Genomic DNA, 45,149 nt, shown 5'->3' with positions numbered 1-45,149 from the left:
GCCTCATGAGCACTTGCTCAATGCGAGTGTAGAGTTCCATAATTGATCTGGTTGAGTGTGGTAATTCAACCAGTCTCGAACATTCCTTGCCTTTTCGGTACTGGAATGTTCGGCACTCTACGCGATCGCTTTGCCGATTCCTGAAAAGATTCTACTTAGAGAAAAACTTCGCACTGTCCAGAATACTAATATACTTTCCGATTTCCGATTTTCAAACTGAATAATCGTGTCAAAATTGTCCCTTAAAACTTGAACAATTTTTGATGTTGGACAATTACCTACCTGAAGATAGATAAACTTGGGTGGATGACCGTACAATAAACTACGCTGATGAAAGTCAGAGTCTTTTGAAACAATCACAAAACCATTCGCTTTTGCATACTGCCAGATGATGACATCATCAGTATTTGTAAGTTTCAAGGTTTTGACATGCTTTGAACTAGGATACAAATCGATAATCCTCGGAATAATTCGGTCTGAGAGATTTTCGTCCAGAAGCAGTTTCATAGAGATACTACAAACAACTTTCTTTCACGATCTGCTGCGAAAGAAAGACACGCTTTGATGTCCTCCGATGTGAGCTCAGAAAAATCCTCTAGTATTTCTGGCTCACTCATTCCGCCTGCCAGATATTCTAAGATATCGTACACAGTGATTCGCATCCCTCGAATACACGGCTTGCCACTACGCTTTCCAGGCTCGATGGTAATAATGTCTTTGTAGTCCATAAAAAGGTGCAAGGGAGAGCGTTTACCTATCACTATATCGACAAATAGCCGTTGCAATTAAATGTCGATGATAAGACTTACGATTAAGCTTTGGCTTGCCCTCGGCTGCGCGTCAAAATTCCTTGACTAGGACTAAACAACAGCGCTGCTAGAAAGCAGGCGAAGAGAGTCAGTGCGATCGCAGGTCCAGAAGGTGTATTGAGATAGTAGCTAATGTACATCCCAATCAGGCAAGACAGCACGCCCAAGCCTACACCTACCGCCATCATCCAATGCAGTTCTTTGGTCAGCAAGTAGGCGGCGGCTGCCGGATTCACCATCAGCGCCATCACCAAGATCACGCCCACTGCCTTGATGCTGGCTACAATCGTCAGCGTAATCGCGGCCATCAGCCCAAAATTCATGGCCGCTACCGGTAGACCAATTGCTTCTGCACCTAACGGATCAAAGGTAAAAAACAACAGTTCCTTATAAAACGTTTTCACAGCAATTAAGACGGCGACAGTCACAAACCCAATTTCCCACACATCTGCTGGAGCAATGCTGAGGATATCGCCAAAAAGTAGGTCTTCAAGATCTAAGCGGCTGCGTAAGCTGGTAAGCAGGGCAATGCCCAATGAGAAAAAGCAGGAAAGGGTAATGGCCATCGCCGCGTCAACCTTGACTTTAGACTGGGCGCGAATCCAGCTAGTGACGAAAGTGCCGAACATCCCAGAGACGAAGGCTCCAATGAGCAAAGGAACGTTGAGAAAATTGGCGATCGCCAGCCCTGGCAGCACCGCGTGAGCAACAACGTCGCCCAATAGCGCCATCCGCTGAACAATCAGGTAAGTACCGACAATTGGACACAAAATGCCCATCAGTGCGCCCGCCGCCAGCGCCTGCCGCATAAACTCATAATTCAGAGGATCTAGCAGCCAGTCCATAGTTGTTGTTGAAAATGGGATTGTTGCGTAATCATCGCATCTCTTGCCACGATTGGCTAAATACTTGCACTGCTAGCCTAGCAAAAACAGCAGGCAGCACAGAGCCTAGCACCAGCTCGGGTAGCCCAGACTGTGTTAAGAACACCAGTCCTGCCGCAATCAGCACCAATATATCGGCAACAATGTCACTTCTATAGAGCACAGCCACACCAAGGACACGTTCAGAGTCATTCTAACGGCCAGCCACTGTCGGATTTTGCCGAAAGAGCTTGAGTTCAGGAAACTGACTCAACGCTAAAGAATAATCAACTATCCGCAAAAAAAGATGTTGCCAAGAGAGCTTCTTACGATAATATAATTTGAAAATGATAATCGTTATCAAACAATAGCGCCATGAATAAGTCCCCCCGCTTTTTTTCAAAACATACTGCTTCGCTACTGGTGCCCTTTTCGCTAATGTTAGGCGCGGTGAGCTGCACCCAGCCTTCTGAGAATGGTCAACCCCAGGCTGAATCTGGAACTGAGGCGGAATCTGTCGGCGGGCCTCAAGTGGTTGCGTCCTACAGCGTACTTTGCAACATGGCTGAGCAAATTGCTCAAACTACCGTAGATTTGACCTGCCTAATTGACGCGGGGCAAGATCCTCACACCTACAGTGCCACCCCAGCAGATCGACGAGCTATCGAAGACGCTGATCTGGTTTTATATGGCGGCTATGAGTTTGAACCTGAAATTATTCAAATGGTCGAGGCGACTGACACGCCTGCGCTTAAAGTAGCGGTGTCAGAAGTTGCCGTGCCAGACCCGCTAATGGGCGAACCTCATGACCACGGCGCGCATGCTGAAGGTGAAGCACACGACCACGCCGAAGGTGAGACGCATGACCACGCTGAAGGTGAAGCGCACGACCACGCTGAAGGTGAAGCGCACGACCATGCTGAAGGCGAAGCGCACGACCATGCTGAAGGCGAAGCGCACGACCATGCTGAAGGTGAACTAGAGCCAGATCCTCACGTTTGGCACGATGCTGAAAACGGCATCGCTATGGCGAGAGTGGTTCAAGAACAGCTTAGCGAAGTCTCGCCAGAGAATGCTGAACTGTATGAGACTAATGCCGAAGCTCTGATCGCCCAGCTAGAACAGCTTGACACCTGGATTCAAACTCAGATGGACACTGTGCCTGCAACAAGTCGCACGCTAATCAGCACGCATGATGCTCTCGGTTACTATGCTGAAGCCTATGGTCTAGAGATTGAGCCTGCGCTCGACAGCTTTAGCACTGAAGCACGGCCTTCAGCGGCCAATATCAAAGAATTAACAGAAGTTGTAGAGGCAAAGAGCGTACCAAGCATTTTTGTAGAATCCACTAGCAATCCGGGCCTGATTGAAACCGTCTCTAGAGAAACTAATATCGCGGTCTCACAAGATCCAATCTACGCCGATAGCCTGGGCGAACCAAAAACACCAGCAGCGACTTATCAGGGAATGCTGGTCACCAATACCTGCAATATTGTCAATGGCTTAGGTGGCTCGTGTGACCAAGCCGCTGCTCAAGCTTTACTGCCCGCTCAATAAGCTCAGTACTGTATGGCTCGATATGTTGGGGTGTTTGATACAAAGTCATATCCAATACCCCGTATCGGTACCAATTTCACCACACCACTTCATAGTCGTATCGCGAGAATAAATCATTGGAAACCACCTTCACCTTCGACTGGACCGGCCAAATCGCTGGCTTCAGCTTCGTTGGCAACTTCAGCTACGACTCCAGCCAAACCTATGAGGGCGGCATCGTCCGCGAAGAAGACCTCACCGACTTCGATGTCTCTTTCTTCGACCCTGACGGCACCCTCCTACGTACCTACGAAGACAACCAACTCACCTACGACCAGTTCAACTTCGCCTTCGACACCAACACCCAAGAAATTCTCCAAGACGGCTCCTTCGATGAGCCTGATGGCATTGATATTGGGGAGTACATACCTCTGTTCGATGATGCGGGAGAACGGACTGGCGCGACAGGACTCAACTTTTGGTCGGCGGCTCCAGCACCAGACGGAGTGCCTATTCCTCACGTTCACTTAACCGATTTTGGTGATGAGTTCCCTAACTTGCCGATGGGTTTTAGTTCTCACTTAGATGTTGCCTTCTTTACCCGCACCACCCAGGAATTACTTGACACAGGCGGCGTCGGTGACGCCTACGTCGACCAGCTCACTGACCTAGATGAAGTCGGAGCACGCATTCAGGTCGAGCTAGCACTGAGGATGGGCACCGACGCCGCCGAGACCCTCCTCGGCGATGCTACTGACAACACCATCAACGCCCTCGGTGGCGACGACGTCGTAGCAGGCAACCTCGGCGACGACATTATCACTGGTGGCGATGGCGACGACATTCTGCGTGGCGATCTCAATAACCGCTCTCCCCAAGACAACATCATGGGCGGTAATGACATCATCTTTGGCGGTGAAGGCAGCGATCGCATCGGTGGCAAGTCCGGCAACGACATTCTCAGCGGCGACGCTGGCGATGACTTTATCTGGGGCGACGATGGTGACGACATCATTACGGGTGGCACTGGCAACGACACGCTCGTTGGCGACAACTTCTCCAACGGCAGCGGCAGCGATCTGTTCGTCTTTGGCAGTAGCGATGGCACCGATACTATCCTCGACTTTGAGGTGGGCACTGACCGGATCGGTCTCGTCGAAGGTGAATTGTTGTTTACTGACCTGACGTTGACGCAAGACGGAGCGAATACCCTGCTGGGCATGACAAGTAGCAATGAAACATTAGCCATTTTGAACAATGTGCAAGCCTCAGCGCTAGGCGAGAGCAGCTTTGAAGTTGTTGCAGATATCTCTAATCCAGAAGAGGCAATGGCACTGATCTAGATGCTATAGCTCTGGGGCGGGCCGCCTCCTAAGCCTGCGTCAAGACAGACTAACTTTGATTATGTCAGTAGTCTTAGAGTGAATGAACCGACTACCTCACTGCAAGCGGTGGTACGTGTTTAGCGTACATATCGAAACCCACCCCGACCTCCGCTGCACTTCGGCCACCCCTCCGGCGGAGGGGACATCGGCTATGTATTTAGAGATACAGGACTTGGTTCCCTATGGGAACCGTAAGGGAGGGGTTTTCCAAGGTGTACGCTAAACAGGTACTCTAATGCATTAGAGAAACGCAAGTCACTTGGCTCGTTTTCTGAGGTTTCCTGCCTTGGTGAACCTTCCCTAGCACCGCAAAGCGATTACAGGATCGTACCGCTAGCATCGTACAACGGACGCAAGCTTCTCACCGCCGTGACACAGGGCTTCCAGCCTGAAGACTGCACCTAAAACTCAGTACCACTGCTATAGCTATTCAGGTTTTTCTGATGCAGCCGTTTTGCTGGCTACAGTACCCCGCGATCTCACGCTGGCAGAAGGATAGACTAAACGACTAAACTCCTACGCTAAACGCGCACTCATTCATGCTTGTGGCAACAGGTAGTACTGGCAACTAGTTAACAGCGCAACCCTCTTCATCGCAGGATATGTTGCCTTGCTCAGAAGCCGGTACGACGGTAAACCCACCAACTCTGAGCTCTTCAAATCCAAATTTTTTCTGCAAAACTTCGCTGAAGCTAGCAATGATATCTGGCAGTTGCTTTTCAATATCTGTTCGTAGCTGTTCAGCTTCAGGGGGAGGGGAACCAACGGTTTTGATAGTCATAATACAAAGGCTGCTCTAGGGGGCTGAATACGCTCATATTAGAAGCTCTAATACAGGCACAATAGAAACCGTCAAGAAAGTTATCGCAATCAGATCGTCTGTAGCAACTAGCCACCTGCGACTGCCGGAACGATGCTAACTTCATCACCATCTTTCAAGGCAGTTTCTTTGTTGTTTAGGAAGCGAATATCCTCACTGTTGACATAGAAATTGATAAATCGACGGAGCTCGCCTTTGTCGTCGCACAGCCGCTTTTTGATGCCAGGGAATTTGGCTTCTAGCGTATCCATCAACTCGCTAATGTTGTTGCCATCGCATTCTACGGCAGCTTCGTCTTTGGTGAACTTCTGTAGGGGGGTAGGAATGAGAACTTTGACAGACATGTTTTGATAAATTGCTGAAGTAGTAAAAAACGTAAATCTAAACCTGAGTCTGCTGCCACTCTAAACGATTCAAAGTGTTAGCTCGCTCCCAAGCCCGCTCAAAGCTATCTAGCTTGGGCTCGATTGTATGGGGCTCACCAATATAGCCGTGAACAGCTTCTTGGGTTTTCAACCCGTTGCCAGTAATAAAGACGACAGTCTTCTCGTCAGGGTTGATTTTGCCAGCTTCGACCAGCTTTTTAAGAACCGCAATGGTAGTGCCGCCTGCGGTCTCTGTGAAGATGCCTTCAGTCTCAGCTAGTAGCTTCATCCCAGCGATCACTTCTTCGTCTGTGACATCTTCAATGTTGCCGTTGGTTTTGCGAGCAACATCCAGCGCGTACATCCCATCTGCGGGGTTGCCGATGGCGATGGACTTGGCGATGGTGTTGGGCTTGACGGGCGTGATGAAGTCGCGACCCTCTTTGAAAGCTTGAGAGATAGGCGAGCAGCCTTCTGCCTGTGCGCCGCTAAAGCGAACGTCTTTGGCTTCTACCAGGTCCGTTTTGACAAACTCTTGGAAGCCCTTATAGATTTTGGTGAAAAGAGAGCCAGAGGCTAAAGGTGCAACAATGTGGTCCGGCAATTCCCAGCCGAGCTGTTCAGCAACTTCAAAGCCTAGCGTTTTTGATCCTTCGGAGTAATAGGGGCGCAAGTTGATATTAACGAAGCCCCAGCCGTGGGTGTTAGCCACTTCAGAGCAGAGGCGGTTGACCTGATCGTAATTGCCCTTGACTGCCATCAGCGTCGGGTCGTAGATCAAGGTGCCAAGAATTTTACCAGCTTCTAGATCGGCAGGGATGAAGACGCAGCATTCTAGGCCGGCATGAGCCGCGATCGCAGCCGTAGAGTTTGCCAAGTTTCCAGTGCTTGCACAAGAAACAGTCGTAAATCCTAGCTCTTTGGCCCGAGTCAGCGCCACAGAAACCACGCGATCTTTAAAGCTCAGCGTCGGCATGTTGACCGCGTCGTTCTTGATATACAGCTCTTTGAGTCCTAGCTGACGGGCGAGACGGTTGGCCTTTACCAGCGGCGTCATCCCCGTGCCAACGTCAATCGGAGTATCGGTTTCAACAGGCAAAAAGGCTTTGTAGCGCCAGATAGAATGAGGACCCGCTTCGATGATTTCTCTAGAGACCTGATTCTTGATGGCGTCATAGTCGTAGGCAATCTCTAGCGGACCAAAGCAGACATCTTCACAGACATGCTTTGCGCCTAAGCCATACTGCTCTCCGCATTCCTTACACTGCAAGGTCGTGAACGTTTTCTTGGAAAGACCTTTGGAGAGATCTTGAGAGCCGACGTGCCGATCGATAGCCTGTGTCATGGTGTGTTTCTCTGTAGTGAGAGCAGAAGGAGGGTGAAACAGGTCAACGAGCCCATTTCTAACGAAGTGGGTTGATAGTAACACGGGGGTTATCTAGCCGCAAACATACCCGACTTTTTTAGTCGGGATTAAGTGAAATCCTTTTAGATAAAGGTTTCTGCAATCCAGGTGATGTGGCCGTATTTGCTCGTGCCATTGGTTCTCTGTAGCTAATTTTGAGCTAATTTTGGACTCACTGCTTACCTGGGTTTTCTACGATGCCATTGATAGAAGCGGTACTATTGTCTGGACAAGCAGTACTTACTAGTCGAATGATACTCAGCTGCAGACGCAGTCTAGCAAGACCTCTAATAGTGATTGCGACTGAGCGAACAGGAACCAACTACTTATGTGAGCTTTTGGGCTACCATCCTCAAATTGCAGCCCGTTATGAGATTTTCTCCAACATGGGTGTCATGATGTGGGACGAAGAAGTCGAGACCCTATGCAAGGCTCAGAATTGGTCTTTTGTAGACAGAAGTCATCCTGATCTCATTAAGCGATTCAAAAAACGTCCTCGTAGAATTCTTAAGTTGATTGGAAGGCGGCTACCGTCTGAGAAGAAAATTTGTTCATTCAAGGTATTCCACGATCACCTGCCACCCAGGCAGTTAGCGCGACTAATCAAAGACTATGAGGTCATTTTTGTTACTCGTAGAGTAATAGATACTTATGTCTCGTTTGTGAAAGCAATGGAAACAGAGGAGTGGCTGCGACTAGATACCACTCAGATAAAGCCAGCGCTAAGGATCGATGATTTTATTGACTGGTACCGCAGCCGCCATCAGTACTACAAGGGGTGTGCGGATCGATATACAAGAACTCACCACAAGACGGTCACTCTCCTTAAGTACGAGGAATTCACCGATAGATCTGATCTAGAAAATCTGAAGTCTGCCTGTCAAAAGATCACTGCTGCAACAGGTATTGACCTATACATACCCAGTCAGGAGTTCGAGCTGAAAACCTGGAAACAAGATAGCAGTCAGTTGGTTGTCGACAAGGTATCAAATTGGCAAGAATTTGAAGCGCAGCTGAAGGAAAGAGGTTTACTTGAGATTGCCTTTGACTATTTTCTGGGCCCTACTGAAAGCCTGTATTCTGCCGGTCGTATCTAGCGTGGCCTAGAGCTGAGCTGATAGCTTAAAGGTATCCTTTGGCCAAGGTGAACTAATTCGAGAGTTTCAACGTCAGTTGATCTCTAGTTGAGATCGTAGTGATGCATCAACTTGCTGGTGGACAATACTACGAACTAAATCGAGGCGATCGCCTTCAAAAGTCTTCCAGCCTAAGCTCCTTAGCGTTACTCGTCGTATTACCCGAAAAATCAGCACCTGCCCGAACAGCGTAAAGGCTCGAATGGTGCATTCTGGGTCGTCAGCTGGCTTATTAAGTATCTGGCTGATTAAGGCTGAGCAAGGTCTAATAGTTTTCTGAACCACTTTTTCGTTGAGAATATCAAAAACGGAGGAGGGTTCCATCAGCTCTCGCAGAATGAATTGAGACCAGATCTCGGGCCTATCGGTTGAGACTAGCGACGTTACAAAAGCATCAAATAGCTCATGCATCAGGTCTAATACTTGTTCTGTAGAAAATGTTGAGGTGCCTGCCTTATGATCGATTAGTGCGATCGCAGCCTCAATTTCTGGATCATACAAATGAGCAGCTATATGCTCAGCAACAGCGTGGTAGAGTCCTTTTTTATTGTCAAAGTAATAGGGAATAGCCCCTAGATTCACGCCTGCTTTCTCGACGATGCTACGTGTGCTAGCTGCTTCATAACCATGCACTCCAAATATTTCGATACCAGCGTCTATCAGGCGCTGGCGAGCCTCTTCACCCCGCTGCTGACCACTGGATTGAACGGATTTAGACTTGCTCACGGTTTTCTATATCAGTAATCTAGCAGTGAGAAAACGCTTCCACACCAACCAGATTGCCTACCTTACTACTACAGCTTTGGCTATATATACAATCCGCGCTTAGCTCAAGCGATATCAAGAAGCTGTACCCTTTGTCATATATAGCGCTAAGCGCGTAGCAATCCACTAATGCATCAGCGGATTGCTATAGCTTACTATAGCGTTTGCCACTTTTCTCCACATGCTCCCTAGCGGTGAAACCCCTATCATAAAAGAGTAAAGTGGTCGGCCAGGGTATGGGTGCATCCGATGCTAGCGATACATCAGCAATTCTCTCTATGTAGACGATAAGATATCTGTTGCTCGTTTTTCTTTTGAGGCTTTTCTGCTTCGATCTTGTCGATGCATTATCAGATAAGCCGCTGGTGTAAAGTACAGTGCAAGCAGGGGAGAGCCTCCAATGCCGCCCGCGATCGCAACTGACAAAGGATGCCAAAACGGATCGCCCGACAGCAGCAGCGGCACGAATCCAACCATCGTCGTGATGGTTGTGGTGAGAACATGACGGGTAGAGCGCATGACGACATTTTGAATAGCGTTGCGATCGCCCTGACTAGCCAGTTCATCCTCATTCACAGCCGAGAGCACAATAATGCCTCCATTGATCGCAATTCCAATTAGGCCCATTGTGCCAACAATCGCCATAAAGCCTAGCAAAGAACCAAAAGCCCATAGCGAAAAGAGCGCCATGCCAACAGAGCCAACGCCGATCGCCGCCACAATACCCGCTGAACGAAAACTGCGAAGGGAAAGGACTAGGGCAGTTGCCATCGTAACTAGCAAAAGTCCAACAGAACCCAATAGATCGCCAGTCGCATCGCTACTCTCGGCCTGTTCGCCACCAATTTCGGTTGTGTAGCCAGGAGGCAGATCGAAGCCTTGTTCTTCCATGGCGCTCTGAAAGTCTGCGAGCACCTTAGAAGGCAAAACGCCAGCGGTAATGAAAGCCTGCACGGTGTTCACTCGCTGCTCGTTGCGATGAGCGATCTGCGAGAGCTGTGGCACAATCTTAAACTCTCCAAGCGCAGAGACAGTTCTAAACTTACCGTCTTGTGCTGATGCCGTTAGACTAGGCTGTAGATTCAATGATTCGATCTGAGCGAGGTTGCCGTGATCGCTGTCTGTAATCTGTACGCGCACAGGCAGATTTTCCGTCGATTCGAGAATAGATCCACCGACTGCGCCTTCTAGCGTTGCCTGCAGTTGCTGAGCCACTTCCGCGTTAGAAACACCTGCTAGGCGGGCCTGTTCTTCATCGATCTGCAGCGCTAACTTAGGAACGGTTGCTGTCAAGTCATCCCGGACGTGGACAACATCAGGAACAGTCGTCAAAATTTCTCGGACTTCAGCGCCTATTGCTCTGAGTTCTTCAATATTAGGTCCGTATATTCTCAGCTCTACAGGCGCATCAAAAGGGGGACCTTGTTCCAACTGGCGCACCAGCACCCTCGCATCAGGCAATGCTAGATTAAGATCCGCTTGAATTTCTCGAATCAGCGCTGTGACATTATCGGAAGAGTTGAGCTGGACTAGTGCCTGCGCGTAGTAAGGTGAATTTTCTCTAGTACTGCTGATGTTGTAATAGAACTTGGGTGAACTTTCGCCGATGAACCAGTGAACTTCGACGACTTGTTCGTAGTCTAGGAGTAAGTCACGGGCCTGCATAACCTGTTCTTTGGAGTTTGCGATCGCTGTCTCTTGAGAAAATTCAACCTCTATCTGAAACTGATCGCGGGCCAAAGCGGGAAAGAATTGAGTCTCTAAGCTACCTGCTTGAATAAAACCTACCGCCGGAATCACCATTGTCAGCACGATAGCAAATACGGGCTTTGCTAAAGCTCGCTTGACTGTCCACCGATAGAAATCACCCAATCGCCGGGGGCTCCAGCCATCGTTCCACCAAGCGCCCGGCTTCATCAACAGCCTAAAAAATCTTTGAAAGGCATTGAGAGAACTCTGTTGTTTCATCTTTTCAATATCTGCCTCGCTTTCACCCAAAATCCTACCTGCCAGCGCAGCGATTACTGTCAAAGAAAGCACAAGCGATGCTCCAATAGAGAGAATCACCGTCATTGCAATAGAGCCGACAAACTCGCCCGCCCCTCCTGGCAAAAGCGCAATTGGTAGAAACGTCATCATTGTTGTCAGCGTAGATGCGAACAGCGGGCCCTGAAGATATTTCACTGTACTGACAACCGCTTTTTCGGGTTGAACGCCGTGCTTCAGCTCTACTTGAATCTCGTCAACGGCCACTACCGCGTTATCAATCAGCAGACCTAGCGCAATGATCAATCCAGCCACAGATATCTGATGAATGGGAATACCAATGGCGTTCATCAGTCCCAATACAGCGCAAATACTCAGCGGCAACGCTGTGCCTACGATCAGCGAACAGCGCCACCCCATCGTGACAAAGGTGACTACAACCACTAGAGCAGCGCCGAAAACCAGATTAGAGATTAGTTGTCCAAGCCGAGCATCCACGTACTCGCTTTGGTTGAGCAAAATCGATAAGGAGACTCCACCAGGTAGCTGGGCGCGAAAATCTTCTATTTGATCGAGCATACTGTCGGCCCATCGGTCAATTCGCTGACCAGGACTCATCAGAATCCCATAGGCCACTGCTGGCTTACCGTTGACAAAAGCTAGGTCAGTAGCAGGGGTTCTAACACCCCGAGTGACCCTCGCAACATCTCCTAGGCGGGTGAATCGCCCTCTATTGGATTGGATCGGAATCTGACGAATTTGCTCTAGAGAGCTGAGCTCGCTATCTATCTCAATGGCTAAGTTCTCGTTAGGGTTTCGGAGCTGCCCAGCCGTCACTTTGGCATCGCTTTGTTCAATCTGCTGAGCCAACTGCTGAGCGCTCAGCCCCACAGCAGCCAAATCGGGCGCACTAATTTCGACGCTGATTTCTTCAGATGGAACGCCAAATTCTGCAACCTCTTCAGTGCCTGATACGTCCCGCATCTGAATCTCAAACTCTTCACCAAAGCGTCGCAGTATGGCGTAGTTCGGTTCGCTGTCTTGGTCCCAGGTAAGCGCCGTAATCATCGCATAGGCCCTAGTTTCGGTCGCTTCCAGCTCAGGTTCGAAGACCCCTTGCGGGAAAAGACCATTCGCATCTTCGAGTTTGTCTCGCAGTCTCGACCAAACAGGTTCAGACTCTTCAACAGACTCTTGCAGCTCAACAGCTACTGCTGAAAATCCAACCCTTGAGGTTGACGTGATTGTCTTCACTTCTTCAATCTCGGCAGCTTCAGACTCTATAACTTCTGTCACCAGCGCTTCTACTCGTTCGGCGCTAGCGCCTGGGAATAGCGTATTGATGACAGCAACCCGAGACACCTGAGTAGGATCTTCTTGCCTAGGCAAAGCCTGAAAAGAAGAATAGCCCCATGCCAAAAGAATAACAATTGTCAAAACGAGCAGTCGGACATTACGGAAGAAAGGACGAACCATAGAATTTTCGATTGATTTTGCTGTTTCTTGTGATAATTCGTGTGGTCAGTAGTTTTGGCAAAGACAGCTATAGCAAGTAGGGATGCATTCTGATTTGGTGGGAAGAGTTGCCCGTTGCTCTGTAACAGTTTCAGCCGACGAGAATGTCATAAGCAACTCTTCGAAAGCTACAGTTCACAGCTAAACCGGGCTTATTCATCTGAAATTAGAGTGACTGCTTGTTCTGGCACCAAGCGATGAACGCCGCTAGTGACGACCTGATCTCCCGGCTGCAAGGTGCCTCTCACAAGAACGCGGGTACTGGCGTCGGAGTCCATACCTATCGTCTCTTGTTGAATAATCTCTACTGAGCGCTGTTCGACAATAAGAGAACTATCAGCCGACACTACTACATAGCAGGTCCAAAGCCCGCGAATTCCCTGCGTCAGCGCCCTTCTCGGCAACCAAAATCCTTCAGTGTTCAAGGTTTCGTCGATTGTCAGTCTTGCTGTTTGACCCGGCTCCATTTCGCCGATGGCGGTTGCATCTAGGGTTAGCACTATCGTTTGAGTGCGTGTACTAGAATCTATCTGCGGCAAGATTGCGGCCACTTCAGCAGCATACGGCTGGTTGTTAATGCGGATTGTTTTGATATCACCGACCGGCACCTGATCGACGATGTTAGCAGGAACACCAATACGCGCTTCTAGCTCGGCAGCTTCTACTAGCTCAATAACGGCCTGCCCAGCACCTACTACTGTGCCTTCATCTATCCTGCGTTCGGCAACAATTCCATCAAAAGGCGCGGCGATCGCACTTTTTGAGAGGTTGACATCAATATCTTCTAGCTGCGCTTCTAGCTGGCTGACGACTGCTCGCTGTGCCTCTATTTGCTCGAACCGAGTGCCATTTCGCAGCTCTTCTAGGCGACTACGTGCCTGGTCTAGCTTGGCCTGTAGCGAATTAGCACCAAAGGAAAACTCGTCTAGCTGTTCTCGGGCGATCGCACCCCTTTCATACAAAAATTCTCGTCGCTGCGTTTGAGTCTCTTGCAGGCTTAGCTGCTGTTCTAAATCTCTAACCGCAGCTTCGGCGATCGCAATATCTTCTGCTCTAGCCCCATTTTGTAGCTCACTTAGGCGGGCGATCGCCTGGGCTCGCTGTGCCCTAACCTGAAGCCGCTGCGTTTCCAGATTGCGAATATCTAGCTTTGCCAGCGTTTCACCAGTGCGAACTCGCTGTCCCTCATCTACCAGGACCTGAACCAGCTCTCCACCGCGCTCAAAACCAAGCTCGCTATTGCGAAGCGCCGCAATTTCTCCAGTGTAAATACGCGGCACCTGATATGACGAGATTTGTTTTGCTTCTATCGTCTCGACTGGCAGCGCAGTGGCCTGTGTAGAGGCGGTTTCTGCCGGCGCATCAGCCACCAGTTGGTAGCCAGCTATCCCACCCAGCGCAACTAAAAGTCCGGCTGCGCCTAGCAAACCATATCGAACCCAAAGAGGCTGACGCCTCAGAGAGGCTGGCCACTGCGATGTTCTGGAAACCGAGTCAGATTTTGTGGGCTGGGCTGGGAAGGCATCAGAAGGAGCGGATTTGGAGTTCATAGCATTTATCAGTTCGTCAGCGTAGGCAAAAGTTAATCAATCGATTGATTAACTTATTAGAGCGCATGACTAGACAAAATGCAACGCTTTATCCATGGGATAACCAGGTCAGATCTGTGGCATAGGCTTTGACAGTTGACTGTCGGCAAAATCCAAGCCGGTACCGCACGATAGTGCCAATGTTTATTGTCTTGAGGCCAAGGCAATAAGTTACGCTATGCTGATTGGCACGTTTTGAGCAATGCAGTACTCCGCAGAAAGTCTAAGAGAATTACTACACGACGTTGAACATGAGCACAATCTCAGCGTGATCTATGGATTGGAATCAGGCAGCCGCGCTTGGGGATTTGAGTCGCAAAATAGTGATTATGACGTTCGCTTTCTCTATGTTCGGCCTATTGACTGGTACCTCTGCCTTGAGAAACGCCCTAATACGCTAGAGCTAGAAACCTCTAGCGACCTTGACTTCAGCGGTTGGGATCTAAGGAAAGCCCTTCTGTTCTTGCATAAATCTCATCCTGTTTTGTTGGAATGGTTGCGATCGCCTATTATCTACGTTGAACACTCAGCAGTAGTTCAACAGATGAGAGAGATTGGAGAAAAATTCTTTGCTCCAAGAGCGTCAATATACCACTACGTCGGCTGGGCTGAGCGCACGCTTCACCGATACTTTCAAAAGCCGGATGTAGCCGCAAAACGCTATCTCTATGTCATTCGTCCAATCCTGTGCTGCCGCTGGATTCAAATTGTTGGTGAACAGCCGCCTCTACAGATACAGCCGCTTATCACAGATATTGATATGCCGACTGAAGCAAAGATAGCCTTGAGAACTCTGATTGAGAAAAAACGAGCAGGCTACGAACTTGATGCGGTAGGCAGAATACCAGCTTTGGATCGTTATGTCTACGAGACTTTGCCTCAAATCAAAGACTTCCTTTCTACACTGTCTAAACCCGAGCGCGTTCCCTTCGAGCGCTTAAACCTACTGTTTCGTCAAGCAATAGAAGCATATTCAGCAGAGTCATCGTAGAAGAACATACAGAGTCCTATTGAGAAGTTAAAGTGTACGGATAAACTATCTCTACTAACAACGTTGGTCATGCCAAGATCGTCTCCCTATCAGCCCTTTATCTTTCGTTTGATTCACGCTGTCCACGGCATTTTGGTTCTAGCATCAATAGCTACTGGGTTCTGGCTTTACAATACTTGGGACGCTCGATTTGGTCAGTTGCCTTTACCTGAAGCAGGGAGTGACTGGTTCAAAATTCACCACAACATCGGTCAAGTAGTCACGGTTGTTTTTGCTGTTTTTTCTCTCTACAGCTTGTTTGCTGGAAGCCAGCGATTGATTCAGCCTAAGTCTATCAAGCAGCTATCTCACGTAGACAAACCATCTGGACAGTACGCGCTCCATCGGCTAATTAATACGGGGCTGCTTGGAATGCTGATCCTGTCGCTGGTCTCAGCTAGACAGTTTGGGGGTGCAAGAGTGCTGGTAGAAGGTGAGTGGAACGATGTGTGGTACAGCTTACACTTATTCGCCTGGGCCTCAATGGTTGTGCTGGTGCTATCGCATATTTTGCTGTCATTTAAGATTGGCGGCTGGCCTCTAGTGCGTTCTATGGTGGATAGTCGCATCCGCCCCAAAGATAGCCCAAAGCAGTGGCCGCAGCGCTTAACACGCTGGTTTCAGTCTCTATCTAGATGAGAGATTTAGACAAAAGTATTGGATTTACTCGGTGAAATCCCAGGCGGTCATGTTTTCTTCTAGATGGGCAATTGAGGTCGTGCCGGGGATAACGATGATATTGGGCGATCGCATCAACAGCCAAGCCAAGGCCCCTTGAGCTGGCAATGTTGCCCCTTTCTTCATAGGATTAGCGCCTAGCGGCCCGTAGGGAATAAACGCAATGCCTTTTTCTGCCGTGTAGTCTACGAGTGAATTCTGTTCTTGTTCTGCCTGGTTAAATCGATTTTGAATAGAGGCAATCGGCGCGACAGACAGCGCCCGGTCTAGCTGCGCTCGGTTCACATTCGAGAGTCCAATAAAGCGAATTTTTCCTGCTGCTTGAGCTTTCTGTAGCGCTGCTACCGACGCTTCGAGCGGCGTGTTTGGATCAATTCGATGCAGCTGAAAAAGGTCTATTCTATCTACCCTGAGATTTTTCAAAGCATCGTCAATTTGCCGAGTGAGCGTAGCCGCCGAGCCATCTACCTGAATATTGCCAGGTGCTGGTTTGTCGATACCGCCTTTGGTGGCAATCACCGTTTGGGAGTTTTGTAAGTCAATAGCTTCTCCGATGAGTCTATCCACATGCTCAGGGCCATATGATCGCGCTGAATCAAAGAAATTCACGCCTAGTTCTACAGCCCGACGTAAGAGTGCTTTTCCATCCTCCCACTGCGGGTATGGGCCAAAATTACCGGGTTGCCCGGTCAGGCGCATCGCTCCATAGCCTAGGCGGTTGACTGATAATTCGCTGCCGAGCTGAAATGTTCTGTTGATTGCTGTCATAGTGAATGTTTCTCTTTCAAAGTTGCTTAAATTCAATATGCCAGTTCAAAAGGATATTTGGTAGACGATTAATAAAAATAGCTGTTATTCTTTTTGTGTATGAACGAAGCTATTGTCTCAAGCCTGTGAGCAAATCATTAGATCGATTAACGCTGCTGCAAACATTTGTGCGGATTGTTGATGCAGGCAGTATCAGCGCGGCTGCTCGCGATTTGGGGTTGTCTCAGCCATCGGTTAGTCGCCAACTAGCTGAGCTAGAGTCTCGCTTTCAAGCTCAGCTGATTCAACGGACTACGCATTCTCTTTCGCTGACAGCAGCCGGGTCGGAACTATTGGCAGATGGACGGCGACTGCTAGATGATTGGGAGGCATTGGAAGAAAAGCATATAGAAACTGGCGAGACACTGCGAGGCGGGTTAAAGGTTGTCGTCCCTGTTGCGCTTGGACAGCTCCACTTGATGGATGCTGCCCTTCAGTTTCAGCAACAGTACCCGCTGGTTTCCTTCTCTTGGCAACTAGAAGATGGCAACATTCGGTTTTCGGAAGTAGGTTGCGATTGCTGGATTAAGATCGGCCCGGTTCTAGATCATTCTCTCCATGTGGAGCCGTTGGGCGAAGTAGAGCGGATGGTAGTGGCTACTCCAAAGGCGATCGCGCAACTTCCCCCCATAGAAACGCCACAAGCCTTAGCCGAGCTTCCCTTCATCGCGCTCGACCCTTTTGAAGGTAGAAAAATCCCACTGAAAAACTCACTAGGCAAAATAATTTCAATCACGCCGCCTATTCGAATGAGTACGAACAGTATCTTCGCCCTACACCGGGCAGCCTTAGCTGGATTAGGATTGGCCGTCATGCCGCACTGGCTAGTCAAGACAGAGCTAGAAAGCGGACAGTTGATAGATGTACTGCCAGAATGGAGAGCGCCGAAATTGGCAGTACATCTTGCCTATCTACCTGGGCGACACCAGCCGAGGCGGTTACGCAGTTTTCTAGAAGTAGTGAGAGCGGCGGTATCTGGGATTCTATAGCCAGAAGAGAAACAGGCTAGATTCATAGTTATTTTCGGAAGATGAGAGATACGCTAGATTGAAGAGAATTTGCTGTATGACTTATGAATGGGTACGGCTCGCTAGAGAAATTGTTCCGAAGCTGGCGCGAGCGTAGTATGCTTGGCCGGGTGATACTGATGGTGGTGGGAAGCGCGATCGCAGCTACCGCATGTAGTCCTCATAGCAGCATTCAAGATAGCAGCATTCAAGATAGCGAAATTGTAGAAACCGCGCCTGCTGAAACTACTGAAACAACAGCCAATATTGAAACCATCAACAGCACTGATACTTTTGACGTCTCTGACTGTCAGTTCTATACGCAGTATGCTCTTGGTGGCACAGAAGAAATAGATTCACCCCCTTCTACTCTCTCGGTTACCCAAGGCAAAGTGAGCTTGAGTCAGGTGATGTGGGAAGGCGCACCTTGTGTGCAAACGTCTGAGGCTTTATATAGTCCCGACGGTAGTCAAATTGCGACAGGGAGTGTTGATGGCGTCGTCCGACTGTGGGATACGACAGGCAATCAGCTAGTATCGCTATCGCCTTTCGACGGGCCTACTTGGCGAATCTCAAAGCTGTGGTACAGCCCTGATGGTTCTCAGCTAGCGATCGCGGGTGGCAGATATCACGCTCTCACACTTTGGAATTTAGGTGAAAGAATAGGAGAGAACTCAGAAGGAGATCTAGAAGCAGTCAATACCATTGACTTCCCAAACACAAATGGAGGAAGTATAAATGTGGAATACAGCCCAAACTCACGGCTGCTCGCTATCTTCGGTCTTGATGATGTCGTCAGCCTTTGGAATTTAGCAGGCGATCGCATTGCACCCTTGACTTATCCCAGTCAGCCAATTTCCCTAGCTGTAGACTTCAATCCAACTAGCGACAGAATCATCGCCGACGGCAGGGATGGAACCGTTCGGCTGTGGGATACAACAGGAAACCAGCTAGCCGTGTTACGCGGACACAAAGGAAACTTTGAACAGATTACCTACAGCCCTGATGGTCGTCAGATCTTGACACTGATGGGAGATAATGTTGCTCGCCTATGGGATGCCCAGGGTAACTCGCAAGGAACCTTAAGCAACTACTCACAAAAAATCGTGCAGCTAGTCTATAGCCCAAACAGTCAAAAGATAGTGACAGGTGCTCACAAAGGTGAGGCGGTTCTATGGAATTCATTAGGGCACAAGCTGGCGGTATTAGAAGGGCACTCACAAATAGTTTCTCACGTAATGTTTAGCCCTGACGGTCAGCAAATCGCCACTGCGAGCCCGGAAGAAAGTATTGTTCGCCTATGGGACACCAAAGGCAATCTATCAGCCGAGATAGAGGCCCATACTGGAGGCGTCACCAAGATGCAGTATAGTCCGAACGCTCAGATGATAGCGACAGGCGGACGCGATAACGCCGTGCGCTTATGGGATAGAGCAGGCAATCCGCTAGCCGCTATAGAAAGTACGTCTGAAGAGGATAGCCTGGTCCCTTTTACCACCCTTAGCTTTAGTCCACAAAGCGATCAGCTATTAGTGATAGGACCGTTGAATGACGCTGTTTACCTGTGGAATGTTGACTCTCATCGGTAAAGCATAGACTGATTCGATCAATTGCACGTCAATCTCACGTTAGTAAGCTCCAGCTCAAACAGCCTGGTCTCTGTATGGAATGTGTGCTTCCTAGCATTGCTAAATCTTGCAAGCTTTTGTCGTGTATAGAAATCTTCTATCTTCTAATTGGAACTGTAATGCTTTCATCTTATTTCAAAATGGCATAGTGCTTATGCTGTTTTGAAATAGAAGAGACTGTAGCAGGCCATACAGAATATGTCTGTCTGCAGTTGGTAGCTTTATCGATGAATAGAAATGAGATTAGTGAATAGAAAGTAGCGCCTAGAAGTTTTGTGAGGAGGCCCACTTTGGTTGCTTTCAGCGCAGCTACGGCTTAGAAGCACAGATGCTCTATTGAAAGGATGTGCTAAAAAAATGTGCTGAAGAAACATACGTCCTGTAGATTCATCAAATTCAAGCTTTAGCTCCAGGACTGGCAAAGAGGACAGCCGATTCGGGCTTTTCTGTTTTGACTATTATCCAAACACTGGCATCCAAACACTGAGAGTTTAAAGGCGAAATTGTGGCAGGAGTCTTTTCTTTCAGCGGTCGATATCTTATTTTACACATCGCCTGGTTTGCGTTTTTTTTGACCTTTTGTGGTTTGGTTCAATTTTTTGCCTTTCTCTTAACAGCAATCGCCACCGAGTTCGGACTAGAGCCCCTATATTCGAGCGATCGCATACCGCAATATGGCCCTGACAATGCCTGCTCTCATTGTTGTCGGTACGATTCTAGACCGCTGTGGTCCACACAATATCTATTTATGTCTGTTGATACATGCGGCATTTCCTAGCCCTTACGACGAGCAGTGAACAATTAAAGAGGATTTCTCGTGGCCACTCAACTCGACCTAGCCCCCTCAAAAGCACAGACAAAAGACTCTGGCGATCCAGACGAAGATCGTCTGCTCACCTACCCACAGCTTGTTCTTTGCGCTGTGGCAATTGGCACTGTTGGCGGATTGGTTACCACCTGCTACTACTTTGTATTAGAGGCGATGATGCACGGCGTTTGGCAGACGCTGCCAGGACGAGTCACCCCCCATTTCCCAAACTGGCTGCCGGCTAATCACTATGTCTGGATTGCCACGACGGTTGGGGGCTTTTGTGTGGGTCTGGTGCTTTACTTGATGGGTCGTCCTGGAGAGATGGCTCAAGTTATTGACGATGTGCATCAGCCTGGCCGAATCAACATAAATAAAACGCCCGCCATGGTGATTGCCTCGCTGTTGGCAATCACTGCCGGTGGCAGTGCGGGGCCAGAAGCACCGCTAGTGCAGGTGAATGGTAGCTTTGGCAGCTGGCTGGGAGACAGGCTTAATCTCTGTAAGACTAATGTGAGGGTGCTGACGTTTTGCGGCATGAGTGCGGCGCTAGGGGCCTTTTTTGGAGCGCCTATTGGAGCGGCAATATTTGCGCTAGAGATTCCCCATCGTAGAGGATTAGAATACTACGAGGCGGTTACACCCGCTATTATCTCCGCGATGCTCTCTTTTGCTATTTTTAGAATTAGCACAGGTATTACCATTGGCGGCTTTTATCACTTTGAATCGGTGCCTGAGCTAACGCCTATAAATTTGTTCGAGGGCCTTATTTTAGGGGTGATCGGATCAGGTGTTGCGGTAATGTTCATCTATATTTTTCGCTTTATCGGCCACCTCTTAGAGCCGCTTGAGCACAATATGATTGCCCTAGCTACGCTGGGCGGCCTGTGTATCGGTTTAATTGCTTTCTTCTTTCCCCAAACGCTATTTTTCAGTGAGGATCAAATTCACACCGTGATTGAAACTGGCTCGACGCTGGGTGTCACCATGCTGCTACTAATTGCGGTGGCTAAGATGTTTGCGATTAGCTTTACGCTGCATTCAGGTTTTTTGGGGGGATTTATCTTTCCTCTGTTCTTTATTGGCTCTAATGTCGGGCTAGCGATCGCAATTACATTTTCTCAGGTTCATCCGACAGTTGGGATGGTCTGCCTGATGGCAGCAGTGAATGTAGCAGTCACCAAAACGCCCGTAGGCACGAGCATTATTCTTAGTGTACTGTCGGGCACAGCCATGCTGCCGGTGATTGTAGTTTCTAGCTTTACCAGCTTTGTTTTAACAGGTAAGATTGCCATGATTGGGACACAGCGATCGCGCCGGATCGGTGAAGCACGGCCTCAGTTTTGGGCTCAAAATGGCTTTTTAGCAGGTTTGCAGCCGGTCAATCAAGCCTCTGTAGAAAAAGTGTTAGTAGATTGAGGCGGTAGACTTCACTGTAACGGTAGTTTTCTTAATTGAATGATCTAAAGTCTTTGAAATAGGGCACTTGCCGCCGTTTCTGTTTTCTCTCTTTGAGGCTTAAAGGTTATATAGAGAATTTTGATAAGCCTTCGCCACAGCGCAACTTTTGAACGCAATTTTTGACTGTGTAACAGGGCTAGCAGAATTCATTTATCAGGTTGTATACCTTGAAAGACAGAATTAGCATATCTCAAAGACCTGAATGGGTTGTTGTAACTCGCATACAAGAGGTTGTTTGAAAGATAAGTTTCGCTACCTAATTTACGGGATGCTTGCTTTGGTCGAGCTATACGTAAGCTGATATACCTGATTTCGTCTATCCAAAATTAGCTGCTTACTCATCCTCGAAACATTCTCCAAGCTTGTTTCAAAAATAGGCAATCGAAATTCTACCAAGTCAGGCGAGTTTTTGCGCTCATCTGTGGTTCAACATTTCAGCTTGTGCGCGCTATTTTAGTCAAGCTTTTTCTTCACTTGCTTTTACCTGTCCTCGTATAGTAAGGAAACTTTAATATGCTTCGAAGGTTATTATCATTCAGTGGTCGATACCGTATTCTCCATCTAACATGGTTTGCCTTTTTATTGTCTTTTGTTGTTATCTTTAACGCTGCTCCGCTTGCCGGAGGGATTATAGAAGAGTTTCAGCTAAGCGAGCTGCAATTTCGGACAATGCTGCTGTGCAACTTAGCGCTAGCAATTCCGTTTCGGATCATCTTCGGTATGCTGATAGACCGCATCGGGCCTCGGATTGTTTTTTCGGGTGTTCTCGTTTATTCCGCCATTCCCTGTATTGCATTTGCCTTCGCACAGGACTATAACCAACTGCTTTGGAGCCGTCTAGCGATTGGCGTGGTTGCAGCAGGATTCGTTGTGGGTATTCGCATGGTGGCGAACTGGTTTCCGCCGGCAGAAATCGGCTTTGCGGAAGGAATTTACGGGGGCTGGGGCAACTTTGGCTCTGGTGTAGCTGCGATTGTTCTACCGCTGATCGCAACCGGGGCAAGCTTTTTCGTGGGTACGCAAAGCAGCTGGCGATACACGGTCGCCCTTAGCGGCGTCGTGGCAGCAGCTTATGGCGTGTTCTATTTTTTCAACGTTCAAGATACGCCCCCCGATAAGGAATTTAAAGCAGCCAAGCATCCGGGTGCCATCGAAGTGACGACTCGAAGAGACTTCTGGTTAATGACAGCGTCGAATCTCCCTCTCTATATTGCTTTAGGCGTCGTAGCTTGGCGATTTGCTGTGGTTGAGGCGCTAAATCCAACAGCAGTTGTTGTCATCTGTATAGCGCTGTTCTGTTTATACCTGTTCCAAACTTACTGGAACTGGAGAGTAAACAAACAGTTGATGGCAGGCCAGAAACGCTATGCCCCCGAAGAGCGCTACGATTTTACCCAAGTCGTCTTGCTAAATTTGACCTACTTTGTCTGTTTTGGCTCAGAGCTAGCCGTTGTCTCAATGATACCGCTGTTTTATCTGACAACCTTCAACCTGTCTGTAGCGCTAGCGGGAGCAGTGGCTTCTAGCTATGCCTTTATGAATCTATTTGCCCGTCCAGGGGGTGGTCTGATCTCTGATACCATCGGCAGTCGGAAATGGACGCTGGTAATATTACAGGCGGTTACAGGCGTTGGCTATCTGACAATGGGCCTGATCAACGTTGGTTGGTTGCTGCCAATGGCCATTGGCGTAACAATGTTTGCCTCTTTCTCTGTCCAGGCAGCAGAAGGGGCGACCTATGCAATCGTTCCTCTAATCAAAGAGGAGATTACGGGTCAAATCGCTGGCAGCGTGGGTGCCTGGGGCAACGTAGGTGGAGTAGCTTTCTTACTTCTTTTCAGTTTCTTGCCTACAGGCGACGCTGGCAACAGGATTTTCTTCTCGACAATGGGAATTAGCAGCTTAATTATGTTCTTTCTGCTCTGGTTCTTTCTCAAGGAACCTACCAGCACTCATGGGGAAGAAGAATTGGAGCTGCAGCCGTCAGTCGCTTCTAGTCAGCCAGTAGGCAAATAATCGCCTACTAGAGCGAAAGCAAGCATACGGTTTTGCCCGTCTGAAGCCATTGTGTCTTCTAGTAGATTCGTATGCTTGTGCCACACTTTTTCCACTGCTATTTTAAATCTAGACCGCGCTAATCCTTTTCGCCCAGAACTTTCCAGAGTTCAGCTTCGCTACTGTAGATCGGTTTAGTCGTTAGTTTAATCGCATCAGACGAAGCGCAAACAATTGGGGCCAAGCCCATGGCAACTGAAAAGGTCAAAACCAGCGAAGCGAGTAGTGTTTTCTCTTTGAAGCTTAAAGCTCTTAGGTAGATAGGAACATACAGCACATCGTCGGACATCTTTTGGGACTTCATCTCAACCTCTTGAATTGCCTAATGATCTCTCAAGAAATCGCATGCTCAATTGAGCATTGAGCAAATAGATCACAGCTATAGAAATGATACCAAAAAGTAGCGGTTGTTACTATTTTTCTTAAGAGAAAGCATTACTCAACACGTTTTTTGAGTTGTGGAGATGCTCATATCGCTTGGCAGAATACCGCCTTGACTGAGCAGGTTGGCTACTTCGATGAAAAGCCTCGACGGTACATATGACTATTTCGACGGATACGATCATCTCAGCCTCACTGCCAGTCCAACAATTCTCGAATCTGATTGGCGATCTGTTCCGGTTCAAACGGCTTTAAAATCACACCTACCCCTAGAGCCTCAAGCTGCTTACGCTCAACTTCTCTTGCCTGAGCGGTGAGGAAAACCACCGGAATATGCTGGGTTGCGGCCTGAGCTTTTAGCTGGTGAAATAGGGTAATGCCATCTATTCCTGGCATCATCACATCTAGTAAAATCGCGTCGGGCTGCTCAGCTTGCGCTATACTCATGCCTTCTTCCCCAGAGGCAGCAGCTAAGACGACCCATTTGGCTGTTAGTTCTAGCGATGCCTTGAGAATAATCCGAATTGCCGCTTCGTCATCGACTATCAAAAGCCGCTGAGGTTTCTCGATTTCTACAGCTCGAACCTCTAAAACTGGGTCATCTGAAACGTTGTCGTCTTTTATAAGCTGTTGGCTTGAAGTGTGATTATCTTGCCATGGTTTAGCTGACGGTGGCATGGCTGTTTTGCTGTTCACGTCTAGATTCACGTCTGGATTGTTCACATTTAGTTGGCAGCGTAAAGTAAAAGCAGCTTCCTTTTCCTGGCTGACTTTCCACCCAGATTCTACCATTGTGCTGTTCAACAATGTTTTGACAAATACTCAAGCCTAGTCCTGTGCTGCCTGCCTTTGTAGTTTCGATTGGCGCGTTGGTTTCGGCGCTTGTTTGGATATAGCAGCGATCGCCTTGAACAAACCGCTCAAAGATCCTATAGCGCTGGTCAGGAGAAATACCTATTCCCTGATCGCAGATGGTAAAAAGGGCAGCGGCTTCGCTATATTTGGTCGTATTTAACTCAGTCGTATTTAACTCAGTCGTATTTGACTCATAAGAGGTCTCTCTTAGAAAAGTGTCTTTTATCTTCTCTTCTGTATTTAATCCTGTTTCTCTATCTAATCTGACTTCTCTGTTTGATGCTACTAGAGCGACGGTAATTTTGACGGTAGAGCCAGTAGATGAAAACCGGATAGCATTATCAAGTAGGTGAGTAAATACCTGAGTAAGGCGATCGCTATCGGCCATGATTTGGACGCCTTCATCTACAATCTCTAACTTGATACCTTTCCTTTTCACTAGAGTGTCAGATAGCTCTAAAACCTGTTTGGTTAGATCTCGCGTATTGATCAATCGTTTTTGAAAAAGCGCCATGCGCGACTCTAGCCGTTCTAGCTCTAAAATGTCGGTGACTAATCTGACTAATCGCTCAGAGCTTTCTGCGGCAACTTGCAATAGATACTGGCCCTGCGCTGATTCACTTTGAACAATTCCTTGAGACAATAGCTTGATACCGCCATGAATCGATGTCAGCGGCGTCCGTAGTTCATGGCTGACCATAGCAATGAACTCGCCTTTTAGCTGTTCGATTAGAATCTGCTCGGCAGTACTCCCTGAAGCACTATTTTTTTGATTTTCTTCTCTGGTAAACTCTTCTTTCGCGACCTCTGCTTCACCAGTTCCTGCTTCGGTGATTTTTTGCTTTGGCGCTATCAGCCGCGCATCATTAGGATACAAGCCTTGCTTCAGACTATGCTGCGTAACTGCGCCGATCACTTTTCCAGCAGCATCTACAACAGGTAAATGGTATAGATGCTGCTGCTGCATCTGCTGAAAAATAGCAAAGGCATCTTTGATTTCGGTGGCAAGAATAGTAGCCTTTGTTGGAATCATGACGGTCGAAATAGGTTCTTTGAGCAAAGCCTGGGGCAGCGCCGCCGAAAGAACGAGATCTCGATCGATGAAAGTACCGACTGGGTGCTGCTTTTGAGCGATTAACACACAACTGTTCTGAGTCTCGGACATCTGCGCGATCGCCTCTTCGATCGAAGTCTCGGGTGACACTGTTACAGACACCGGAATCATAACGAGATCGATTAGAGAGAGTACCTGAGACGCTACACACATTTCATTATTGTTTGTGTTGTTCTTACTATCCTGCTTTTAATTCTATGCTTGAACTGTGACGTTTTTATGTGAGATGAGTCTGTATGGGATGAATTTATGCAGACTAAGTTGGTGTGGGATGGTTGGTTGTCCTTGTTAGCAGGCTACGCAGGTCTACACCGCTAGCTCAACTCGACTGCGACTCTCTTTAGCTTTGTGTAGCGCCCGATCGGCTGCTATGTAGAGTTCTTGCAGGTCATCGGCGGCTTGTGGATATACAGCCACACCGGCTGAGAAAGTAATTGCCAGACTGCTTTTACGCGCTGTATCTTCTAGATCTTCTAGTGATAGCTCTTTATGAATAGTAAGCGTTTCGGCCTGCCAAACTTGAATCAGCTGATACAGTCGTTGAGCACCTTCTAGCGCGTCTACCCCATAGAACCCTATAGCAAACTCTTCTCCTGCCCAACGAGCAACGACAGCGTCACCGTGAAATGTCGAACGCAAGCAGGTGCCAAATCGTCTTAGTACGTAGTCACCGACAAGATGGCCATAGCGATCGTTGATCTGCTTGAAATGATCGAGATCAATGAGGGCAAAACACAGCGGTTGGTGCTGTTGTTTAGCTAGTCTCAAAAGACGATTGAGGGATTGAGTAGATTTTCTTCGGTTGTATATGCCCGTTAGACTATCAATCTCTGATCTAAATCGCCGAGCGTGCGATCGCTCTAACCAGCCTAGCACCCGCGCTACCAGCTCAGGTGCTAGAATTGGCTTACGAATATAGTCATCAGCGCCTACTGCGAATACCGTTTGAACAGTTTGCTCATCGGTGTAGGCAGACATGAACAAAATAGGCAGCTCGTGCCAGCGGGGATCGCTGCGTACGACACGGCACAGGTCAAAGCCACTGAACTGAGGCATTTGAATATCTAGCAGTATCAGATCCGGTTCAATCCTTTCTAAAGTTTGCCAGAACTGGGTGGAATCGCTAAGGCAGTGTAGCTGAAAGCGACAGGGTGGGAGTAACTGCTGTAATAGCGTCAGTGTAGTTGGATCGTCATCTACAGCCAGTAGCTTGGCAGCAGGCGACCTACCCTTTTGTACAATTCGTACCACTGTTTCAAGGATTTCGGTCGGTGATACAGGTGTTTGTAGTACCCTAGCGACCCCTAGCCTAGCGATATTTACCCTACTTTCAAAACTTGCCGCTGTAGTCAATACAATCGTCGGCAGCAGCGGCTGCCGGGTTTGCAACTCAGCGATCAGCTTTAGGTCAGCGCTGTCATTAGTCTGCAGCTCCAAGGAATTGTCGAAGTCGAATACAACAATATGAGGCGTCAACTCAGAGACTAGCCTATCTCTGTTGCCTGCCGAAAAGATCTGCGCTCTGGCCCGATCAATACTATCTGCAATACTGACCTCTATTTGATAGCGAACGGCAATTTCTTCAAGTGTTTGTAGCCAAACTGGCGAAGGATTTTCAGGTTGAGAGTCGTCTTTAGTTCTCACCACTAACAGCCGAAGCGGTTCTGATGGCAGTTCCCCAAAGATAGAAGCAGATGGCGGCGCTGAAGGAAATTCCTTAGTCAAGCGAGCGGAAATGGGTGCTGAAGCAGGGGTTGAAAGAGCCAGTAAGGGGGCTAACGGGGTGGCAAGTGAAGGGAGCGGTGAAGGGACCAGTGAAGGGGCCGATGGGTTAGGCGATCGCATTTGCCTTAAAGAGCGAATCACTAGCGCCACCTGTTCCTCCATCTGGCGAATCAAATCGGCGCTCAAGTCGGCATGAGCGTGCAGAATAGCCTCTATCTCTCTCCACTGAGCGGCTACGCTTTTAAATCCAAAGCTGCCTAAAGATCCCGCTAATGCATGGGCCTCCGATAAGAGCTGCTGTCGAACGTTCTGCTCTATCTGTCCGGGACGTAGACGGTGCAGCACCTTAGCGACTGCCGTAATTCGCTGAAGATAGTCCTGGCTCACCCCTTGCCAAAGCGAAGCTAAATCTAAGTGCTTGTTTAAAGGCTGATCTAAATGCTTAGCAGTTGCAAAGGCAGCCGCATCTGGACGAACAGTATCAGTTAGCGACTCTTGGTCACTCGGTGACTCTATCGACCTTAGCCGATAGCCTAGGCCATATACCGTAGCAATCACATCTGATAGACCTACTTTCTTCAGCTTTTGGCGAAGTCCTTTTATGTGAGTACGCACCGAAGCAACCGTTGGTGCATCCTCGAATGGCCAGACCTTGTCTAGCAGACTATCTAAGCTAAAAATGCGGCTAGGATTGCGTAAAAACAGCTCTAGCAGCGCGTATTCCTTCGGCGTCAGGGCGATTGGAACGGAGCCGCAAGTCACCTTGCTACTACGCGGGTCGAGCTGCAAATCACCCCATCGTAGAACCGGCGTAATGATACCTTCTGCCCGGCGCAATAGGGCGCGGATGCGAGCAAGCAATTCCTCAAACTCAAAAGGCTTAACAAGGTAGTCGTCAGCGCCTGCATCTAGGCCCGCCACCCTATCTGTGCTAGCGTCACGGGCTGTCAATAGAATAATTGGAGTGTCATTACCCTCACTTCTTAGCTGTTGACATAGCTGTATGCCATCTAGCTTGGGCAGCATCCAATCCATCAAAATCAAATCATAAGGAAAAACCTCAGCCATCCCCCGGCCTTCGACGCCGTCAGTCGCCCAGTCCATTACATAGTGATGCGCTAGCAAAAGCTGCTCTATGGCACCTGCTAACGCCTTATCGTCTTCCACTAGTAAGAACTTCATTTAACTTTGTTTTGTGGTTCCCTCGAACTGAAGCATTCTGAGTCGGTGATTCTCGACCCATCTATTTAGACTCATCTATCTAAACTTAGTATGAGCCGAGACTTCCGTTTTTACCCACCTCGCCTGTGGCTAATATTTTGTCTGAGGTACGAAAATAGGCCATAGGCGAGATGAAGCTATAGATATGTTTTAAAGGCGTATGAAAGTGGAGCTTTATCAAGAAGCTTTCGTTTGTTTTATAGCCTTAGACTAGGGTAGGAATATGAGGAACTTGTGGAGAAATACTGATTATTTTGCGCTGCCGCGTTATGGAGGCTCATGGCTGTGTCATAAAACCTGACGACACGGTAGATAAACCCTGATGTGGGTGCCCTGGTTAACATCGCTATTCACGCGCAAAAAGCCGCCACTACTTTTGACAATGCCTAGCACGGTGGCCAATCCTAATCCAGTACCTTTATTAGGAGATTTGGTGGTAAAGAACGGATCGAACATGCGATCGCGTACCTCTGGTGTGATACCGATTCCAGTATCCGCTACAGTAATCACGACATAGTCACCGGCAGATGCATGATATTGACTAGCCGTTGCTTCATCGAGCGAAGCATTGCTCACTAAAAGCCTCAAAACGCCGCCCTCTGGCATCGCATCACAGGCGTTGATGCATAGATTCATAAACACCTGATGCAGGTGAGTCGCATCGGCAAAGACGGTGTTTCTAAGTGGAGCTAGAGTCTGATAGTCACTTGTTCCTAGCCGGATCTCGATATTGGAAGGCGTACCTTGTCTAACCACGTCGATCACTTCTTGCAGCAGCACCAGCACATCTACAGGGGTTCTATTACCAGGGTTGCCCTGAGCGAAAGTAAGAATCTGCTTAACCATGCTAGTGCCTCGCCTAGCGCTTTGTTCTAGGATGTCTATGTGCCCGTGAGTTGCGGCGTCGGCGTCCTTTTGCGTGAGCCGCAGCAGTTGAGCGATTCCTAAAATAGGCGTCAAGATATTGTTCAAATCATGGGCAATGCCGCTAGCTAGCCGACCCAAGCTTTCTAATCGTTGAGCTTGGTAAAACTGGGCTTCTAACCGTTTTTTCTCAGTAATATCTGTATTTACCTCCAAAAGAGACTGCGGGCGTCCGCCTCTGTCTTTCACCAAGGTCCAACGACTGGCAACCAGTATTTCCCTACCCGCTTTGGTGGTTTGAGTCATTTCTCCTTGCCAAAAGCCCTGCTCTAGAGTGAGACGAAAAATCTCGTCAAGCCCTAGCTCGCTTTTCTTCTTTAAAAGTCGATACGCCTCTTTGCCGATAGCTTCTTCTTTTTTCCAACCATAGAGCCGTTCGGCCCCTTGACTCCACAGCACGATTCGACCTGCCAAATCGCGCACAAAGATCGCATCGGTCGCAATGTCAATTAGCGCCGCCTGTTCGCGAGTTTTACGGTAAAGTTCTGCCTGACGAATGGCAATTCCTATCTGGGTAGCAACCTGCTGCAATAGCTGAGTATTCTCTACTTCCCAATGCCGAGGCTGGCGGCAGTGATGAGCAATCAACAAACCCCACAGCACAGAGCCTTGCAGAATCGGGACGACCAGATTAGCCTGAACCTGAAAATTGCTCAAAAGCTCTACATGACATGGGTTGAGCGCTTCTGTATTGATATCGGCGATCGCGCTTACTCTCCCCTCTTTGTATCGCTGGGTATAAAGCTGATCAAAGCAAGAATCTTCGAGTTTCATGCCTAAGGTTTTAGTCCATCCGGCTGCAACAGACTCTGCTTCGACGATACCTTGCCAGTTGGGTAAGAATCGAAAGATAATCACTCGGTCTGTTTGCAAAAGACGACGAACCTGGTCAACAGCGGTATGCAAAATCTGGTCAAGATCTAGCGTTTGACGAATAGAATCGGTGATTTCAGCAATGAGGCGTTCTCGCTCTAGCTGCTGCTGAAGTTTGAATGCTGTTTGCTGGCGATCGCTCACGTTTTTTATGAAGCGATCGCGCCCAGTAAACGGCTGCTGCTTTTTGGCCTCTAGCTGCTCAGGTGCTTCTTGCTGGGCCGCCAGCGTCACAAAACACTCGGCTAGCGTACTGTTGCGGTACAGCAAGAACGTAACGCGCACCAATAGCGCTTCTAGATCGATTGGCGCGTTGCTGGGTTTAGTAAAATAATCGTCAGCACCTGCCTCGATAGCAGTCAAGCTAGGATCCGCCTGCTCATTCACCTCGATTATCAGCAGTATAGTTGTGAGATTGCCACTTGCACGCAGCTGCTGGCATAGCCTGACAGCAGTTTGACGTGGTAGCAAATGACCGATCACGACCAGGTCACAATCAGAAGCTGCCGTAACTGCTACCCCTTGCCGCAGCAGATTTTCACTAGTGACTGCCTCTATCGCATGACCATGGCGATCAGACCAACTCTGTAGGAGATTGGTAACTCTATCGCTCGTCTCCACAGTCATAATCTTCATAACGAAGCTCAAGGGAGCAATCTATGGAGGGTCTACGACTCATCCAATCCAACCTAATGAAGTGTCACGCAAATAAGTTAAGAATCTTTGCGTCTTGGCTGCATAAGGTTCATCTATGTTGACGCACTTCACAGTTTCTTCACAACCAACTCCACAATTCTTAGAGCTCTCATCTTAGAGCGCTTAAAAATCACAGCTAGACTGCCAGCCCACCGGTCGGTATGGAATGTAGCATCCGTCACAATGTCGGTTCTTTTGGCTGGATACAGTATGCGAATTGGGCAGGTTTCAGAGCATTTCAGCCCTGGCTACCTTGTTTGGTTGACCCTGCTTCAAGCATTTTCATTGTTCCGTGGAGAATTCTCATGACTCAGTCCGACCTAGAGCTTCAAACAAAGCAGCCTGGACAGCCGCCTGGCTCTTCTCCACCGCCTTATTCGGGTTGGCAAGCCTCAGTTGCTAACTATTTTCAGTTTGAGCAGTATCAAACCAACTTTCGTACAGAGATTTTGGCCGGGCTGACGACCTTTATGACCATGGCCTACATTCTGGTGGTACATCCGCTGATCATGTCCGACGCGGTCTTCTTACAGGAGCCTGGCGATCTGTTTCGCGAACTAGTGGTAGTGACTGGGATTACGGCTGCTATCGGCACTCTGGTAATGGGTCTCTATGCCAAGTATCCATTCGTGCAAGCACCGGGCATGGGGACTAATGCTTTCTTTGCCTATTCTGTTGTCTTGGGGCTAGGCATCGACTGGCGAGTAGCGATGGCGGCTGTTTTGATTGAGGGCGTTATCTTTATTGGCCTGACGGTAACTGATGTCCGTCGCCATCTGATTGCGGCGGTGCCGCACTGTATCAAGGCGTCTACAACAGTCGGAATTGGGCTGTTTTTAGCCTATATCGGCTTGAGTGGTGATACAGCAATCGGCGGGGCGGGGCTAATTGTAGCCAATGAGGTGACCAAGACAGCGTTTGGCAGCTTTAGGGAACCGGCTACTTTGCTAGCAACTTTTGGTATCTTTCTCTCTATCTTTTTCGTCATTAGAAGAATCAAAGGCGCACTGCTCTGGGGAATTGGCGGTACAGCTATCTTAGGCTGGATGTTTGGGGTGGCGACAGCCCCGACTGCAATCGTAGCTATTCCAGAATTTCCGGTCGATTTAGTGGGTCAGGCGTTTGTGGGTCTAGGTGGTATCAACGGCAGTAACATCATCGACTTTCTTGCAATCTTGCTAGTGTTTTTGTTTGTGGATATGTTCGATACGATTGGCACCTTGATGGGCGTTGGCACCCAGGCGGGCTACATCGACGATAGAGGCGAGCTGCCTCGGGCGAATCAGGCGCTTTCTGCAGATGCGATCGCCACTACCGCTGGGGCAATCATGGGCACGTCTACCGTCACCACCTTTGCAGAATCGGCGGCGGGTGTCGCAGAAGGGGGGCGCACCGGGCTCACGGCTGTTGTCGCGGGTCTGATGTTTGTGGTGGCGCTGTTGTTTGTGCCGCTCTTCGAGGCGGTTCCTGCTTTTGCCACGGCTCCGGCCCTATTGATTGTTGGCATATTAATGATGTCTAGCGTGCTAAGCATTCAGTGGGGCGATCTGACAGAAGCCATTCCTGCTTTTGTCACCATCTTTTTCATTCCGCTAGGCTTTTCAATCGCTGCCGGACTCTCAGCGGGTCTGATTCTCTATCCTTTTACTAAGCTGGCTGCCGGACGTGCTCGCGATATTCCAGTTATCACTTGGATACTTGCGGCTATCTTTATCTTCCGCTTCGCCTTCGAGACCTTACGCTTTGGCTAGGCCAAAAGACAACTAGAACAATCGTCTATCAAAAGTGCCGACTGCAGCTATAGCAATCGGCACCTAATCTGTAGCACGGCCTGTAGCCGTCTCGAACGCTACATTGGCATTCATGACGAGCGCTATGCCAAACGCCTAGAAAGGAAGAGAATTCATCGTTGCACTCAGCGCGTCTAAGAACGGCTGCTTGAATTTGAAGCCCAGTAAGCCAAAGATAAAAGGAAGGGAGATCGCAGTTCCTACAGCGACCGGACTAAGATCGGCGATCGCAGTTTGAGTCATCTCTACAGATAGCGCCACGCTAACAAAGGACAGCAAGCCACCTGCGGCTGCGCTGAATACAACCATCTGCCGATCGCTTAGTCGATCATCTAGTGTAGAGATTTGTGCCGGGAGCGTGTTTTCTTGAAGCTCAGCGCCAGGCAAACCACTAGGCGTCTGGTTAGCGGGGTCTGTCATTGAAGTGTCTCCTAATTGAAACTGCTTACTTTTGCCAGCTTAGTCCAGATTTACCAGCTTAGATTTTAGCAACAGTTACACCTTTGCCACCGTCTACTTGATCGGCAGCTTCAAAGCTTTTGACTTGGGGATGCGTTTTTAAGTATTCTTGTACGCCGCGTCGCAGCTTGCCAGTCCCATGTCCGTGAATCAGCCACAGCGGACCTTTGGCACGGGCGATCGCATCTTCGATCACGCTTTCTGCCTCGCTCACTCGCATGCCGCGCAGATCCACCGTATTGCTTTCGGTTTTAACTAGTGGCGCTTCTGGCATTGTTTGTGGTGTGGGCTGCGCTTTTGGCTTTTTCTCGATTGGTTCTGCCTTTTCTCCTTTGAGCGATTCAATATCTGAGAGATCGACCGTCATTTTCATAATGCCAAAGCGTACGGCCACCTTGCCGTCGTCGTCAGCTTCTTCCATGACTTCCGCGACCTGACTGCCGAGGCTCGCTAGCCGCACTCTTTCACCGGCTTTGGGCCGATAGCCTGTGCCTGTGGTTTTTACCTTGGCGGGATGGTCGCCAGTCGGCAGTCGCTTTTCTTCTATCCGGTTCAGCGCTTCTGTTGCTCTTTGAGCGTCTTGTCCGGTCAATCCACCTTTCTGTAGGTCTCGAATCACTTTGGCGACTTCTGCCCTAGCATGCAATAGCGACGTTTCTACGCTTTTTTCCTGCTGCCGCTTGAGCTTTTGTTCGCGATCGCGCAAACTCTGAGCCCGCGCTTCCACTTCTCTATAAAATTTCTCCGCCTTGGTTAACAGCTTTTCTGCTTCAGCCGCTCGTTTCTCTTGCTTTTGGCGCTGCGCTTCTAGCCCTTCAATGACGGTATTCACATTTTCATTCGCGCCGCCCATCTGGGCCTTAGCCTGATCTAAGACGCTCTGCTTTAGGCCCAGTCGTTTCGCAATCGAAAGCGCATTAGAGCGGCCCGGAATTCCCCACAGCAGGCGATAGGTGGGGGCGAGTTTTTCATCGTCGAACTCTACTGAAGCATTCTCAAACCGCTCGTCTTCGTACTTTAGCGACTTGAGTTCACCGTAGTGGGTTGTCGCTACGGTCAGCCGGGCGTTGTCTGCTAGGTATTTTAGAAGCGCGATCGCCAAAGCACTGCCTTCAGACGGATCGGTGCCTGCACCCACCTCATCTAGCAGCACCAGCGAGTTGGCAATTCCATCTCCTTTTAGTTCATCGCCTTTTAGTTCATCACTCCTTAGTTCATCACCATTTAATTCATCGCCTTTTAGTTGATCAATAGTGTCTAGAATCCGACCAATCCGCTTCACATGCCCTGAAAAAGTAGACAAACTTTGTTCAATCGACTGTTCATCGCCAATATCCGCCAGAACAGAGTCAAACCAGGGCAGCTCGACCGGCTCTTTGGCTGGAATAAACATGCCGACTTTCGCCATCAGCGCAGCTAAGCCCAGCGTCTTTAGCGTGACTGTTTTGCCGCCTGTATTTGGCCCGGTAATCGCGACGACTCGCAGCTCTGGGCGCATTACCAAATCTGTGGGCACCACCTTGTCTTTTTGTTCTTTTTTCTGCTGCCATAGCAGCAAGGGATGTGTTAGCTGCCTTAAGGTGATCTGTTCAGCGTCTACAAATCGAGGCGCATTGCCTTCCATCCACAGGCCATAGCGAGCCCGTGCTGCTGCTAGATCTAGCTTTACGACCGTGACCATTAAGTGCTCTAGCTCAGGAAATACCTCGGCGACTTGGTAGGTCAGCGTTTGCCGAATGGCTTCTGATTCAACTTCTTCTTCTTTCCTGAGGGCGCGGCGCTTGTTGCCATTGTCTACGATGCTGTGCGGCTCTACATACAGCGTCGATCCGCTGGTCGAAACGTCGTGAACAATGCCGGGTACGGCGTCTTTCTGCGCTGCTTTGACGGGCAGCACAAAGCGATCGTTCCGCTGGGTAATCAGGCTCTCTTGTAAGGCTCCGCCCTGCCGCTGCATGATGCGCTGTAGTTTGCTGTAGATGCGATCGCGCACTATCTTAAGCTGCTGACGTACGCTTCCTAGCTTGGCACTGGCCCGATCGGCAACCTGTCCTCTATCGTCAATGCAGCGATGAATCTCTTGCTCAAGTTCAGGAAAGGTTCGCAGATCTTCTACTAGCGCCTGCAAGACTGGTAAATCTTCTTGCGCGTCTATCTGTCGTCGTAGTCGCCGCGCTCCGGCCAGCGTGGTGGCAATATCTAGCAGTTCGTCGCCAGAGAGGATGCCTTGCAGCCGCGATCGCTCTAACGCCACGCCAATATCGCGAATGCCGCCGAACTGCAGTCCTCCCAGCGTCAATTCTATCTGAGTTGCCTCTACTGTCTGAGCAAGTAACGCTTCACTTTCTACCTGGCTGATCGGAATCGGCAGTCGCTGCGCCGCTACATTGCCAATATTCGTGGCGGTAAACGTCGCCAAGTGACGGCATAGCCGGGGCCATTCCAGCAGAGTAAGCGTTTCAGATTGAATCAAGGGAGAGGCGATAAGAGAGAATCAAAGGATAAAGGTCGATGCGTTCTTTATTATAAGTAAGACAATCCCGTAAAAACACGCCCATTGGACGCATTCGTCTGATAACGCATCGGCCAGGCGTGTAGACGCACGAGTGTGAATTAGTCAGGAGAAGTTGAACCACGCTACCTACCCCTCTACTCATTCAAAGATATAGCGGCGACTCGCTCATCCCCAAAAAGCTCGCCCTGAAGCCAGCTAACCTCAAAACCGCTCAAGCTCTGATCGATCTCTTTCAAGCCGCCGTCGGTAAAACACAAGGCGATCTCGATCAGCAGCTTCAAATCGATGAGGGCGAAGATACCGACTACCGAATCAAAAGAGGGCTAGCCCACATCTTACGCAACAGCTTTAGCACCTTTGAGATTGTGAGCCCGCTAGAGCCTGGTGAATTACGCGATCGCATCTTCACCCTAGCGGCTACCAACGCCGCCACGCCCACTACCGCCCAGCAGCACCTGACCACCCTGGCAGCTCAGCTCAGCTCAGAGCTAGACAGCCCGGTTGAACCTGTCCATATTCAGCAAGGACTCTACGCCGATCTCAAAGAAAATCGTATTCTCACCAGCTTCGATGCCCCGGACGTAGCCGCGCTGATTCACCGCTACAACCTTTCTCAGGTTCAGGGTATCTTCTACAAAGCCAGCCATATGGTGATTAACTTGCACCGCAACGATCCAGGTGAATACAAGCTGATGTTTAAGTATCTCAAGCTTTTTCGCCTGATGACCTACATTGAAGGCGAAGCCGATCAGGGCTTTACCATCACCATCGACGGCCCTGCCAGCCTGTTTAAGCCCAGCACTCGCTACGGCGTAGATATCGCCAAACTCATTCCGGCCATACTCCACGTCACCCGCTGGCAGCTCACCGCCACCCTCCAGTGGAAAAACCCCTACACCAAAGTCGCTCAAGAAAAGTGCTTTAGCCTGAGCGATAGCTGCGATCTCGTCAGCCACTACCCACCCGGTAAGCCGTTTGATAGCATGCTAGAGCAAGCCTTTGCCGAGAAATGGGCCGCCACTAAAACCGATTGGAAGCTAGAGCGAGAGGTTGATCTGATTCCAATTCCGGGCAGCGTCATGATTCCAGACTTTCGCATTGTTCACCCAGACGGTCGGGTTTATCTGCTTGAAATTGTCGGCTACTGGCGACCAGAATACTTACGTAAAAAGTTTTATCAGGTGAGTCAGGCTGAGAGTAAAAATTTGATCTTGGCCATATCAGACAGGCTGAATCTAGAAAAAGCAGGGGTGGATACGACCAATACACCCGCTAAAATTGTTTGGTTCAAAGATAAGCTGCAGCCAAAGTCGGTACTAGCGGCGCTTGAGTCAGCTTAGGTGGGAACCTTTAAGGCAGTATCGCCATACTTTGGTTTCCAACGATTGGTCCAAAATTCTACGCACTTTCGGACTAGAGCCGGGGCAACCTACATGAACGCAGCCGTTAAATCTCCTAAAGCTATGAGCTCAGTACTAGTCGTAGATGATAGCCCTATGCTCCGCGAGATGATCTCTGGTCTATTGACTAAAACAGGATGGACTGTCTCTGTAGCCCAAGATGGTTTTGAAGCTAAAGCCAAAATTGCCGCTGAGCTGCCTGATCTAGTCGTGCTAGATGTGGTGATGCCTAATATGAACGGCTACGAACTCTGCCGCTGGATCAAAAACAACGAAGCTACTGAGAATATTTTGGTGGTTCTATGCTCGTCAAAGGGCGAAGAATTTGACCGCTACTGGGGGATTAAGCAAGGCGCAGATGCCTATGTGATTAAACCTTTCAGACCAGGAGAGCTGCTAGATACGGTTAAGGCGCTACTGGCAGGAAAAGCGGCCTAATTTTTTTGAACGGCCTGATTGGCTCAAATCCACTCTTACAAATCCACTCTTACAAATCCACTCTTACAAATCCACTCTCAAACGTCTTATCCTAATAGACTACGGTCTAGCTGGATAAACCCATGCCTAAACGAGCTGCCCTGCCGCCGGGATTGATTGTCCGTACAGGAAAGTTAGTGTGGAATACGATGTGGCATACGATGATGTCGCAGATGGCCCCGCGCAGCAAAAGCGGCGACTATGTTCGGCCTGAAAGCTCATTTCGCAGCCGAGAAATCTTTCCAAAAGCGGGGCGCTATCGGCTAATCGTAGGCATGAGCTGTCCGTGGGCACACCGCACGCTAGTAACACGGGCGCTGAAGGGATTAGAAGATGCGATCGCCCTGACGATTGTCTATCCTTCTACTGATGAAGGCAGATGGCTTTTTGATGCGCCCGCCGATCTACCTTTTGCTGATTGCCGCAGCCTGCCAGACTTCTACAGCAGCGCTAGCCCTGGATACAAGGGTCGCGCCACCGTTCCCGTCCTTTGGGACAGCGTTGCTAACACTATTGTCAACAATGAAAGCGCCGAAATTATTGAGCTGCTAAACAGTGAATTCGAGGAGCTTGCTACCGGCCCAGATCTCTATTCCGACTCACTTAAGCAAGACATCGACGCCCTAAACCAAAAGATCTACGCCACTGTTAATAACGGCGTTTACAAATGTGGCTTTGCCCAGACCCAAGCGGCCTATGACCAGGCAGTCACCGAACTATTTGCCACCCTAGACGAACTTGACGAAATCCTTGTGACTAACCGCTATCTATGTGGCAATGCCCTAACGCTAGCCGACGTTCGCCTGTTCACGACACTGATTCGATTTGACGTGGCCTATCACGGTATCTTCAAGTGCAACCGCCGCCGTATCAGTGACTATCCACAGCTCAGCGGCTACCTAGCAGACATCTATCAACTGCCGGGCATCGCCCAGACCTGTGATATCAATGCAGTCAAACGCGATTATTTTGGCAATCTATTTCCTTTGAACCCCGGTGGCATCGTCCCGATTGGGCCAGGATGGGACAGTCTGAAGCAGCCGCATGAAAGAGCCGCCATAGCCCGATCTAAACCAGCCCAATCTAAACCAGCCCAATCTAAACCAGCCTAATTTAGACTGACCTCACTCTAGGCTGGCTTTGCGGGATGACTAGCTGCATAGCAGGCGTAAAAAACTGTCGACTAATACCGTAGGTCACTACCAGCGCTGCAATCAGATTAGCCAGCGCCAGCATAAACATAATTAGAATTTGATAGATTGCAGCCACCAGTGGATCTGCGCCCGCCAATATTTGGCCTGTGATGGCACCTGGCAAGGTGACTAAACCCACCACCATCATGGCGTTGATGGTCGGAATCAGCCCGGCTTTGATAGCGGCTCGGCGATAGGTGGCGATCGCCTGCGCTGGCGTTGCGCCCAGACTCAGATGTGTCTCTATTTCTATTCGATTATTTCGGAGAGCGCTGACCAGTCGCTCGCCAGAAATAGAGGCGGCGGTCATCGCGTTGCCGAGCACAATTCCCGACAGCGGAATTAGATAGCGGGGGTCATACCAAGGATCGAGCTGAACCACCAGTAGCGTGACATACAGCATGGTGACTAGCCCGCTGGTAAAAATAGCTAGCCAGACCCACTTTAATAACTTCGGTAATTCTTTATCTATGCGGCTACGGGCGACGACAGAGGCGATCGCAACCATGACAAACAGCACTGCAAAAACAGCCAGTGGCTGACGGCTAGCAAAGATCGCCGAAAGAAATACGCCGATGAACAATAGCTGCGCGATCGTTCTAAAGGTGGCGATCGCCAGTGTCTGGGTTAGGCCCAGTCGCTGCCAGCTCGATAGACCGATGGCGATCGCCATCAGCCCAACTGCCCACAGCATGCCAATTGCGCTAGGTGTGATCATGACTATATGTAACTATAGCTACATAGAATTAAATAAATCTATCTACTGAGCCGACCTTATTTGTAGTTTTGTATACTAGGATGAAGATAAAGTAAGACTGTGGTCTGACTAGCGCCACGGTAAGGCCACTATGACAGACTTCACAGCCCCTGAGAATAGTTTCGAGCGGGACAGTTTTGAGCAGGACACTGGCGTTTATGCAAAGCGCCGATACGATTGGCAAGAGATCTCTAGGTACTACAGAAGGCGTCCGCTTGTGGTGCTGTGGCGAACCCTAACAGTATCGTGGATGCTGGGTAGTTTTGGCATCGCCCTCGCTCTTGATCACCTGCTTGGCCGCACGGCAATTAACCAAAACCGCCGGGCCGTTCGGTTGCGCCATATTCTTACCCAGTTGGGGCCTACTTTCATCAAGGTCGGCCAGGCGCTCTCTACTCGTCCTGACTTAATCAAGCCTAGCTTTCTAGAAGAGCTGATCAAGCTGCAAGATCAGCTACCACCGTTCTCTAGCGATATTGCCCGACAGATTATTTACCGCGACTTTGATCGTACGCCCGAAGAAATCTATAGTTTTTTTGCGGCTGAGCCAGTTGCAGCGGCGAGCTTGGGTCAAGTTTACAAGGCTCGTCTTTATACGGGTGAAGAAGTCGCGGTTAAAGTCCAAAGACCAAACTTGGTGCCCATTATCCGCCGGGATCTCTACATTCTGCGATGGGCCGCTGGCTGGATAGCACCTCTGCTTCCTCTCAATCTAGGCCACGACCTGAGGCTAATCGTAGACGAATTCGGCAGTAAGCTATTTGAAGAAATCGACTATCTAAACGAAGGCCGCAATGCCGAGAAGTTTGCAGCCAACTTCCAAGATGAGCCCCTAGTAAAAGTCCCTTCTATCTACTGGCGCTATTGCAGCACACATGTGCTGACCATGGAATGGATCAATGGCTTTAAGCTCACCGATACCGACAGAGTTAAGGCTGCTGGCCTAGCCACGAACGATTTGGTCGAAATTGGCGTATCTGCAGGTCTACGTCAGCTTCTAGAATTTGGTTTTTTCCACGCCGATCCTCATCCTGGCAACCTGTTTGCCACGCCTGACGGTCGGATGGCCTACATTGATTTCGGCATGACCGATCAGCTAGACCAAGTTACCAAAGAAACCTTAGTCGATTCGGTTGTCCATCTAATCAACCGTGACTATGCAGATCTTGCTAACGATTTCGTTAAACTTGGCTTTTTGATGCCAGATGTAGACGTTCGTCCACTTATCCCGGCGTTAGAGGCTGTCTTTCAAGATGCCTTCGGTGCGAGTGTTGGCAACTTTAACTTCAAATCCGTCACCGATAGCTTTTCAGAGGTGATGTATGAATATCCGTTTCGAGTCCCAGCTAAGTTCGCGCTCATCATTCGTTCGCTAGTGACTCAAGAAGGGTTAGCCCTGAGTCTAGATCCCAATTTTAAGATTTTGGAAATTGCCTATCCCTACGTTGCTCGTCGACTGCTAACCGCTGAAACACCTGCATTACGTCGTCGCCTGATCGATGTTTTGTTCAAAGACGGCAGGTTCCAGTGGCAGCGTCTGGAGAATTTGCTTTTGGTAGCTCGATCTGACCAAAGCTTCGACATTATCCCAACGGCGGGATTAGGGATTCAGTTTCTGATGACTGAAGAAGGCCAGTACCTGAGAAAACAGATTCTGCTAGCCCTAACAGAAGACAATCGTCTGCATACCGAAGAAGTTCAGCGCCTGTGGCTGCTGGTCAAAGACGACTTACAGCCGAACCGGCTGCTCGGGGCTGCTTGGGATGCGATCGCTGACTTTTCTAAAGAACGCGCTGTTTCCTTAGTGCCTATAGAAATAGCGGGCGCACTACAGCTAACAAACCGATAGCTGGCGAGCTGCTATTTAGCAAATCGTCAGAGTCGTTCAGTTTAATCAAACCTTAGCGCGACCTATGTTGCCTATGTTTGATAGACCTTAGAACTAAGGTATCGGTCGTACCTTATAATTAGTTAACAATTAGCAGCTATTCGTTGCTAGAAAAAACTTCAACAGCTCTCGCCCCTATGTACTACCCCGGCACACCTCCTTACTTCTTACTAGCGGCAGGGCTCCTTATCGCTATCACTTCCGGTCTCGCTTTCGGTGCTGTCTTAAAAGAGGCCGTTGGCGACTGGTACAAAAAGAAGTCCACCCGTTCGATTTCAAAGCTGCAAGGCTTCGATCTTCAGTTTCCTTTTCTAGGTATCTGTGTTGGGAGCTGCGTCTTTTTAGCCTCTGGCATGAGTATCTTTGGATTCCCTGCCAAAATTGCTTACGCGATGGCTGCGCCGCTAGTACTTCTGAGCGCTGGTCTAGTGTGGAAACAGCTCAAGAACAACCTCGTCCTACTTGAAAGCGGCAATCCTCGGGCCTTCGAGCTAGACATTTAGTTCCGCAAAGGAACGATATGATCGCTATGAAAGGTTGCAACCTGACCGATTCGTGAGATAGCGTAGCATTCGCAACGACCGCGACTGTCCGATATCTATGCACACTGCATCTCGAACCATATTTTGGAAAAATCGTGTTTTTGGAGATCTTGTTGTCTGATCCAAAAGTATAGCCTTCCACTATCTCCAAACTGCCAATCAACACTGACATCGCTATCTAATTGCAAGAGCAGCTGCCAGTCTTTGACACCACTCTCTATTGGCTCTGACTGCTTCGAGTAACCCTCTATGCCGTGAAATCTCAGTTGGCACATACGTTCCATTGATTCTTGCATGGGACCGTCATAACCAAAAAGCCGATGCTCCACACCACAGGCTACTGTAGCAACCTTTACACCAAACTGCTTTTCGAGGACTGTAGTCAGCTCGCCCCAGTCTATTTGGTATTGGTTTGTTTCTTCGAACTTGAATTCTGGAATACCTAGCATCCATTCTTCCGTGAAGCAAAGACCACAGTGAGGAAATAATTCGCCACCGTAGTCGTCTTTATTAGCTGGTTGTAGCTGCTCAATGCGGTTATCTAGATAAATACAGCGCCAAGCCCCTTTTGAGCTAGCTTTATATCCACCTGGATCATTTACCAAATCATAGAAGAACAGTAGTACTCCGTTCCCTGGCAATCCGCATTCGGCACGTAAGCAAGGAAGCTCTTGAAGATAAATTTGACCCAAGTAAGTCAAAGGAACAGTGGTATCGCGTGACAACCTATTTCGGATTCTATTAATTTCTGCGCTTCGATATTTTGTAGATCCCTGTTGCTCCTGGAGAAGGTGGTAGTGCAGTTGAGACTGCCAGTGCCACCTTGTATCCCACTTAGGAAAATCGAAAGAAGCTGGAACGGTAGGCACTCCTCCGAAGTGAGAACTACCTACGCTCGCTTCTGGCCGAGTCTGTATTCGAATAGAAGGTCTCAGCAACTGAGAAACTTCGTAAGCATACTGATGAAAGCGAGTGCGCTGTAAAAACTGATGTACTTGTTCTCTCATATCTATTGCGATTTGAGTTGCTTGAACCGTTAGAAAGCGTGAGGAAGCAGGACCTTCATAGTGATTCAGCGTTAGCGAATATCATAGCCAAACACATTGGCATCTGCTTCGCCCAGCTTGATATCGTCTAGTCCATATTCTTGCCAGCGTCGCTTGACTAGCTCTGCCATATTTGGATCAGATTCTAGCTGTTCGCCCCATTCGTGCTCGGTTTCGGGCGGCACTTTGGTGGTGGCATCTATACCCATACGGCTACCGAGGCCCAGTCTCTCGTTGGCAAAGTCCAATGAGTCAAATGGGCTATCGGGCAAGATGAAGACGTCGCGAATGGGGTCAACTTTGGAGGTGACGGCCCAGACAACCTGGCGCGGGTCGCGGATGTTGATGTCTTTGTCGACGACGATGACAAATTTGGTGTAGGTAAACTGCGGTAGGGCAGTCCAAAAGGCCATAGCCGCGCGACGAGCCTGCCCCGGATAGGATTTGTCGATCGAGATAATGGCGGCTTTGTAGCTGAGTGCTTCCATCGGTAGGAAGAAGTCAACAATCTCGGTGACCTGCTGTCGGAGTATGGGCGTGTAGATGCGGTTGAGTGCGATCGCCATCATCGCTTCTTCTTTAGGCGGGCGACCGCTGAATGTCGTCAGATAGATCGGCGCTTTGCGATGCGTCATGCAGTGAAAGCGGATCAGCGGCGCACTGTCGTTGACGCCGCCGTAATAGCCCATATGATCGCCAAAAGGACCGTCGGTGGCCGTTTCACCTGGCGTGATAGTGCCTTCGAGAACGAACTCTGACATTGAGGGCACTTCTAGATCGACGGTTTTGCATTTTGCTAAAGAGACGCCTCGGCCACTGTAGAGCCCAGCAAATAGCCATTCCGATAGATCGACGGGAATGGGAGTGGCGGCTGCCAAAATGATCAGGGGATCGACGCCAATGGCGATCGCAATCTCTAGATTCTTCCCCTTTTCAGCCGCCTTCCGTAAGTGCCGCGCCCCACCGCGCACCGACAGCCACTGCACCGACATCGTGTTCTGGCTCTGAAGCTGTAGGCGATACACCCCGACATTAGGTACCCCGGTCTCACAGTCTTTGGTGATCACCAGCCCCAGCGTCACCACCTTGCCGCCATCTTTCGGGTAGGGGCGAATCATCGGAATAGTCGTGAGATCTACCTTGTCATCTAGCTTTACTACCTGCTGACAGGCTGGTAGCCAATCGCGAGAAGGCTTGGCTTTCACCACATCGAATAGCACTTTGCCCAGGTCGATCGCTTGAGAGATCTTCTTCGGGGGCTTCGGTTGCTGCAGCATGCCCAGCTTTTTACCCAAGGTTTCTAGCTCTTGGGGATGCTCCATGCCCATCGCCCAGCATACGCGCTCTACCGTGCCTAGCAAGTTAACCACGACCGGGTAGGGAGAGCCCTTCACATTCTGGAACAAGACAGCCGGACCGCCCGCCTGTAGTAGGCGATTAGAAATTTCGGCAATTTCTAGATTGGGATCTACTTGAGCCGTGACAGTTCGTAGCTGCCCGCGTGCTTTGACTGTCTTTAGAAAATCTCGTAGATCCTTTGCCATAGTCCGAAATCGGAAGTAATCCTACATAAGCTATGACGGAATGTAACACTTCTAGCGGGGGAAAGCATATCTTTCGTGGATATTACAGAGAACCGCTGGTC

36 protein-coding genes are annotated in these 45,149 nt (G+C 49.3%); 15 read left to right on the top strand and 21 right to left on the bottom strand.

Annotated features, from left to right (window positions below):
• Positions 1-117: 117 nt before the first annotated feature.
• From IQ256_RS14295 to IQ256_RS14280, 4 genes are all read right to left on the bottom strand, one after another.
• A complete protein-coding gene (locus tag IQ256_RS14295) occupies positions 118-507 on the bottom strand; it encodes a DUF5615 family PIN-like protein (RefSeq protein WP_193856216.1) in 390 nt (129 codons plus the stop codon).
• Positions 504-728 carry a DUF433 domain-containing protein gene (locus IQ256_RS14290; protein ID WP_193856215.1) on the bottom strand — a complete coding sequence of 75 codons (225 nt, stop codon included), beginning with the start codon at positions 726-728 and terminating at the stop codon, positions 504-506. Before IQ256_RS14290 ends, IQ256_RS14295 begins: the two co-directional genes overlap by 4 nt.
• An 83-nt stretch (positions 729-811) precedes the next feature.
• Positions 812-1,654, bottom strand: a complete 843-nt coding sequence (locus IQ256_RS14285; RefSeq protein ID WP_193856214.1) for a metal ABC transporter permease — start codon at positions 1,652-1,654, stop codon at positions 812-814.
• A gap of 31 nt (positions 1,655-1,685) precedes the next feature.
• On the bottom strand, positions 1,686-1,856 hold the full coding sequence (locus IQ256_RS14280) for a hypothetical protein (protein ID WP_193856213.1): 171 nt from the start codon (positions 1,854-1,856) through the stop codon (positions 1,686-1,688).
• 191 nt (positions 1,857-2,047) lie between these two features.
• Between IQ256_RS14280 and IQ256_RS14275 the strand changes: the two genes are divergently transcribed.
• Positions 2,048-3,229, top strand: a complete 1,182-nt coding sequence (locus tag IQ256_RS14275; RefSeq protein ID WP_193856212.1) for a metal ABC transporter solute-binding protein, Zn/Mn family — start codon at positions 2,048-2,050, stop codon at positions 3,227-3,229.
• Positions 3,230-3,345: 116 nt separating this feature from the next.
• Positions 3,346-4,551: a calcium-binding protein gene (locus tag IQ256_RS29660; RefSeq protein ID WP_228024883.1), complete on the top strand. Its 1,206-nt coding sequence runs from the start codon at positions 3,346-3,348 to the stop codon at positions 4,549-4,551.
• Between the two features lie 610 nt (positions 4,552-5,161).
• Here IQ256_RS29660 and IQ256_RS14265 read toward each other — a convergent pair.
• From IQ256_RS14265 to thrC, 3 genes are all read right to left on the bottom strand, one after another.
• Positions 5,162-5,374, bottom strand: coding sequence for a hypothetical protein (locus tag IQ256_RS14265; RefSeq protein ID WP_193856211.1), 213 nt, complete (start codon positions 5,372-5,374; stop codon positions 5,162-5,164).
• Positions 5,375-5,481: 107 nt separating this feature from the next.
• Positions 5,482-5,757, bottom strand: coding sequence for a MoaD/ThiS family protein (locus IQ256_RS14260; protein WP_193856210.1), 276 nt, complete (start codon positions 5,755-5,757; stop codon positions 5,482-5,484).
• A gap of 37 nt (positions 5,758-5,794) precedes the next feature.
• Positions 5,795-7,123, bottom strand: a complete 1,329-nt coding sequence (thrC, locus tag IQ256_RS14255) for a threonine synthase (RefSeq protein ID WP_193856209.1) — start codon at positions 7,121-7,123, stop codon at positions 5,795-5,797.
• Positions 7,124-7,476: 353 nt separating this feature from the next.
• On the opposite strand from thrC, the gene IQ256_RS14250 reads away from it, so the two are divergent.
• A complete protein-coding gene (locus tag IQ256_RS14250) occupies positions 7,477-8,280 on the top strand; it encodes a hypothetical protein (protein WP_193856208.1) in 804 nt (267 codons plus the stop codon).
• A gap of 72 nt (positions 8,281-8,352) precedes the next feature.
• Here IQ256_RS14250 and IQ256_RS14245 read toward each other — a convergent pair whose 3' ends face one another.
• The 3 genes from IQ256_RS14245 to IQ256_RS14235 form a co-directional block, all read right to left on the bottom strand.
• A complete protein-coding gene (locus tag IQ256_RS14245; RefSeq protein ID WP_193856207.1) occupies positions 8,353-9,045 on the bottom strand; it encodes a CerR family C-terminal domain-containing protein in 693 nt (230 codons plus the stop codon).
• Positions 9,046-9,360: 315 nt separating this feature from the next.
• Entirely contained in the window at positions 9,361-12,546 is a 3,186-nt protein-coding gene (locus tag IQ256_RS14240; RefSeq protein WP_193856206.1) for an efflux RND transporter permease subunit, read from the bottom strand.
• Between the two features lie 191 nt (positions 12,547-12,737).
• Complete coding sequence (locus IQ256_RS14235; RefSeq protein WP_193856205.1) at positions 12,738-14,135, bottom strand: efflux RND transporter periplasmic adaptor subunit; 1,398 nt, start codon at positions 14,133-14,135, stop codon at positions 12,738-12,740.
• Positions 14,136-14,376: 241 nt separating this feature from the next.
• Between IQ256_RS14235 and IQ256_RS14230 the strand changes: the two genes are divergently transcribed.
• Together IQ256_RS14230 and IQ256_RS14225 are read left to right on the top strand one after the other, a co-directional pair.
• On the top strand, positions 14,377-15,165 hold the full coding sequence (locus tag IQ256_RS14230) for a nucleotidyltransferase domain-containing protein (protein WP_193856204.1): 789 nt from the start codon (positions 14,377-14,379) through the stop codon (positions 15,163-15,165).
• Between the two features lie 69 nt (positions 15,166-15,234).
• Complete coding sequence (locus IQ256_RS14225) at positions 15,235-15,843, top strand: cytochrome b/b6 domain-containing protein (protein ID WP_193856203.1); 609 nt, start codon at positions 15,235-15,237, stop codon at positions 15,841-15,843.
• Between the two features lie 24 nt (positions 15,844-15,867).
• Here IQ256_RS14225 and IQ256_RS14220 read toward each other — a convergent pair whose 3' ends face one another.
• Entirely contained in the window at positions 15,868-16,650 is a 783-nt protein-coding gene (locus IQ256_RS14220; protein ID WP_193856202.1) for an aldo/keto reductase, read from the bottom strand.
• 125 nt (positions 16,651-16,775) lie between these two features.
• On the opposite strand from IQ256_RS14220, the gene IQ256_RS14215 reads away from it, so the two are divergent.
• From IQ256_RS14215 to IQ256_RS14200, 4 genes are all read left to right on the top strand, one after another.
• A complete protein-coding gene (locus IQ256_RS14215) occupies positions 16,776-17,678 on the top strand; it encodes a LysR family transcriptional regulator (protein WP_193856201.1) in 903 nt (300 codons plus the stop codon).
• Positions 17,679-17,761: 83 nt separating this feature from the next.
• The gene (locus IQ256_RS14210; RefSeq protein WP_193856200.1) at positions 17,762-19,285 is read left to right on the top strand and encodes a WD40 repeat domain-containing protein; all 1,524 of its coding nucleotides are present in this window, start codon (positions 17,762-17,764) and stop codon (positions 19,283-19,285) included.
• An 856-nt stretch (positions 19,286-20,141) separates the two neighbouring features.
• Positions 20,142-21,551: a chloride channel protein gene (locus IQ256_RS14205; protein WP_193856199.1), complete on the top strand. Its 1,410-nt coding sequence runs from the start codon at positions 20,142-20,144 to the stop codon at positions 21,549-21,551.
• Positions 21,552-22,106: 555 nt separating this feature from the next.
• A complete protein-coding gene (locus tag IQ256_RS14200; protein WP_193856198.1) occupies positions 22,107-23,609 on the top strand; it encodes a NarK family nitrate/nitrite MFS transporter in 1,503 nt (500 codons plus the stop codon).
• Positions 23,610-23,727: 118 nt separating this feature from the next.
• On the opposite strand, the gene IQ256_RS14195 is transcribed toward IQ256_RS14200, so the two are convergent.
• The 5 genes from IQ256_RS14195 to IQ256_RS14175 all read right to left on the bottom strand — a co-directional run bounded on the left by IQ256_RS14195 (position 23,728) and on the right by IQ256_RS14175 (position 31,377).
• Complete coding sequence (locus tag IQ256_RS14195) at positions 23,728-23,952, bottom strand: hypothetical protein (RefSeq protein ID WP_193856197.1); 225 nt, start codon at positions 23,950-23,952, stop codon at positions 23,728-23,730.
• A gap of 269 nt (positions 23,953-24,221) precedes the next feature.
• Positions 24,222-24,707, bottom strand: coding sequence for a response regulator (locus IQ256_RS14190; RefSeq protein WP_193856196.1), 486 nt, complete (start codon positions 24,705-24,707; stop codon positions 24,222-24,224).
• A complete protein-coding gene (locus tag IQ256_RS14185; RefSeq protein WP_193856195.1) occupies positions 24,691-26,151 on the bottom strand; it encodes an ATP-binding protein in 1,461 nt (486 codons plus the stop codon). The genes IQ256_RS14190 and IQ256_RS14185 overlap by 17 nt, the downstream gene beginning before the upstream one ends.
• 153 nt (positions 26,152-26,304) lie before the next feature.
• Positions 26,305-28,905, bottom strand: coding sequence for a response regulator (locus IQ256_RS14180; protein WP_193856194.1), 2,601 nt, complete (start codon positions 28,903-28,905; stop codon positions 26,305-26,307).
• Between the two features lie 327 nt (positions 28,906-29,232).
• On the bottom strand, positions 29,233-31,377 hold the full coding sequence (locus IQ256_RS14175) for a GAF domain-containing protein (RefSeq protein WP_193856193.1): 2,145 nt from the start codon (positions 31,375-31,377) through the stop codon (positions 29,233-29,235).
• A 365-nt stretch (positions 31,378-31,742) separates the two neighbouring features.
• On the opposite strand from IQ256_RS14175, the gene IQ256_RS14170 reads away from it, so the two are divergent.
• A complete protein-coding gene (locus IQ256_RS14170; protein WP_228024881.1) occupies positions 31,743-33,188 on the top strand; it encodes an NCS2 family permease in 1,446 nt (481 codons plus the stop codon).
• Positions 33,189-33,323: 135 nt separating this feature from the next.
• Here IQ256_RS14170 and IQ256_RS14165 read toward each other — a convergent pair whose 3' ends face one another.
• Both IQ256_RS14165 and IQ256_RS14160 read right to left on the bottom strand, forming a co-directional pair.
• Complete coding sequence (locus IQ256_RS14165; RefSeq protein WP_193856192.1) at positions 33,324-33,647, bottom strand: hypothetical protein; 324 nt, start codon at positions 33,645-33,647, stop codon at positions 33,324-33,326.
• Positions 33,648-33,705: 58 nt separating this feature from the next.
• Positions 33,706-36,159 carry an endonuclease MutS2 gene (locus IQ256_RS14160; protein WP_193856191.1) on the bottom strand — a complete coding sequence of 818 codons (2,454 nt, stop codon included), beginning with the start codon at positions 36,157-36,159 and terminating at the stop codon, positions 33,706-33,708.
• A gap of 182 nt (positions 36,160-36,341) precedes the next feature.
• Here IQ256_RS14160 and IQ256_RS14155 point away from each other — a divergent pair, with 182 nt between their 5' ends.
• The 3 genes from IQ256_RS14155 to IQ256_RS14145 all read left to right on the top strand — a co-directional run bounded on the left by IQ256_RS14155 (position 36,342) and on the right by IQ256_RS14145 (position 39,190).
• Positions 36,342-37,541: a DUF790 family protein gene (locus IQ256_RS14155; protein WP_193856218.1), complete on the top strand. Its 1,200-nt coding sequence runs from the start codon at positions 36,342-36,344 to the stop codon at positions 37,539-37,541.
• Positions 37,542-37,664: 123 nt separating this feature from the next.
• Entirely contained in the window at positions 37,665-38,039 is a 375-nt protein-coding gene (locus tag IQ256_RS14150) for a response regulator transcription factor (RefSeq protein WP_193856190.1), read from the top strand.
• 122 nt (positions 38,040-38,161) lie between these two features.
• Positions 38,162-39,190 carry a glutathione S-transferase family protein gene (locus IQ256_RS14145; RefSeq protein WP_193856189.1) on the top strand — a complete coding sequence of 343 codons (1,029 nt, stop codon included), beginning with the start codon at positions 38,162-38,164 and terminating at the stop codon, positions 39,188-39,190.
• Between the two features lies 1 nt (position 39,191).
• On the opposite strand, the gene fetB is transcribed toward IQ256_RS14145, so the two are convergent.
• Positions 39,192-39,989, bottom strand: a complete 798-nt coding sequence (gene fetB / locus IQ256_RS14140; protein WP_193856188.1) for an iron export ABC transporter permease subunit FetB — start codon at positions 39,987-39,989, stop codon at positions 39,192-39,194.
• Between the two features lie 130 nt (positions 39,990-40,119).
• Here fetB and IQ256_RS14135 point away from each other — a divergent pair, with 130 nt between their 5' ends.
• Complete coding sequence (locus IQ256_RS14135) at positions 40,120-41,877, top strand: AarF/ABC1/UbiB kinase family protein (RefSeq protein ID WP_228024880.1); 1,758 nt, start codon at positions 40,120-40,122, stop codon at positions 41,875-41,877.
• Between the two features lie 176 nt (positions 41,878-42,053).
• Positions 42,054-42,419 (top strand): hypothetical protein, encoded by a 366-nt coding sequence (locus IQ256_RS14130; protein ID WP_193856187.1) that lies wholly within the window; start codon positions 42,054-42,056, stop codon positions 42,417-42,419.
• 95 nt (positions 42,420-42,514) lie between these two features.
• Here IQ256_RS14130 and IQ256_RS14125 read toward each other — a convergent pair whose 3' ends face one another.
• Complete coding sequence (locus tag IQ256_RS14125; RefSeq protein ID WP_228024879.1) at positions 42,515-43,465, bottom strand: YwqG family protein; 951 nt, start codon at positions 43,463-43,465, stop codon at positions 42,515-42,517.
• Between the two features lie 71 nt (positions 43,466-43,536).
• Positions 43,537-45,048, bottom strand: coding sequence for a UbiD family decarboxylase (locus tag IQ256_RS14120; RefSeq protein ID WP_193856185.1), 1,512 nt, complete (start codon positions 45,046-45,048; stop codon positions 43,537-43,539).
• Positions 45,049-45,149 lie beyond the last annotated feature (101 nt).

It is taken from the genome of cf. Phormidesmis sp. LEGE 11477 (assembly GCF_015207105.1).
Lineage (GTDB): Bacteria > Cyanobacteriota > Cyanobacteriia > Phormidesmidales > Phormidesmidaceae > Phormidesmis.
This window is presented reverse-complemented; position numbering and strand designations above follow the sequence as displayed.

What these genes read in the sequence shown, in the direction of transcription:
- IQ256_RS14120 (WP_193856185.1), bottom strand. Translation starts at nt 45,048, where the DNA reads ATGGCAAAGGATCTACGAGATTTTCTAAAGACAGTCAAAGCACGCGGG.
- IQ256_RS14180 (WP_193856194.1), bottom strand. Translation starts at nt 28,905, where the DNA reads ATGAAGTTCTTACTAGTGGAAGACGATAAGGCGTTAGCAGGTGCCATA.
- IQ256_RS14285 (WP_193856214.1), bottom strand. Translation starts at nt 1,654, where the DNA reads ATGGACTGGCTGCTAGATCCTCTGAATTATGAGTTTATGCGGCAGGCG.
- IQ256_RS14225 (WP_193856203.1), top strand. Translation starts at nt 15,235, where the DNA reads ATGCCAAGATCGTCTCCCTATCAGCCCTTTATCTTTCGTTTGATTCAC.
- IQ256_RS14125 (WP_228024879.1), bottom strand. Translation starts at nt 43,465, where the DNA reads ATGAGAGAACAAGTACATCAGTTTTTACAGCGCACTCGCTTTCATCAG.
- IQ256_RS14240 (WP_193856206.1), bottom strand. Translation starts at nt 12,546, where the DNA reads ATGGTTCGTCCTTTCTTCCGTAATGTCCGACTGCTCGTTTTGACAATT.
- IQ256_RS14295 (WP_193856216.1), bottom strand. Translation starts at nt 507, where the DNA reads ATGAAACTGCTTCTGGACGAAAATCTCTCAGACCGAATTATTCCGAGG.
- IQ256_RS14265 (WP_193856211.1), bottom strand. Translation starts at nt 5,374, where the DNA reads ATGACTATCAAAACCGTTGGTTCCCCTCCCCCTGAAGCTGAACAGCTA.
- fetB (WP_193856188.1), bottom strand. Translation starts at nt 39,989, where the DNA reads ATGATCACACCTAGCGCAATTGGCATGCTGTGGGCAGTTGGGCTGATG.
- IQ256_RS14275 (WP_193856212.1), top strand. Translation starts at nt 2,048, where the DNA reads ATGAATAAGTCCCCCCGCTTTTTTTCAAAACATACTGCTTCGCTACTG.
- IQ256_RS14230 (WP_193856204.1), top strand. Translation starts at nt 14,377, where the DNA reads ATGCAGTACTCCGCAGAAAGTCTAAGAGAATTACTACACGACGTTGAA.
- IQ256_RS14200 (WP_193856198.1), top strand. Translation starts at nt 22,107, where the DNA reads ATGCTTCGAAGGTTATTATCATTCAGTGGTCGATACCGTATTCTCCAT.
- IQ256_RS14170 (WP_228024881.1), top strand. Translation starts at nt 31,743, where the DNA reads ATGACTCAGTCCGACCTAGAGCTTCAAACAAAGCAGCCTGGACAGCCG.
- IQ256_RS14135 (WP_228024880.1), top strand. Translation starts at nt 40,120, where the DNA reads ATGACAGACTTCACAGCCCCTGAGAATAGTTTCGAGCGGGACAGTTTT.
- IQ256_RS14175 (WP_193856193.1), bottom strand. Translation starts at nt 31,377, where the DNA reads ATGAAGATTATGACTGTGGAGACGAGCGATAGAGTTACCAATCTCCTA.
- IQ256_RS14195 (WP_193856197.1), bottom strand. Translation starts at nt 23,952, where the DNA reads ATGAAGTCCCAAAAGATGTCCGACGATGTGCTGTATGTTCCTATCTAC.
- IQ256_RS14130 (WP_193856187.1), top strand. Translation starts at nt 42,054, where the DNA reads ATGTACTACCCCGGCACACCTCCTTACTTCTTACTAGCGGCAGGGCTC.
- IQ256_RS14145 (WP_193856189.1), top strand. Translation starts at nt 38,162, where the DNA reads ATGCCTAAACGAGCTGCCCTGCCGCCGGGATTGATTGTCCGTACAGGA.
- thrC (WP_193856209.1), bottom strand. Translation starts at nt 7,123, where the DNA reads ATGACACAGGCTATCGATCGGCACGTCGGCTCTCAAGATCTCTCCAAA.
- IQ256_RS14190 (WP_193856196.1), bottom strand. Translation starts at nt 24,707, where the DNA reads ATGCCACCGTCAGCTAAACCATGGCAAGATAATCACACTTCAAGCCAA.
- IQ256_RS14165 (WP_193856192.1), bottom strand. Translation starts at nt 33,647, where the DNA reads ATGACAGACCCCGCTAACCAGACGCCTAGTGGTTTGCCTGGCGCTGAG.
- IQ256_RS14260 (WP_193856210.1), bottom strand. Translation starts at nt 5,757, where the DNA reads ATGTCTGTCAAAGTTCTCATTCCTACCCCCCTACAGAAGTTCACCAAA.
- IQ256_RS14185 (WP_193856195.1), bottom strand. Translation starts at nt 26,151, where the DNA reads ATGTGTGTAGCGTCTCAGGTACTCTCTCTAATCGATCTCGTTATGATT.
- IQ256_RS14220 (WP_193856202.1), bottom strand. Translation starts at nt 16,650, where the DNA reads ATGACAGCAATCAACAGAACATTTCAGCTCGGCAGCGAATTATCAGTC.
- IQ256_RS14235 (WP_193856205.1), bottom strand. Translation starts at nt 14,135, where the DNA reads ATGAACTCCAAATCCGCTCCTTCTGATGCCTTCCCAGCCCAGCCCACA.
- IQ256_RS14210 (WP_193856200.1), top strand. Translation starts at nt 17,762, where the DNA reads ATGAATGGGTACGGCTCGCTAGAGAAATTGTTCCGAAGCTGGCGCGAG.
- IQ256_RS14290 (WP_193856215.1), bottom strand. Translation starts at nt 728, where the DNA reads ATGGACTACAAAGACATTATTACCATCGAGCCTGGAAAGCGTAGTGGC.
- IQ256_RS14150 (WP_193856190.1), top strand. Translation starts at nt 37,665, where the DNA reads ATGAGCTCAGTACTAGTCGTAGATGATAGCCCTATGCTCCGCGAGATG.